The organism is Flavobacterium cupriresistens (assembly GCF_020911925.1).
Taxonomy (GTDB): domain Bacteria; phylum Bacteroidota; class Bacteroidia; order Flavobacteriales; family Flavobacteriaceae; genus Flavobacterium; species Flavobacterium cupriresistens.
The window spans coordinates 230,687-288,357 of the sequence record NZ_CP087134.1 but is presented as its reverse complement, the minus strand read 5'-3'; the positions used below and the strand labels follow the sequence as shown (position 1 = coordinate 288,357).

Annotated in this window: 43 protein-coding genes and 1 tRNA gene (1 of these 44 cut by a window edge); 22 read left to right on the top strand and 22 right to left on the bottom strand. The window is 34.8% G+C overall.

The window, feature by feature from the left end; genetic code table 11:
* The first annotated feature begins 106 nt into the window (after window positions 1–106).
* Window positions 107–180, top strand: a tRNA-Thr gene (locus tag LNP23_RS01330).
* A gap of 449 nt (window positions 181–629) precedes the next feature.
* On the opposite strand, the gene LNP23_RS01325 is transcribed toward LNP23_RS01330, so the two are convergent.
* The 3 genes from LNP23_RS01325 to htpG form a co-directional block, all read right to left on the bottom strand.
* A complete protein-coding gene (locus LNP23_RS01325; protein WP_230003227.1) occupies window positions 630–1,346 on the bottom strand; it encodes a DUF4369 domain-containing protein in 717 nt (238 codons plus the stop codon).
* A 135-nt stretch (window positions 1,347–1,481) separates the two neighbouring features.
* Entirely contained in the window at window positions 1,482–2,303 is an 822-nt protein-coding gene (locus tag LNP23_RS01320; RefSeq protein ID WP_230003226.1) for a hypothetical protein, read from the bottom strand.
* 311 nt (window positions 2,304–2,614) lie between these two features.
* The gene (gene htpG, locus LNP23_RS01315; protein WP_230003224.1) at window positions 2,615–4,498 is read right to left on the bottom strand and encodes a molecular chaperone HtpG; all 1,884 of its coding nucleotides are present in this window, start codon (window positions 4,496–4,498) and stop codon (window positions 2,615–2,617) included.
* A gap of 203 nt (window positions 4,499–4,701) precedes the next feature.
* On the opposite strand from htpG, the gene LNP23_RS01310 reads away from it, so the two are divergent.
* From LNP23_RS01310 to LNP23_RS01300, 3 genes are all read left to right on the top strand, one after another.
* Complete coding sequence (locus LNP23_RS01310; RefSeq protein ID WP_230003222.1) at window positions 4,702–5,205, top strand: lipocalin family protein; 504 nt, start codon at window positions 4,702–4,704, stop codon at window positions 5,203–5,205.
* A 17-nt stretch (window positions 5,206–5,222) separates the two neighbouring features.
* Window positions 5,223–5,918 (top strand): YiaD family glycine zipper/OmpA-like lipoprotein, encoded by a 696-nt coding sequence (locus LNP23_RS01305; protein ID WP_047774156.1) that lies wholly within the window; start codon window positions 5,223–5,225, stop codon window positions 5,916–5,918.
* 102 nt (window positions 5,919–6,020) lie between these two features.
* The gene (locus LNP23_RS01300; protein ID WP_047774154.1) at window positions 6,021–6,971 is read left to right on the top strand and encodes an ABC transporter ATP-binding protein; all 951 of its coding nucleotides are present in this window, start codon (window positions 6,021–6,023) and stop codon (window positions 6,969–6,971) included.
* A gap of 320 nt (window positions 6,972–7,291) precedes the next feature.
* Here LNP23_RS01300 and LNP23_RS01295 read toward each other — a convergent pair whose 3' ends face one another.
* Window positions 7,292–9,703, bottom strand: a complete 2,412-nt coding sequence (locus LNP23_RS01295) for an alpha/beta hydrolase family protein (protein WP_230003220.1) — start codon at window positions 9,701–9,703, stop codon at window positions 7,292–7,294.
* Window positions 9,704–9,979: 276 nt separating this feature from the next.
* Between LNP23_RS01295 and LNP23_RS01290 the strand changes: the two genes are divergently transcribed.
* The 3 genes from LNP23_RS01290 to LNP23_RS01280 all read left to right on the top strand — a co-directional run bounded on the left by LNP23_RS01290 (window position 9,980) and on the right by LNP23_RS01280 (window position 12,492).
* Complete coding sequence (locus LNP23_RS01290) at window positions 9,980–10,987, top strand: 3-oxoacyl-ACP synthase III family protein (protein WP_047774151.1); 1,008 nt, start codon at window positions 9,980–9,982, stop codon at window positions 10,985–10,987.
* Window positions 10,988–11,259: 272 nt separating this feature from the next.
* Entirely contained in the window at window positions 11,260–11,583 is a 324-nt protein-coding gene (locus LNP23_RS01285) for a GIY-YIG nuclease family protein (RefSeq protein ID WP_230003218.1), read from the top strand.
* A gap of 237 nt (window positions 11,584–11,820) precedes the next feature.
* Window positions 11,821–12,492 carry a copper homeostasis protein CutC gene (locus LNP23_RS01280; RefSeq protein ID WP_230003216.1) on the top strand — a complete coding sequence of 224 codons (672 nt, stop codon included), beginning with the start codon at window positions 11,821–11,823 and terminating at the stop codon, window positions 12,490–12,492.
* Window positions 12,493–12,773: 281 nt separating this feature from the next.
* Here LNP23_RS01280 and LNP23_RS01275 read toward each other — a convergent pair whose 3' ends face one another.
* Entirely contained in the window at window positions 12,774–15,194 is a 2,421-nt protein-coding gene (locus LNP23_RS01275) for a TonB-dependent receptor (protein WP_230003214.1), read from the bottom strand.
* A gap of 707 nt (window positions 15,195–15,901) precedes the next feature.
* On the opposite strand from LNP23_RS01275, the gene argS reads away from it, so the two are divergent.
* The 3 genes from argS to LNP23_RS01260 all read left to right on the top strand — a co-directional run bounded on the left by argS (window position 15,902) and on the right by LNP23_RS01260 (window position 23,071).
* Window positions 15,902–17,683 (top strand): arginine--tRNA ligase, encoded by a 1,782-nt coding sequence (gene argS / locus LNP23_RS01270; protein WP_230003213.1) that lies wholly within the window; start codon window positions 15,902–15,904, stop codon window positions 17,681–17,683.
* Between the two features lie 716 nt (window positions 17,684–18,399).
* Window positions 18,400–21,600, top strand: coding sequence for a SusC/RagA family TonB-linked outer membrane protein (locus tag LNP23_RS01265; protein ID WP_230003211.1), 3,201 nt, complete (start codon window positions 18,400–18,402; stop codon window positions 21,598–21,600).
* 13 nt (window positions 21,601–21,613) lie between these two features.
* Window positions 21,614–23,071 (top strand): SusD/RagB family nutrient-binding outer membrane lipoprotein, encoded by a 1,458-nt coding sequence (locus tag LNP23_RS01260; RefSeq protein WP_230003209.1) that lies wholly within the window; start codon window positions 21,614–21,616, stop codon window positions 23,069–23,071.
* Between the two features lie 193 nt (window positions 23,072–23,264).
* Here LNP23_RS01260 and LNP23_RS01255 read toward each other — a convergent pair whose 3' ends face one another.
* The gene (locus LNP23_RS01255) at window positions 23,265–24,173 is read right to left on the bottom strand and encodes a DUF6607 family protein (protein ID WP_230003208.1); all 909 of its coding nucleotides are present in this window, start codon (window positions 24,171–24,173) and stop codon (window positions 23,265–23,267) included.
* Between the two features lie 107 nt (window positions 24,174–24,280).
* Between LNP23_RS01255 and LNP23_RS01250 the strand changes: the two genes are divergently transcribed.
* The 9 genes from LNP23_RS01250 (at window position 24,281) to LNP23_RS01210 (ending at window position 38,055) form a co-directional block, all read left to right on the top strand.
* Window positions 24,281–26,410, top strand: a complete 2,130-nt coding sequence (locus LNP23_RS01250; protein ID WP_230003206.1) for a TonB-dependent receptor plug domain-containing protein — start codon at window positions 24,281–24,283, stop codon at window positions 26,408–26,410.
* A gap of 17 nt (window positions 26,411–26,427) precedes the next feature.
* The gene (locus LNP23_RS01245) at window positions 26,428–27,858 is read left to right on the top strand and encodes an HmuY family protein (RefSeq protein ID WP_230003204.1); all 1,431 of its coding nucleotides are present in this window, start codon (window positions 26,428–26,430) and stop codon (window positions 27,856–27,858) included.
* Between the two features lie 92 nt (window positions 27,859–27,950).
* Entirely contained in the window at window positions 27,951–29,501 is a 1,551-nt protein-coding gene (locus LNP23_RS01240) for a T9SS type A sorting domain-containing protein (RefSeq protein ID WP_230003203.1), read from the top strand.
* A 34-nt stretch (window positions 29,502–29,535) separates the two neighbouring features.
* On the top strand, window positions 29,536–29,997 hold the full coding sequence (locus LNP23_RS01235; RefSeq protein ID WP_230003201.1) for a DoxX family membrane protein: 462 nt from the start codon (window positions 29,536–29,538) through the stop codon (window positions 29,995–29,997).
* Window positions 29,998–30,198: 201 nt separating this feature from the next.
* A complete protein-coding gene (locus tag LNP23_RS01230; protein ID WP_230003200.1) occupies window positions 30,199–31,680 on the top strand; it encodes an SGNH/GDSL hydrolase family protein in 1,482 nt (493 codons plus the stop codon).
* Window positions 31,673–33,094 (top strand): GDSL-type esterase/lipase family protein, encoded by a 1,422-nt coding sequence (locus tag LNP23_RS01225; RefSeq protein WP_230003198.1) that lies wholly within the window; start codon window positions 31,673–31,675, stop codon window positions 33,092–33,094. The genes LNP23_RS01230 and LNP23_RS01225 overlap by 8 nt, the downstream gene beginning before the upstream one ends.
* A gap of 1 nt (window position 33,095) precedes the next feature.
* A complete protein-coding gene (locus LNP23_RS01220) occupies window positions 33,096–34,778 on the top strand; it encodes an MBOAT family O-acyltransferase (protein WP_047774129.1) in 1,683 nt (560 codons plus the stop codon).
* A 923-nt stretch (window positions 34,779–35,701) separates the two neighbouring features.
* Window positions 35,702–37,054 (top strand): signal recognition particle protein, encoded by a 1,353-nt coding sequence (ffh, locus tag LNP23_RS01215; RefSeq protein ID WP_047774126.1) that lies wholly within the window; start codon window positions 35,702–35,704, stop codon window positions 37,052–37,054.
* Window positions 37,055–37,173: 119 nt separating this feature from the next.
* A complete protein-coding gene (locus LNP23_RS01210; RefSeq protein ID WP_047774125.1) occupies window positions 37,174–38,055 on the top strand; it encodes a bifunctional 5,10-methylenetetrahydrofolate dehydrogenase/5,10-methenyltetrahydrofolate cyclohydrolase in 882 nt (293 codons plus the stop codon).
* Between the two features lie 243 nt (window positions 38,056–38,298).
* Here the strand turns inward: LNP23_RS01210 and LNP23_RS01205 are convergent, their stop codons facing one another.
* The 10 genes from LNP23_RS01205 to LNP23_RS01160 form a co-directional block, all read right to left on the bottom strand.
* Window positions 38,299–39,045 carry a LytR/AlgR family response regulator transcription factor gene (locus tag LNP23_RS01205; RefSeq protein ID WP_047774123.1) on the bottom strand — a complete coding sequence of 249 codons (747 nt, stop codon included), beginning with the start codon at window positions 39,043–39,045 and terminating at the stop codon, window positions 38,299–38,301.
* A complete protein-coding gene (locus LNP23_RS01200; protein ID WP_230003196.1) occupies window positions 39,038–40,780 on the bottom strand; it encodes a tetratricopeptide repeat-containing sensor histidine kinase in 1,743 nt (580 codons plus the stop codon). The genes LNP23_RS01205 and LNP23_RS01200 overlap by 8 nt, the downstream gene beginning before the upstream one ends.
* An 83-nt stretch (window positions 40,781–40,863) precedes the next feature.
* Window positions 40,864–41,325, bottom strand: coding sequence for a hypothetical protein (locus LNP23_RS01195; RefSeq protein ID WP_230003194.1), 462 nt, complete (start codon window positions 41,323–41,325; stop codon window positions 40,864–40,866).
* A 266-nt stretch (window positions 41,326–41,591) separates the two neighbouring features.
* Complete coding sequence (locus tag LNP23_RS01190) at window positions 41,592–42,980, bottom strand: DUF4153 domain-containing protein (RefSeq protein ID WP_230003193.1); 1,389 nt, start codon at window positions 42,978–42,980, stop codon at window positions 41,592–41,594.
* A gap of 59 nt (window positions 42,981–43,039) precedes the next feature.
* Window positions 43,040–43,330: a winged helix-turn-helix domain-containing protein gene (locus LNP23_RS01185; protein ID WP_047774117.1), complete on the bottom strand. Its 291-nt coding sequence runs from the start codon at window positions 43,328–43,330 to the stop codon at window positions 43,040–43,042.
* Window positions 43,331–43,334: 4 nt separating this feature from the next.
* Window positions 43,335–43,949, bottom strand: a complete 615-nt coding sequence (locus tag LNP23_RS01180; protein ID WP_230003191.1) for a hypothetical protein — start codon at window positions 43,947–43,949, stop codon at window positions 43,335–43,337.
* A gap of 152 nt (window positions 43,950–44,101) precedes the next feature.
* Window positions 44,102–45,031 carry a magnesium transporter CorA family protein gene (locus LNP23_RS01175; RefSeq protein ID WP_230003190.1) on the bottom strand — a complete coding sequence of 310 codons (930 nt, stop codon included), beginning with the start codon at window positions 45,029–45,031 and terminating at the stop codon, window positions 44,102–44,104.
* A 271-nt stretch (window positions 45,032–45,302) separates the two neighbouring features.
* Entirely contained in the window at window positions 45,303–46,115 is an 813-nt protein-coding gene (gene rluF / locus LNP23_RS01170; protein ID WP_230003188.1) for a 23S rRNA pseudouridine(2604) synthase RluF, read from the bottom strand.
* A 237-nt stretch (window positions 46,116–46,352) separates the two neighbouring features.
* A complete protein-coding gene (locus LNP23_RS01165) occupies window positions 46,353–46,700 on the bottom strand; it encodes an antibiotic biosynthesis monooxygenase family protein (RefSeq protein ID WP_047774112.1) in 348 nt (115 codons plus the stop codon).
* 16 nt (window positions 46,701–46,716) lie between these two features.
* Window positions 46,717–47,871: a cytochrome P450 gene (locus tag LNP23_RS01160; protein ID WP_230003186.1), complete on the bottom strand. Its 1,155-nt coding sequence runs from the start codon at window positions 47,869–47,871 to the stop codon at window positions 46,717–46,719.
* 77 nt (window positions 47,872–47,948) lie between these two features.
* Between LNP23_RS01160 and LNP23_RS01155 the strand changes: the two genes are divergently transcribed.
* Complete coding sequence (locus tag LNP23_RS01155) at window positions 47,949–48,626, top strand: ArsR/SmtB family transcription factor (protein WP_230003185.1); 678 nt, start codon at window positions 47,949–47,951, stop codon at window positions 48,624–48,626.
* A gap of 96 nt (window positions 48,627–48,722) precedes the next feature.
* Here the strand turns inward: LNP23_RS01155 and LNP23_RS01150 are convergent, their stop codons facing one another.
* The 3 genes from LNP23_RS01150 to LNP23_RS01140 all read right to left on the bottom strand — a co-directional run bounded on the left by LNP23_RS01150 (window position 48,723) and on the right by LNP23_RS01140 (window position 51,734).
* On the bottom strand, window positions 48,723–49,574 hold the full coding sequence (locus LNP23_RS01150; protein ID WP_230003183.1) for an alpha/beta fold hydrolase: 852 nt from the start codon (window positions 49,572–49,574) through the stop codon (window positions 48,723–48,725).
* Between the two features lie 282 nt (window positions 49,575–49,856).
* Entirely contained in the window at window positions 49,857–50,636 is a 780-nt protein-coding gene (locus LNP23_RS01145; protein WP_047774104.1) for a zinc ribbon domain-containing protein, read from the bottom strand.
* 3 nt (window positions 50,637–50,639) lie between these two features.
* On the bottom strand, window positions 50,640–51,734 hold the full coding sequence (locus LNP23_RS01140; RefSeq protein WP_230003181.1) for a Nif3-like dinuclear metal center hexameric protein: 1,095 nt from the start codon (window positions 51,732–51,734) through the stop codon (window positions 50,640–50,642).
* Between the two features lie 129 nt (window positions 51,735–51,863).
* Between LNP23_RS01140 and lpxK the strand changes: the two genes are divergently transcribed.
* Window positions 51,864–52,880, top strand: a complete 1,017-nt coding sequence (lpxK, locus tag LNP23_RS01135) for a tetraacyldisaccharide 4'-kinase (protein ID WP_230003180.1) — start codon at window positions 51,864–51,866, stop codon at window positions 52,878–52,880.
* An 18-nt stretch (window positions 52,881–52,898) separates the two neighbouring features.
* Here the strand turns inward: lpxK and LNP23_RS01130 are convergent, their stop codons facing one another.
* The 3 genes from LNP23_RS01130 to lipA all read right to left on the bottom strand — a co-directional run bounded on the left by LNP23_RS01130 (window position 52,899) and on the right by lipA (window position 57,028).
* Window positions 52,899–55,070, bottom strand: a complete 2,172-nt coding sequence (locus LNP23_RS01130; RefSeq protein WP_230003178.1) for a tetratricopeptide repeat-containing hybrid sensor histidine kinase/response regulator — start codon at window positions 55,068–55,070, stop codon at window positions 52,899–52,901.
* A gap of 27 nt (window positions 55,071–55,097) precedes the next feature.
* Entirely contained in the window at window positions 55,098–56,096 is a 999-nt protein-coding gene (gap, locus tag LNP23_RS01125) for a type I glyceraldehyde-3-phosphate dehydrogenase (protein ID WP_047774097.1), read from the bottom strand.
* A 65-nt stretch (window positions 56,097–56,161) separates the two neighbouring features.
* The gene (lipA, locus tag LNP23_RS01120) at window positions 56,162–57,028 is read right to left on the bottom strand and encodes a lipoyl synthase (protein ID WP_047774095.1); all 867 of its coding nucleotides are present in this window, start codon (window positions 57,026–57,028) and stop codon (window positions 56,162–56,164) included.
* A gap of 329 nt (window positions 57,029–57,357) precedes the next feature.
* On the opposite strand from lipA, the gene LNP23_RS01115 reads away from it, so the two are divergent.
* Window positions 57,358–57,671 carry the 5' end (the start) of a M48 family metalloprotease gene (locus LNP23_RS01115; RefSeq protein ID WP_047774093.1) on the top strand. It continues 547 nt past the right edge of the window, so the window shows 314 of its 861 coding nt (coding positions 1–314); it begins with the start codon at window positions 57,358–57,360; the stop codon falls past the right edge of the window.

Sequence of the window (57,671 nt, the reverse complement as noted above, 5' to 3'; positions counted from 1 at the left end):
TCATTTTCAGTTCAGTGTTTGCAGTGCTTAAAAAAAAGATTGCTCAGAGTTAAAATTTATTTTGGAAAAACGAAAAACCGTACTATATTTGCACCCGTAATGAGTCGCCAGCGTAGCTCAGTTGGCTAGAGCAGCTGATTTGTAATCAGCAGGTCGTGGGTTCGAGTCCCTCCGCCGGCTCAACATAAATTAACCATCACTTTTGTGATGGTTTTTTTTTGCGCTGAATTTTTGGGCTTTTTACTCAAAAAAATAGACTTATTATTTTTGGACCAAGCCCAGAAGTTGTGGGGAATAAGAATTATAACCCTATAAGTGTTATAAGTTCATCAAAGTGAAAGAGTTTAAAATCATATGAACTTACATCACTTATATGGTTTAAATATATTTTTGGTTAATTCTGGATTTTTGTACCTGATCGTTATTTTTCTTACCACAGATTAAAGAGATTCGCACAGATTGTCTAATCATTTTAATCTTTTAATCTGTGGCAAAACAAGAACAAGTTATAGCGTAAATAGGTTTGTGATTTCTATTCGGCAATATATTCCTTTGTAATTGGAGATTTCCACAAAAAAAAATGCCTTGTAAAATTTTACAAGGCATTTTTTTATGGATAAAAGATAAAATTACTTTTGTTCCTGTTTTTTGATTTCGCTAACGTACTTTGTTAGTTTTTTACCATAAAGAGATTGTGCTACTTTTGGAGTCATTGATTTTTGTATCGTATCCAGGAATTTAACGTTGATATCGTAAATCTCAGCTAACGCAATATAAGGTGCTATTTCGTGATCTTTGTGGTTGATGGCAAAGTTTGTAGCGTATAAGTATTTTCTTTTGATATTAGACTGTTGTTTTGCGTCAATACTGTCAACCGCTTTTTGATCTTGTCTTTTTAACGCTTTAAATTTTGACTCAACCATAGAAAGGTTTTCGTCATTAAAACGGGAGTTTATTTTTTTATACTCTTCATATAATTCCTGATTTTTAGATCCGGTAATTTTAGCAGCGTATATAAAGTTGTCTAAGTTGGTTTCGATGTTAAGATTTCCCGGTTCTGCGAAAAATAAAATATTATTGTCCAAAGAGTTTGTTACACCGCGATCCAGAAATAAATAAAGCATTTCCGGAGATTCTAATTTGATGTCTTTTTCAAAAGTTGAATTTCCGTCTATTTTGATAGAGTCAATCGCAACCAGGGAAGTATCTGCTACTCTTTGAATATATAAAGTTCCGTTTTTTAATCCTTTTATGTTTCCGGTAAGATGTAAACCGTCAGTAGTTTCTTTTTTGCTGCAAGATGCCAATAGGGCAAGTGTAACAAAGGCAATAATTGATTTTTTCATTGGTTTTTTAGATTTTGCTGCAAAATAAAGAAAATAGTTTGAATGTGGAGAAGTAAGGGTTTAATTTTTGTTAAAAATAAAAATCCCAATCTATTTCTAAATTGGGATGTGCTTATTTTTGTAAAAATGAATCAGTTACATGGTCAAATTATAGGTATTACCATTTTCGTGAGTGTAGGTATAAGCGCTGTTGCAGTCATTGTTTCCGTAATCAACAACTCCGTTTAAATAACCGCCTTGGATTTTTAATTTTCCTTTTGAAATAAATTCACAAGAATACTTTTTAACTAAAGTTTCCTGAACTGTCAAAGTTAATGTGGCATCTTTGTCTGAAGTTACAGTGTGCGTTCCTTCGGTCATTTCATAAACATTATCGGCTAAGGTTGGTGTCAAAACTCCTTCAGTTTGTCGTATTGAATAGGTTCCGGTATTTAAGTACGCTCGTCCATCTGAATCGGTCAATTTTCCATTAAGTACTTTTCGGGTCCATTTTGGAATTGTCTGTTCTGTTGTGGTATTCACATACTCAATAGTGCCTTCCAGTTTTAGTTTGTTAATAAAATAATCAATTCTTTCGATTGTCATTTTACTTCCGGTTGTAGTAACTGGTCCGGTCAGTGTGATTTTTAGTTTTCCTTTTCTTGTGATTTGATCCGTGGCACAGCCTGTTCCGTAATCTACTGTGAATATTTTTGGATAATTTTCGGCAGTTGGTTTTTCAACCGTAATAGTGCCGCAAATCCCGGGTGCAGTTTCGACTGATTTTGATGTGCCGTTATTTGTGGTTACAAGCAATCCGGTTTTAAGGTCCATTTCGTTAACGGCATCAATTAAGACAGAAGCTTTAATAGCAGCGTTGTCGGTTTGATTGACGATTTCGTTGTCGTCATTTCCGCAAGAAACGTAGAATAGTGCTGTTGCACAAAAGGTTAACGATAGAAAAAAACTTTTTTTCATAGTGGTATTTGTTAAGTGTTAGATAATAGTGGGCATTCAAAAATAATAAAAAAAAGGTTTCGGTTGTCAGAAATTTTCTGAATCTGAGTTTGTAGGGAGGTTTTTTTAAAGGTGCTGAGGTTCTGAGTAGCTAAGGTTCTGAGTTTTTGGTCTTAGGTTTAGATTGTGACTGGGGGATGTAAAATGTGAGCTGAGACTGAGACCGAGACCGAGACTGAAAACTGAAAACTGAGAACCGAGACTTTTTAAAATATAAAAAGCCTGCAAGAGTAAACTTGCAGGCTTTGAGACCAATTTGTACTAAAATCGGATTATTTGATCATTTCAAAACTTCTTTTTACAAAAGCAGTTAAGGCTTCTCCTTTTAAAAGGTTTTGCGATAATTTAGCTAAGTCTAAAGCTTGTTTTACCAAGTGTTCCTGGTGTGTTTTGTCTTCTGTATTTAAAATGTTTGTTGCTAAGTCAGAATTGGTGTTAACAACCAGATTGTACATTTCCGGCATATTTCCCATTCCGAACATTCCACCGCCACCGGATTGGCTCATTTCTTTCATTCTACGCATAAATTCAGGTTGCGTGATGATAAATGGAGCTGACTGGCTATCCATTGCTTCCAATTGTACCGAGTAGGCTTTTGGAATATAAGATTCTAAAGACGTTTTTAAAGATTCTTTTTCTTCGTCAGATAATTTAGAAATCGTAGTCTCTTCTTTTTTGATTAAGTTATCAATATGGTCAGAATCTACACGAACAAAAGTTAAACCGCTGTTATCTCCTTCAATTTTTTGAATCAAATGTGAAATAATAGGAGAGTCTAATAGTAACACTTCGTATCCTTTTGCTTTTGCAGTTTCGATATAAGAGTGTTGTGCGTCTTTATTTCCGGCATATAAAACAACCAATTTTCCGTCTTTATCGGTTTGGTTTTCTTTTAGTTTTTCTTTTAATTCTTCGATAGTAAAGTAGGTATCGTCAACTGTTGGATATAATACAAAGGCACCTGCTTTTTCGTAGAATTTATCATCAGAAAGCATTCCGTACTCTAAAACGATTTTAATGTCGTTCCATTTTTGTTCAAAATCAGCACGGTTTTCGTTAAACAAAGCTTTTAGTTTGTCTGCTACTTTACGCGTGATGTAGTTAGAAATTTTCTTAACGGCACCATCAGCTTGTAGACCTGAACGAGAAACATTCAAAGGGATGTCCGGTGAATCAATAACACCTTTTAGCATCGTCAAAAATTCCGGTACAATTCCTTCTACGTTATCGGTAACGTAAACCTGGTTTTGGTACAATTGAATTTTATCTTTTTGGATCTGCATGTCAGAACCTAATTTCGGAAAATATAAAATTCCTGTCAGGTTAAACGGATAGTCAACATTTAAGTGAATGTGGAACAAAGGATCTTCGAATTGCATTGGATACAATTCTCTGTAGAAACTTTTGTAATCTTCGTCACTTAATTCAGTTGGTTGTTTGGTCCATGCCGGATTTGGATTGTTGATGATGTTGTCTGTCTCAACAGTCTCGTTGATATAATCTTCAGGAGCATCTTCCGGTTTTGGAAGTGTTTCTGTTCTTGTTCCGAATTTAATCAGAATAGGCATGAACTTATTGTATTTGTTTAATAAACCACTGATTTTTGAATCTTCTAAGAATTCAAGAGAATCTTCAGCAACATGAAGGATGATTTCCGTTCCGCGTGAAGTTTTGTCAGCTGGCTCTAAAGTAAATTCAGGGCTTCCGTCACATGTCCAGTGCGCTGCTGGTTCGTCTTTGTATGATTTTGTAAGGATTTCTACTTTTTCAGCCACCATAAAGGCAGAATAGAAACCAAGTCCAAAGTGACCAATAATTCCGGAATCTTTGGCAGAATCCTTGTATTTGTCCAAGAATTCTTCAGCACCTGAAAAAGCGACCTGATTGATGTATTTTTCTACTTCATCAGCAGTCATACCTAAACCTTGGTCGATGATGTGGATTTTTTTACCCTCTTTGTCTACTCTGATTTCAATAACCGGATTTCCATATTCTACTTGGGCTTCACCGATGCTAATAAGATGTTTTAGTTTTAATGTAGCATCTGTTCCGTTTGAAATCAGCTCACGTAAAAAGATTTCGTGATCGCTGTACAAGAACTTTTTGATTAAGGGAAAGATGTTTTCAACCGAAACATTAATTTTACCTGTTGTCATATTTTTTAATTTTTTAGTTTAATGTGATGTCTTTCATTTAGTCAAATAGAATACCAATTAGTTTTTGAGTGACAAAATGTCGGAGGTGTTAATTATGAAAGAAAAAAAACAGATTCTAAAACAAAAGATGTTTTAATGAATCGTATCTTTGCGGTACAATAATTGCTTAAATGTGTAAGTATTAACTTAAATAAATGTACAAAATGAAGAAAATTATTTTTATTTGCATGATTGCCACGATGGTGTTTGCGTGTAAATCAGCTTCGTCTTCAACAGCTTCAACGGAAGCACCAACACTTTCAACTAAACTTGACAGACCTACTCAGGTAGCTATTAAAGGGAATTGGGTACTAACCAACGTATCTTATCCGGGTTCTGATTATATTAAAGTAAACTCATTTGATCTTGCTGATTCAAAATGTTTTATTGGAAGTACCTGGAATTTTATTTCAAACAATAATAAAGGAACGATGGCACTAACAGCTCCAAGCTGTACTGCATTTACATCTCCAATTGTTTGGAGTATTAACAATCAAGGGCTTTTCGTACTTAAAATTGTAGAGCCTGGAACAAAATCAAAAAATGTTAAATCTGGGTATTTACTAAAAGTAGCAGGTTTGACAGATAATTCCTTTCAGCTGATTGATAACATTAATGTTGGTGGACAAACGAAAGATGTAACGTACCAATTTCAAAGAGCAAATTAATATAAAATAGATAGAACATGAGAAAGATAACAGTATTTGGTTTAAGTAGTTTACTTGTATTAACTAGTTTTTTTACAAGTTGTGACTCTGTAAAAAACGCAAATAATACTCAAAAAGGAGCCGGAATCGGAGTGGTTGCAGGTGGAATTATTGGTGGTATTTTAGGTAACAATTTGGGACGCGGAGGAAATGCTGCACTGGGAGCTGCTATTGGAGCTGCTGTTGGTGGTGGAACCGGAGCTCTTATTGGAAATAAAATGGACAAACAAGCTCGTGAAATCGACCAAGCGTTGCCGGGTGCAGATGTAGAAAGAGTAGGAGAAGGAATTCACTTAACTTTAAACGAAAATGCAGTTCGTTTTGATACTAATAAATCAACATTGACCGCTCAGGCAAAAGCAAATCTGGACAAATTAGTTCCTGTATTTAATGAGTATGGCGATACTAATATTGAGATCTTTGGTTATACAGACAGCACTGGGAAACCAGAGTACAATTTGACACTTTCAGGACAAAGAGCGGCATCTGTTAGAACTTATTTAGTTTCTAAAGGAATTAAATCAACTCGTTTTAAAACTTCAGGTTTAGGAATAGCTGATCCGATCGCAACAAATGATACTCCGGAAGGAAGAACTCAAAACCGTCGTGTTGAATTTGCTATTACTGCAAACGATAAAATGGTAAATGATGCAAAAGCAGAAGCTGGAAAATAATTTCCATACAATATAATTTGAAAAAAGCTGTTCGTAATGAATGGCTTTTTTTTTGACTTTCGGTTTTAAAGATTGTAAATTTGCCCCCTCAATTATAACGCAATGCTTGACATAAAAAATATCTCCTTTTCCTATACGGATACACCGGTTATTAAAAACGTGACTTTTTCAATAGAAAAAGGGCAAAATATTGCGATCATAGGAGAAAGTGGTTGTGGAAAAAGTACACTGCTTAAATTGATGTACGGATTGTATAATCTGGATGAAGGGGAAATGTTTTATAATGAAAAACCTATCTTAGGGCCTAAATACAATCTGATTCCCGGTATGCCTTTTATGAAGTATCTGGCACAGGATTTTGATCTGTCTCCATATGAAACGGTAGCAGAAAACGTTGGAAAGTTTCTTTCGAATGGTTTTGCCAACATGAAAAAATTACGCGTTCAGGAATTGCTGGAAATGGTAGAGATGGATCAGTTTGCTAACGTGAAGGCTAAATTTTTAAGTGGGGGACAACAACAAAGAGTTGCTTTGGTACGGGTTTTGGCCTTAGAACCGGAAGTAATTTTGCTTGATGAACCGTTTAGTCAAATCGATGCATTTCGAAAAAATGCTTTGCGACGCAATTTGTTCCGATATTTAAAACAAAAAGGAATTACCTGTATTATAGCAACGCATGACAGTACAGACGCTTTGTCGTTTGCAGACGAGGCTATTGTAATGCGAAATGGCGAAGTGATCGTAAAAGATAATCCGACAACAATTTACGAGGATCCACAAACTAGATATGTGGCCTCTCTTTTTGGAGAAGTAAACGAGGTACCGACACATTTGTTAGTTCCATACGAAGACGAAGCGCATAAAACGCTGGTATATCCACACCAGTTTAAAATGGTAACGGAGTCTGATTTACCGGTAAAAATCAGAAGAACTTATTTTAGAGGGAATCACTATTTGATTGAATCGGTTTATAAAAGACAATTGGTTTTCTTTGAGAGTGAAATTGATCTGCCGCTTGAAGAAAATGTTTTCCTGAGTTTGAATTATTTGTAGTATAGTCTCAGTCTTCGGTCTCAGTCTCAGTCTCAGTCTCAGTTCGCATTTTTCAGCTGACGTCTGCTATCTAAAACTTAGAACCTTAGTTACTCAGAACCTTAGGAACTTTAAGAAAAATAGTCTCAGTCTCAGTTCACATTTTCAGCTGATGATCTCAATCTAAAACTTAGAACCTTAGTTACTCAGAACCTTAAAAACTTTAAAAAAAAACTTAGAATCTTAGTCACTCAGCAACTTAGCAACTCAAAAAAAAAGAAGAAGCCGACTCTAACAAGTAGAATCGGCTTCTTTTTTTTTATAATAATCAGATTGAGAGATTAGTTTTTTAGGTTTTTTTCTAAAAACTGATCTTGTTCCCAAAGTAAGTGTAAGATGTTTTCTTTGGCAGCATATCCGTGAGATTCTTTAGGTAAAATTACCATTCTTGCAGGAGCTCCTAAACCTTTTAAGGCTTGGAAATAACGCTCTGTCTGTAAGGTAAAAGTTCCAGGGTTGTTGTCTGCCTCACCGTGAACTAACAAAAGAGGTGTTTTCATTTTGTCAGCATTCATAAAAGGAGACATTGTGTTGTACACTTCCGGAACTTCCCAGTAATTACGTTGCTCAGATTGAAATCCAAATGGAGTTAAAGTTCTGTTGTAAGCACCACTACGAGCGATTCCACAAGCAAAAAGATTAGAGTGTGTTAATAGGTTAGCTGTCATAAAAGCACCGTAAGAATGCCCTCCAACTGCTACTTTCTTTCTGTTGATATATCCTAATGCATCTACAGCGTTAATTGCAGCTTCTGCATTATCAACTAACTGTGTAATAAAATTGTCATTAGGTTCTGTAGTTCCTTCACCAATAATAGGGAAAGAAGCATCATCTAACACAACATAACCTTTAGTAACCCAGTATACAAATGATCCGTAAGAAGGAAAAGTAAACTCATTTGGATTCTGAGTAGATTGTCCTGCACTGTTTCTGTCTTTATATTCAGCCGGGTATGCCCAGATTAATAAAGGCATCTTTTCTTTTTTAGCTTTATCGTAACCAACAGGTAAGTATAAAGTTCCTGAAAGCTCTACACCATCTTTACGTTTGTATTTAATTACTTCTTTGCTAACATTTTTAATGCTTTCAAAAGGATTTTTGAAAGAAGTAATTGGTGTCAGGCTGTTTTGTTTTTTAATATTTCTGAAGTAATAATTTGGGTAATCACTTTTTGATTGGATCATTACTAAAACTTTTCCGGTTTTAAAATCTTCGATCTCAATTAAATCTTCTTTTTTGTCTTTGTAAGATGAAGTGTAAAGACGTTTGCTTTTTAGCGTTTTAAAATTGAACTCATCAATAAAAGGAAACTGACCGTCTTTTGTAAAACCGTCACCGATCAGGTAAGCATTGTTGTTCTCAATGGCTAAAACATTTTTGTTGTACTCATTTTTTCTGGTTTCAAATGAACCTGGGTCTGAGTAAACATCCTGATAGTTTCTGTCATTAAGTACTTTTGGCTGTTGGCTTGGAGTTGATGGGTTTATTAAATAGGTTTTTACATTACGAGTGTCGTACCATGAATCAGAAAGAATTGCAATCGCATCGTTCCCCCAAGTAATACCTCCAAAACGTTGAGGTGTTTTTACCAATGTAGTAGCTTCGTTTGTAAAGGGTGCATCCCAAAGAAAAACTTCATCTCTGAAATCTACTTTGTTAGCAGGATTACCTTCGTCAAGAGCAGAAACATATACTAAAGTCGCCGGTTTGTCATTTCTCCAGGTCATTTCTCTTTTTCCTTTTTGTACCGCCATAAATCCTTTTGGGATAATTTCGTTTAAAGGAACCTCATTTACAACTTTGATTTCTTTTCCTCTGCTGTCATAAACTACTGTTTTAGATGGGAATCTGAACAATGGTACAACATAAGAAAATGGTTTTTGAATTGTAGTCAGCATGATGTAATTTCCATCAGGTGAAATTCTTTCTCCGGCAAACATGGCAGCTTCTTTAAATAAAGTAGCAGTTCCATTAATGTTTACTTTATATAATTCTGAAGTGATGATGTTTTCAAAATTAGCTTCATCATTTTTGTTTTTCAACATATCAGGATACGTTCTGTTTTGAGATTTCTCTCCTGAAGTGTTAGAAACAATAGGACCGGTTGGTAAGTCTTTTTTAGAATCCAGTAATGGCTGTCTGTTTTTAGGAAGCATCTTTACTAAGATCGTTTCATTGTCTAAAAGCCAGCTAAACGGATTACCAAGATTTGCATTTACATTTGCTTCGGTAAGTTTTGTAGCTTTTGCAGTAGCAACGTCCAAAACCCAAAGTTCAACCCCAGTACTTGTAGTATGAGAGAACAGGATTTTTTTGTCATTTGGTGACCAAAGGATGTTACTGATTCTTGGATTAGCAGGTAATCCGGCAACTTGTACTTCTTCTGTACCGTTTATTTTTCGTACTTTTAAGTTGTTGATGTAGGTTACGGTACTTGAGATGTTAGTTACAGGATTTATCCTTATACCAGCCAAACGAAGTTCGTCTTGGTTTAAATCATCTAATGTTTTGTAAGTGTTTCTGTAAGAAAGCAGCATGTATTCTTTTTTAGTATCCATTGATACCGAAGGAGCTCTTTCGTAATCGGCTAAATCCAGGATGGATTTGGAAGGCTTTTGATAGGTTAAATTTTCTTGCGCAATCGCAGAAAAACCTAAGGTTAAAAATAAAAAGAGAGTAACCTTTAATTTCATAATTTGAATTTTAGGGGGTTAAATTAAGTAGTATTATTAATAAGTTTGTCTAAAGTAGTGCAGACATGTTACATTTTAATGGAGAATTTTATTTTTTTAAGATTTTTTTAAGGTTTTAATGTGTTAACTGCTTTTTCAGAATTTAAAACGATTCTATATGTCGTATTATTGAAGTATATTAAATTGTCAATCACGAAAAAAATAGTAATTTGTACCGTTATATTTTAAAGTATACTTAGATTTGCAATCCAATTTTTTAACAAATAATAAAAGAATATGTATCATTCAAAAATAGCGGGCTTAGGATATTATGTTCCTTCTAATGTTGTGACTAACGATGATTTGTCTAAAATTATTGATACCAATGACGAATGGATTCAGGAAAGAACTGGAATTCAAGAACGCCGACATATTATTCGTGGAGAGGATACCACAACCTCTATGGGGGTAAAAGCAGCTAAAATTGCTATAGAACGTTCCGGCATAGCCAAAGAAGATATTGATTTTGTGGTTTTTGCTACCTTAAGTCCGGATTACTATTTTCCAGGACCAGGAGTTTTGGTACAACGTGATTTGGGATTAAGAACGGTTGGAGCTTTAGACGTTAGAAATCAATGCTCGGGTTTTATCTACGGAATCTCGGTTGCAGACCAATACATCAAAACGGGAATGTATAAAAACATTTTAGTAATTGGTTCTGAAGTACATTCAACAGGATTGGATATGACAAGCCGCGGACGTGGTGTTTCAGTTATTTTTGGAGATGGAGCAGGAGCGGCTGTTTTAAGTCGTGAAGAAGATTTGACAAAAGGAATATTATCAACACACCTACACTCAGAAGGACAACACGCCGAAGAGTTAGCGCTACAAGCACCGGGAATGGGAGCACGTTGGGTAACCGATATTATAGCAGATAATGACCCAAATGATGAGAGTTATTATCCTTATATGAATGGACAGTTTGTATTTAAAAACGCAGTAGTTCGTTTTGCTGAAGTAATCAACGAAGGTTTAGAAGCAAATGGTCTACAGGTTTCGGATATTAATATGTTGATTCCGCATCAGGCTAATTTGAGGATTTCACAGTTTATTCAAAACAAATTCAAATTGTCAGACGATCAGGTGTATAACAATATTCAGAAATATGGTAATACAACCGCAGCATCGATTCCGATTGCTTTAACCGAAGCATGGGAACAAGGAAAAATAAAAACAGGAGATACAGTTGTTTTAGCAGCTTTCGGAAGTGGATTCACTTGGGGAAGTGCTATTATTAAATGGTAATTTTTTTGTTTAAATAATATACTAAACCTGTTCAGTTTCTGAGCAGGTTTTTTTTTGGAAGAACGAGGGGTGATAATTTACTGTATTATTTTTCGTACATTTACAGCTTTGAACGAACTGTCAAGCTGAGCGAAGTCGAAGCACTTTAAGATGAATAGCCCTTCGGCTTCGCTCAGGGTGACACACTAGGTTTAAGAAATGTTTTTAAAATAACAACTGTCAGGCTGAGCGAAGTCGAAGCCCCTTTTTTTACTCCAAAACTTCTATTTAAAATGAAATTTTATTATGTTTATATCTTAAAATGTTCTGATGATAGTTACTATACCGGAATAACAAATAATATGGATCGAAGACTCAAGGAACATAAGTCCGGTTTGCATAAAGAAAGTTATACGTATAATAAAAGACCATTGAAATTAGTGTTCTGTACTGATTTTAATGATGTCAATCAAGCAATCTCTTTTGAAAAACAAGTGAAAGGATGGAGCAGAAAAAAGAAAGAAGCTATAATAAATGATAAATGGGAGGACTTAAAAAAACTTTCAGAATGTTTAAATTTAACGAGTCATAAAAATTTTATTAAAAAAGATGTTTAGTAGTGAACAGCCCTTCGACTTCGCTCAGGGTGACACTAGGATTAAGAGATGTTTTTTAAATAACAACTGTCAGGCTGAGCGAAGTCGAAGCCCTTTTAAGATGAATAGCCCTTCGACTTCGCTCAGGGTGACACTAAGGATTTAAGAGATGTTTTTTAAATAACAACTGTCAAGGTGAGCGAAGCCGACTGTCAGGCTGAGCGAAGTCGAAGCCCTGCTTTACAACAAATGAATACAATGAAAAAAAAACAACTCGAAATAGCCTGTTTCAATTACGAATCGGCTTTGATTGCTCAGGAAAACGGAGCAGACCGAATCGAATTATGCGAGAACATGCAACTCGGAGGGACAACGCCAAATTATATTTTAGGAGCCAAAGTCCGCGAGAAATTGTCAATCAAAATGCATGTGATTATCAGACCCCGTGGAGGGGACTTTGTTTATTCCGATGAAGAAATTATCGTAATGAAACAAGACATCAAACAATTCAAAAAACTGGGAGTGGATGGTTTTGTTTTTGGAATTCTAAACGAAGATGGAAGCGTAAATAAAAGCGTAAATGAAGAATTGGTTGCTTTGGCGGCTCCCTATTTCTGTACGTTTCACCGGGCTTTTGATGTGGTGGCTGATGTAGAGCAAGCTCTTGAAGACGTCATTGATTGTGGTTTTAACGCCATTCTGACTTCCGGACAAGGAACAAATGTTTTGGAAGGGATTGCAGTTTTAGAGAAAATTCAGAAATTGGCAGGGGATCGAATTGTGATTATGCCGGGTGGAGGTTTGCGATCCTCGAATATTCAGTTGTTACTGGAGAAACTGGAACCAACATTTTTTCATACTTCTGCGATTACAAATAATACAGAAACGGCAGATCCTTTGGAGATAAAAAAAATACAGGCTTATTTTTAAGGATTGGATGCAAAAGTTGGGGATTAGACAAAAAGATTGGGCAATCTGATTTTTTTTAAAGTTATATTTCTGGCGACTCTAAATGGATACTAAAAGCTTTTAAACCATATAAGTGATGTAAGTTCATATTAAATCTGCTTGCGTTTCCCTTGCGAAAATCTTTGCGCACTTTTGGTTAAAATAATCCGATTATAATAACAATAAAAAAGGCCTGGAGTTGGCATACTCCAGGCCTTTTTTGCTACAAGAAAATTATTTAAATCTGCTAATTAAGAGTGGGACTAAAACATTCCGCCACCACCTTGACTAGTGTTGTCTTCTCTTTGTTTACGTTGCAAGTTTTTGATTTTTGCTCCTCCAAAGTTGTAGGTTAAACCTAAATAAACCGTTTGGCTTTCCCAGGTAAATTGTCCTGCGTGTGGATAAGGATATTGTGAATCAAAAGCATATTTCATCGTATTGAAAACATCATTAAAACGAACACTTATGTTCATTTTGTTGTTCAATAAGGTATAACGTGAACCCATGTCGATTTTGTACATTTCGTGACTGTTATTTTGAAGACCGTCAGATGGGCCTTTGTAGAATCCGAACAATAAGAAGCTCAAACGTTTGTTTACTTTAAAGTTTGAATTCATACGGGCGTTGAAAGCAGAAACTGTAATTTTTCTTTCAACTTGATCGCTTTCCTTTGTTACAGGATCGAACAAAGAAACATATCCTTGTTGTTTGATACTTGAGAAATCAATAGAAGGAGAAATATCCCACCATTTTGCGATTTTATAATTGAAGGAAGCTTCAAATCCATAAGCAGTGTTGCGATCAAAGTTAGCATAAGACAAGATTACCTTATTACCGCTCTCATTATCGACATTGTCAGGATACAAAACTCTACTGATTTGATCATTGATACTTCTCACATAAACTCCCGCTGTGAAACTTCCTTTTTCTAAAGTTTTAGTATAATTTGCTTCTACTGAGTTTGTAAACTGAGGTCTTAATTCAGGGTTTCCTAACGAAGTTACTAATGGAGTAGAAAACTCACGAAGAGGTTTTGTCTGCTCTAAACTTGGACGGTCTACACGACGGCTATAGCTTAATTGCAATGTATTTTTTTCGTTTAGGTTATAGGTCAAATAAGCTGATGGATATAAAGTGATATAGTCATCATCAAATTTTTGTTGACCACGATTTAAATTAGCCGCTACTTTATAGCTTTCAAAACGAGCACCCAATTGGTAGCTGAATTTTTTGTATTTCTGACCAAAAGTTACGTAAGCAGAATAAATATCTGTATCGTAAGTATAATTTGAGTTTACATTCTGATCAGAAAATGTTACGCCTGTTCTGGTGTAATCATTTCCTGTTCTGGTGATTCTGGCTTCAGCACCGGCCTCAAGAGTTGTTTTTTCGTTCAACGGATTAACATAATCTATGTTTAGCGTACTTAATTTACGATCTCCTTTGATCAAGTCATTGTAAATTAGATTTTTTGCAGTATTGTTTGGAGCTGTAGTTTTAGTATCAAAATACGCATTCTGAGATTCTTTACTATCGCTATAGTTTCCTTCAAAATCCAATGTGTGTCCTTCTTTTTTGAAGATGTGTTTGTAGGCTAAATTATAAGTTCCTGTTTTTTCAGGTCCTGAATATTTAGAAGTTTGGTAAATGTTTTTGATGTCCGGATCACCATTATTATAATCAATATCGGTGTTTACAAAACCTTTTCCGTTCGATTTGTTTTGATTGGTATAAAAAGACAACGTATTATGGTCATCAATCAAATAATCCATTCCGATTTTATACAGATAAGAATCATTATCATTTTTAACATCGATATTCTGAACAACGTCCTGATCAAATCTTTTGATGAAACCATCGTTAAAGTAAGTTCCGAAGTTTTGACCAACGTTTCCAAAAAGGTTTACTTTCCCGGTTTTATAATTCAAATCCAAAGACTGATTGTACTTGGCCGTTTCTCCAAAAGTAATACCACCACTATAACTTCCGTTGAAACCAACATTGGTGTTTTTATGCAAAATAATGTTGATGATTCCTGACATTCCTTCCGGATTGTATTTGGCACTTGGATTGGTAATCAACTCAATTTTTTTGATTGAGGTTGATGGAATTTGTTTTAATAACTGAGCCGGGTCAATGTTACTTGGTCTTCCGTCAATTAATACACGTACATTATCATTTCCGCGAAGCGAAAGTTTTCCGTCCTGATCTACGTTTACAGATGGAATATTGTTCATAATGTCAGACGCTGATGCTCCGGCAGTGGTAAGGTCTTTTCCGACAGTAACAACTTTACGGTCAATTTTTTGTTCAATTGTAGAACGCTCGCTCACAATATTTACGCCTTTAAGTTGTGTAGCTTCTTCTTCAAGAGCGACTTTAACAATAGCTTCTTTTTTGTTTTCATTTAAAAGAATAGAACCGATGTATTTTCTAAATCCAATGTATTGAATTTCGATGGTATAGTTTTTTAAGGCTAAATTTTTAATAGTAAAATCACCATTGTCGTCTGTGTTTACTCCGGAAACTACTTTTCCATTTTCTTTAATTGAAACAGTAGCATATGAAATGGGAGCATTGTTCGACTTTTCGGTAATTTTTCCTGAGACCGTCCCGGAATTCTGAGCTTGTGCTGTTGCCATTACACCCAGTAATGCGAACAGTAAAAATTTTAATTTCATAGTTAGGTAATTGATTGATTTGATCTGACTGATGATGATTGTTTTTTTAGTTTTTTTATTTTTTGAAATAAATTCAAAGTCCCTATTAAGACTATTTTACCAGCGATATGTTACAAAAAAAATGAAATAAAAAATGTTCTTTTTTTGTTAAAGGCTGTTTTATAAGAGGTTAAGCTTCTTAAATTTTAATTTAAATAAATGTATTTATAGTACTTTTCTTTCGGCTAATAGTAGGGAATAGATACTCACAGTGATGGCAGAAAATGTTGTTTAAGGCAAAATTTTAAAGATGGAAGTACTGCCTCTTTTGAATGCAGTAAAAGTATCAGATCTTTGAATCGATAAACGGAATTCTTAACTCTGTGTTCCAGTTGGAAGTTCGTAGCGGCATGCACGTTCGCGAATAGGTTTTGACTGTTCTAAACCCGGTCCGTGGCAGGTGTTTTTTCCTCCGGATTGATTTTGCTTTCACCATAATGACTTCTTCTATTTTATGGATGTTACAGAAAAAATCAAAGAAGAAGAGTGTTGTTTTATGAATGTTCTGTTTTGGAGTAATTTAGTGTTTCGGTTTTTTGATTATTTTAACCATTTAAATAATTGTTAGTTTTTTTTAATTCTAAGGATTTTCGGGAATTTTATATGTTTTTGATTTTCTCTAATTGGTGAATAAGCAGTATCTTTGCTCACTTTAAAAATAAGTTTACATGTCATTATCACAAATTCTTACCCCTTCTATACAAAAAGCAATACAGGCATTATTTGATGTTACTATTGAAAAAATCGAGTTTCAGACTACCAGAAAAGAGTTTGAAGGCGATATTACAATGGTTATTTTTCCTTTGTTGAAAGTGATTAAAAGTAATCCTGGCGAGTTGGGTTCTAAAATTGGAAATTACCTGGTTGAAAATGTTGCTGAAGTAGCACGATTTAATGTGGTTTCCGGTTTCCTGAATATTGTAATTGCAGATCGTTATTATTTAGATTTCTTTAATGGAATAAAAGACAATACAAAATTTGGTTATGTAACACCAAATCCGGAAGAGAAGGCGATTATGGTGGAATATTCTTCGCCAAATACCAACAAACCATTACACTTAGGACATGTACGTAATAATTTGTTGGGGTATTCTGTAGCTGAAATTATTAAGGCTTCAGGCAAAAAAGTATATAAAACGCAGATCATCAACGATCGTGGGATTCATATTTGTAAATCGATGTTGGCTTGGGAGAAATTCGGAAACGGAGAAACCCCGGAAACTTCAGACTTAAAAGGAGATAAACTGGTTGGTAAATATTATGTTGAGTTTGATAAAGCGTACAAAGCTGAAATTGCTCAATTAATAGAAACCGGTAAAACAGAAGAGGAAGCCAAAAAACAAGCTGCGATTATTATCGAAGCTCAGGATATGCTCAAAAAATGGGAAGCTGGTGATGAAAAAGTGATCACACTTTGGAAAATGATGAACCAATGGGTATATGACGGTTTTGCTACTACTTATAGCAATCTCGGAGTAAATTTTGATCGTTATTATTATGAAAGCAACACCTATTTATTAGGGAAAGATGTAGTTCAGGTTGGATTGGATAAAGGTGTTTTTGAAAAAGATCCTGATGGTTCGGTTTGGATTGATTTGACTGACGAAGGTTTAGATCGTAAAATTGTACTTCGTTCAGACGGAACTGCTGTTTATATGACACAGGATATTGGAACTGCTATTCAACGTGTAAAAGACATGCCAGATGTGGGCGGAATGGTTTACACCGTTGGTAATGAGCAGGATTATCACTTTAAAGTACTATTCTTAATCCTCAAGAAATTAGGTTTTGACTGGGCTTCAAGTTTATATCATTTATCATATGGAATGGTTGATTTGCCTTCGGGAAAAATGAAAAGCCGTGAAGGAACTGTAGTAGATGCAGATGATTTGATGCAGGATATGACCGATACAGCCAAACAAATTTCTGAAGATTTAGGAAAATTGGATAGTTATTCTGATACGGAAAAAGCGAAATTGTACAAAACAATTGGTCTTGGAGCACTTAAATATTACATTTTAAAAGTAGATCCTAAAAAACGTATTCTGTTTAATCCCGAAGAATCAGTTGATTTTGCCGGAAACACAGGGCCGTTTATACAATATACGTATGCGAGAATCCAATCGATTATTCGCAAAGCAGATTTTGACTATAATGTAGCGCTGGATGGAGTTGAAGTGCTTCACGAAAAAGAAAAAGAATTGGTAAAACAAATCGAACTTTTTCCGGAAGTAATTCAAAACGCAGCTCAAAATCACAGCCCGGCCTTGATTGCTAATTATACTTATGATTTAGTAAAAGAATACAATTCGTTCTACCAATCCGTACATATTTTAGGAGAAGTGGATCTGACAAAAAAAATATTCAGAGTGCAACTTTCTCAAAAAGTGGCAGAAGTTATAAAATCGGCTTTTACTTTATTAGGAATAGAAGTTCCGGAGAGAATGTAAAATAGAAATATATCAAAAAAAATAGGCTGTTCCCATACGAACTGCCTATTTTTTTTGGATTATTACGAGGGTTGGTTGATTAGCCTTTGCTGCAGTTCTCAATTTGCAGTTCTGAAAGTCAGAACAAAAGAAAACGGATCAAGTCCGAAAGTTGTGGGGAAGTAAAAATCTCGCAGAGTCGCAAAATCGCAAAGTTTTAATGAAAAAACAGAAAAAAACTTAGCGACTTGGCGTCTTTGCGAGATCGTCAAAGCAAGAAGTTAGAAAATTAGGTTCTTAAAAAGCTCTGGCCAAAAAGTATATGATCTGCTACTTCTAATAAAAGAAATTTCTAAAAATTATTTCGCAACTTTTTAACTTGATTCGAAATTGCAGAAGTACAAGATATTTGTTCCTCCACAAAATATGTCTTGATTCAAGAAAACTTTGACACTTTGTCCCTCTGAGCCTTTGCCTCTTCTTCTACACTCTTTCTTCCTACAAAAAGGATAAAAGGCATTTATTCAAAAAAATAATAACCCATAATTGTAAGATTGTCCTTTCAGGAATGAATTGTATTAACTGTCTTTATTTCAGCTGTTTGTGTACTTGTTGTTTTCTTTTAGATGTTAAAAAGTAATATTAGGATTACAATTTAATATGTTAAAAAGAATAAATTTCTTGTTAAATTTATATTAATGAAGTAAGTTGCACCAAAATTATTTAAAATTTAAACAATGAAGCAAAGAATTAAAGTAATGGTAATGCTGTTTTTTGTACTTAGTTCGCAATTATTTTTTGCGCAGGAAAGACTTGTTTCAGGAACTGTTTCTGACAATATGGGCATGCCGCTACCGGGGGTTACCGTATTGTTAAAAGGAGCTAAATCCGGAACACAAACAGATTTTGAAGGTAAGTTCTCTGTTAAGGCAACATCGAATCAGATTTTGGTATTCAGTTACATCGGAATGAAAAATCAGGAAGTGACGGCAAATTCATCGGTACTTACTATTAAATTAAGTGGAGATGCTCAGGAGCTGGATGATGTTGTAGTGTCCACGGCCATGGGAATCAAAAGAGAGAAAAAATCTTTAGGTTACGCTACGCAAGAGGTCAAAGGAGAAGACCTGACAAAAGTTAATACCGGAAACGTTGCAAATTCAATTTCCGGTAAAGTAGCCGGTATTGAAATAAAGAGAAGTGGTAATTTCGGAGGATCTACAAACGTTGTTATTCGAGGATCTAAATCGATTACCGGAAACAATCAGGCACTTTGGGTCGTTGACGGTATTCCGTTAAATAATGACAACTCAAATACAAGTAGTCAGAAATCAGGTGGTTCGGGGTATGATTATGGAAATGCCGCATCGGATATAAACCCTGACGATATTGAAACCATCAATGTGTTAAAGGGCGCAGCCGCATCTGCTTTGTATGGATCAAGAGCGGGTAATGGAGTAATTATTGTTACGACTAAAAAAGGAAGAAAAGGAAAAGGATTAGGAATCTCTGTTAGTTCCGGACTTACTGTTGGGACTGCCGACAAAAGCACGCTTCCCGAGTATCAAAAACAATATGGAGGGGGAGACGGTTTTGTGTTCGGTTCAAATGCAGATTTAGGACAGGGTTCATTTCCAACTATAGTGCCCGAAGATTCTTCTTGGGGACCTGCATTCAATTCCTCCCAAAAGGTATACAGCTGGAATGCCTATTATCCTGAATTAGTAGCCACTTATGGAAAAACATCACCTTGGCAAGCAGCGAAAAACGATCCAAACTCATTTTTCAAGAACTCCACTACCTATACCAATAACGTTGCGATAACTAGTGGAAATGAAAATGGAACTTTTAGATTTGCTTATACGAATTTGGATCAAACAGGGGTTTTGCCTAATAGCTCCATAAAGAAGCATAATTTTAATTTTTCCGGTAGTTATAAAGTTAGTAGTAAAACAGAAATTGCTGCAACCGCAAATTATATCACTTCTGGTGGAACGGGTTTGAACGATACGGGATACTCAGATAATATTGTTGGTAGTTTTAGACAGTGGTGGCATACTGATGTAGATCTTAAGGAGCAAGAACGTGCTTATCATTTAACAGGTAAAAATATAACCTGGAATCCAAGAGCGGTCTCAAATACGATTCCGTTATATTGGGATAATCCTTATTTTGGTCGCTATGAAAATTACAATAATTTTAGTAGAGATCGTTTCTTTGGGAACTTTACAATTAACACTGAAATCACAAACTGGTTTTCTGTAACGGGAAGAGGAGCAGTGGATTCTTATGTAGAAAATCACGAAGAGAGAGTAGCTTTAGGGTCAGGAGCCAATAGTGGTATTGCCAAATATGCTAGATATGACAAAAGATTCAGAGAGGTCAATCTGGATTTACTGCTCAATTTTAAGGCTAAAATTACGGAAGGTGTTAACTTTAGGGGACTATTGGGGGCGTCCAGTAGAAGAAGTGAACTTAGTTCTATTCGATCCTCAACCAATGGGGGGTTGTTAATTCCAAAATTGTATGCGCTTTCTAACTCTATTAGTTCAATTGAAAACCCAACAGAATTTTTAGAAGAGCGAGGAACGAATAGTGTTTATACCAGTGCCTCTTTTGATTACAAAGAAACTTTTTTTATTGAAGGAACTTACAGAATCGATGAATCCTCTACCTTGCCCGCAAAAGCAGCAAAATATAAGTATCCATCCGTTACCGGTACCTATATCTTTAGTAAACATCTTACGGTTCCTTGGTTAGATTTTGGTAAATTGAGAGTTAATTTTGCGCAAACCGGAAATGATGCTAACGTACATGTAATTAAGCCCGTCTATACTAAAGACACGAATTTTGGTGATAATGCTTTATTTTCTAATGAAAACATCCGTAAAAATCCAAACTTAAAATCGGAGACGATTGATGGACAAGAATTAGGGATTGAGTTGCAATTGTTCAAAAGGAGAATCGGTCTTGAAGCTTCGTTATATAAGAGTACCACGACAGATCTGATTATGGATATTACTACAGGTTCTGAGATAGGTTATAGCGGGACAACAACTAATGCCGGGAAACTTACCAATACGGGAGTCGAATTTACACTTACTTTGGTTCCTGTGAAAACAAAAGATTTCTCGTGGACTTCAAAAATTAACTGGAATAAAAACAAAAGTGAAGTAGTATCGTTAGCCGATGGTCTTCCGCAAATTGTTATTGGTACGTTTAATCAGGGAACAAGCTTAAATGCAATTCCGGGACAGCCGTTAGGAGTAATTAAAGGCTCTGGTTATAAATACTTAAACGGAGAAAGAGTAGTGCTGCCAAACGGAAACTATGATAAAGTTGGTGGTAGCATTATTGGAAATATAAATCCAGATTGGACTGGTGGTATCAACAATATTTTTAATTACAAAAATCTAACGTTTAGTTTTTTAATTGATGTAAAAAAAGGAGGGGATTTGTTCTCTCTGGATCAGGCCTATGGACAATCTAGCGGTATTTACCAAAGTAGTGTCGGAACAAATGAGTTAGGGAATCCAATCCGTAACAAAATTACTGATGCAAATCCGGGAGGTCAAATTTTGCCGGGAGTACAAGCCAACGGTAGTCGTAATACCGTTAGAGCTATGGTAACAACAGCTACAGGAGAATCTAACTTAGGTTATAAATCTTTTCCCAATCAATATTTTGTTTATGATGCTTCATATGTAAAATTGAGAGAGGTTTCTATTGCTTACCAATTGCCTGTAAAATTATTAAAAGGGACTTTTCTTAACAATGTGATTTTTGCGGCAAATGGCAGTAATTTATGGATCATACATAAAAATCTTCCCTACGCAGATCCTGAATCGAACTTTGGTTCCGGGAACTTTCAGGGATTCCAAACCGGTGTTATGCCTTCGGTTAGAGAAATTAGCTTTAATGTAAAAGTTCAATTCTAAAAAAAACAATAAAATGAAAAAAAGAAAATATCCTATACTTTTTGCATTCTTAGGACTCTGTTTGTATTCCTGTGATAACCTTGAGGGGTTAAACGATGATACCAAAGCGTATGTTACCCCTGTACCCGAAGCTCTTATGTCTTCGGCTCAAGAGCAGTATGCTATCTTTTTAAATAATTCATCTGTAAATAGAAACAACTTTAGATTGTATGCGCAACAATGGTCAGAGGTTGCTTATCCGGATGAGTCCAGATATGACATGGATTCCCGTCTGTTAGGAAACTCAAATTGGGTATTGTTGTACAGAGATGTATTAAAAGACCTGATCGATGCGCAGAATAAAATAACAGCTGCTCCCGCAGCGGGCGCTCAGGCTATAGTTGTAAAACAAAATAAATTAGCGATTATTGAGATTCAGATTGTACAAGTCTACCAAACGCTGGTGGATCTGTATGGTAATGTACCTTATTCTGAAGCCATAAAAACAGGAGTTTTGCAGCCAAAATACGATGATGGATTAACAATTTATAAAGATTTAGGAAGCCGTTTAACTTTGGCAATAAGTAAATTAGATCCCACACAGGCTAGTTTTGGTAAAGCTGATTTGGTTTATGGCGGGAATGTGGCAAGCTGGAAAAAATACGCAAATTCTATTCAAATCAGATTAGGGATGCAATTGTCAGATGTAGATCCGGTTCTTGCTAAGACCTTGGTTGAAACGGCCTATACTTCAGGTGCTATGACAAGTAACAGTGATAATGCTATTTTCCAGTACACCTCGGTTAAACCGCACTTCAATCCAAATTATGAGAGTTTCAAAAGCAGGGCAGACTATTCGATATCAAGTTTGTTTACAACTGCTTTAAATGATCTTACGGATCCGAGAAGAGATTTCTACTTTGACCCCGCTTCTAAAAAGGGAGGTGTATATGTTGGGGCACCATATGGTTTTAAAGCGGATGTTCAAACCGTATCCATATTCAATAAAGCCCTGAAAGAAATCAATTTCAAAGGAGATCTTTTTGACTATGCCGAAACTTCTTTTTTACTGGCTGATGCTGCAAACAGGGGCTGGGCAGTTGGAAGCCCTGCAAGTACGCATTACACCAATGGTATTACTGCAAGTATGAAATATTGGGGTGTTGCAGATGCAGATATAACTGCTTACCTGGCACAGCCTAATGTTGCTTTTGCTACTGCAACAGGTAGTAATGCCAAAGAAAGAATTGCATACCAAATGTGGATTGCCTACTACAACAGGGGATTTGAAGCCTGGACGGCATACAGAAGACTTGATTTTCCTAAACTTGTTGCACCATCTACAGCAGTACCGGCTGCCGAGGGTAAGGTTCCCGTGAGAATGGTATACTCGCATTTAGCCCCTTCTACAAACGGAGCCAATTACGCAGCAGCTTCAAGTGCAATTGGAGGAGATAAAATGACAACTAAATTATTCTGGGACAAATACTAGGATTCAACTAAATTCTGATTAAACCCGGACTACAATAAAAACCTTTATTCATTTTAACTATTTTGAATTAGTAAGCTTTTAGAAAAAAAAATAAAGGTAAACCGTTTAAATTAATTTTTAAACGGTTTTTTTAGGAATAAAAAAAGCCGGTGATCCTAAGATTACCAGCTTTTTTATAACTAACACACAATATTTATTGTTTTACAAACTTGTCGATTATAGCATCACTTTCTGCTTTTGTAGCAGTTGGTTTTAAATCAAACAGTAAAGAATAAAGGGCTTTTCTGTCTACTTTAGCCTCTAAGTTTAAGTCTTTATGTCTGTCAAAAAGAGTTTGCCATTTATCGCGAACATTTTTCCAGATGGCATTATTTGCTGCCCACCATTTTTGACCAGCGATACATTTGATATCCGGAACCTTAGTATAAACATCGAATCCTTTTTCCTGAGCTAATACATAATCTTTTCCGGAATCGTCTCTTACTACTTTATCGTTGTCTTGTTCATGGTTCCATCCTGTAGCAGTGATTTCATGAATGTTTCTTCTTTTTAAAACATTGTAATCGTTACGTTTTGTTTGCTCTCTTCTTGGTAATGGTGCATCAGCTACATTTGCCCAGTAGTCTTTTCCGTCTACATGTACCCAAGTAGAAGAACCTTCGTATCTTGGACTGTCATCTACCTGATATACTTTTTGAGTCCATTGTCCTTTTACGGCTTTTTTGTCCAGTTTTTTATATTTCCAAGAGCTGCTTTTATCGAAAGAATATAAATCAGTGTTTTCATACAGCCAGTCTTGTCTCCAGTGTTTGATGATCATGTCGTCACTTACAATTAACAAGTGCTGCATTACAATCTTATTTGGAGTATCTTCTAAAAGTTCTACCCATTCTAATGCCGATTCGTGTTTGGTTTGAGAAGGTTTATAAGTAAGAGTATCCTTCGCATATTGAAAAGTTTCAGCAAAATTAAATTTTACTTCATAACATCCACACATTGATTTTATTGACTTTAGGTCCTGTTGCTTTTTTGCATCCTGACTGAAACCAAGGCTGCAAGTCAAAGCCATAACGGCTGAAAAATAGAGGCTTTTTGTAATCATAACTTCAATTATTTTATTTTAAATTTTTCGCAAATATATGGTTTTTATTTAGAATAGATAAAAATAATTATATATTTGCATCGACTTATTAAGATTCAATAAAAATAATGAAAAGAAAAATTACCCTTTTTGCAGCAATTATATTTGCAATAAATATTTCAGCTCAAGAAAAGCAAAAAGATACAATTAATGGAAAAGAAGAATTGTCAGAAGTTGTTGTGACTGGTCAGTTTGAACCACAATCGATAAAGAAGTCGGTTTTTAATGTGACCGTAATTTCCAGAAAGGATATTGAACAACAAGCAGCTAATAATCTGGCAGATTTACTCAATCAATATTTAAATATTACAATTACTCCAAGTTCTGGAACAGGTAGGTCTACAGTATCTATGTTTGGTTTAAATGGAGAATATTTTAAGATTTTGATTGATAATATTCCTGTAGTGAGTGATACCAGTTTAGGGAATAATGTTGATTTAACGCAGATTAATCTTGATGATATCGAGCAAATTGAAATTATTGAAGGTTCTATGGGGGTAACTAACGGTGCCAACGCTGTTACGGGAGTTTTAAATATTATTACAAAAAAATCATCTCGTTATAAATGGGAGATTGGAGCAACAGTACAGGAAGAAACTGTTGGTGAAGAGTATACAGCTTTTAATAAAGGACGTCATATACAATCATTAAAAGTATCACATAGTATTAACGATAATTGGTTTATATCTGGAGGACTTGATAGAAATGATCTTGATGGTTATCTGGGGGGTAAAAAAGGGGAATATTATAGTGAAACTGATTTACAAAGAGGGTATACGTGGTTGCCAAAATTGCAATATATAGGTAATGGAATGATAAGTTATAAAAAGAATAGTTTTAGAGCTTTTTATAAATTCGATTATTTAAATGAAAATATAGATTATTATAATCCAATTGTTAATGTTGTAACAAATCCTCCTTTTGATGATATTCGTTATTCCAGTGATAAACGTTTTTTAACTGAACGTATTATTAATCATTTGAATTTTTATGGAAAATTAGCTTCTCAGTATAATTATAATGTTTCATTTTCCCAACAGAAACAAACTCGATCAACAGATTCGTTTGAGTACAATATAAAATCGAGACAAGAATCAGAAGGTATTAAGCAAACAAATCAATCAACAGAGTTGTTTTATTCAACTGGAACTTTAGGTAATTTTTTTCCAGAGAAAGCTTTTGATTTTCAATTAGGCTATGAATATGTTAATAATCTCGGATACTCGTTGGTTAATGGCGAGAATGAATCATTTGTTCCGGTTGAAAAAAGATTTGAAAATTATGATGTTTTTCTTTCCTCAGAGATTAAAGCAACAAAAAAATTCTCAATTAGACCAGGAGGTCGAATTTCATTCCAAAATCAATTTGACAATCAGTATGCAGCTTCTGTGGGGTTGTACTATTTATTTGATAAAGGAATTGAAATGCGTACATCACTTGGAAGAGGATTTCGTACACCAAATTTCGATGAATTGTATTCGAAAATTAAATTTTCAGGACACCAATTTTATGGTAATGATGCCTTAATCCCGGAAACAAGTATGTCATATGATTTTAGTATAAAAAAAATGACATCTTTTGAGTCTGGATTATTGCTTTCAACTAAGTTGTCGACTTCTTTTCTGAATGTAAATGATAAGATTGATATGGCTTATGTAGGTGATGAACCAGGTACGACACAACCAATTTATCAATATATTAATATTAGTACTTATAAAATGTGGAATGCAGCGGTTACAAATCAGATTAATTTTAAAAATCTGTCATTTAATCTAGGTGCTTCTCTGGTTGGAATTTCGCAAAAAATTGATAATGGAAAAGTGGTTTCGGATGATCAATTTTTATATGCTTTACAAATTAATAGTAGTATAACATACAATTTATCTAAATACAACACTTTGTTTGCTGTTAACTACAAGTTTAATGGAGAGCAACAACAATTTAGAGCAGTGAAAGAGAATGGATTGGATGTTTATAGACTATCAACACTAGAGTCTTATAGCTTTTTGGATGCCTCTGTAAGAAAGACTTTTAATAAGAAGGCATTTGATGTAACTATCGGTGCCAGAAATATTTTAGATGTTACCAATATTCAGCAAAGTCTTGCATCAGGAGCTGCGCACGCAACTTCAAATAATATCCTATTGGGATATGGGAGATCTTATTATTTAAAACTAACATATAATCTTAATCTTTAATTTAATAAACAATCAAAATGAAAAAAAGTGTACTTTTAATTATAACATTTTTACTTGTTGGTATTACAGCTTGTAACAATGATGATAATGATGTAGATAATTCTAATGCAGCTGCATTCGTGAATACTGCTACAAATGTTATAGACGCCGAGACAGAAGTGAAAGTTGTTTTTTCTAAGCCAACCTTATCGGCAGGTACAGTAACTTTAAATGTAGTACCTACTGCTTTAGTTTACGGTACAGATTATACAACGACTCCAGCTGTAGAAAATGCAAAATTAGTATTGTCATATGCTGCTAACGTTAGCTCAGTATCTTTTAAATTCAAAAAAATAATTGATGCTATTGAAGGTGAAGTCAAAAATGTGAAATTCACGATTGCTTCTGTTTCAGATCAGGATGTTAAAGTTACTGCAGCTACAGGCTCTAGTCAGCTTAACTTTAATGAAACTGCTGTTGCAACTAAAACATTAGCGTCTGAAAATGGAGGGAATACCGTTCCTAATCAAGTATTTATTGATTTAAGCTCTGGAGCAATGACCAAAGTTTTAAAAACTAGTTGGGATCTTGGTTTTTACGGAGGAAATGAATTTCGTGTAATTTCAAATGGGGCTATTAATAAATTTGCTGTTAAACAACTTAACACTACTAATATTGATGAAGTGCAAGTTGAGGACCCAAATGTAACGACTGGTAATTATGAAGCATCTAATATTGGCTTTATAGATAGTCCTTATGGGAATTTGACTGCAACTGATAAACTTAAAGGAACTGCGATTGCTGAGGTTTCAGCTAATAATGCAGAAAATAAAGTTTATTTAGTAAATATGGGACAAGAGATTTCTGCTGTTCCGGCAACAGGAACTGGAGTTGCACTTACTGGAGCTTCAAGAGGATGGAAAAAAATTAGAATTTTAAGAGACGGTAATAATTACAAATTACAGTATGCAGATTTAAATGCGACAACACACAGTGAAGTTACTATTGCCAAAGATGCAGCTTATAATTTTTCTTTCTTTAGCTTGAACACTAAATCGGTAGTTAAAGTTGAACCTACAAAAGATAAATGGGATTTAAATATTACTACATTCACAGGGGAAACATTATATAATGATGGTTCATCAGCAGGATCATATTATTTCCCTGATTACGCAATTACTAATACAAAAAATGGTACTAAAGCATTCCAAGTTTTAACATCTGAAATAGCTTACGAAAATTTCACTTTAGCTAATGCAACTCAAGATAAATTCAATACTGATTTAGCAAAAGATCAAAGAGTAATAGGTGGTAACTGGAGAGCAACTTATCCTTTATCGTTTAAAACAGATCGTTTTTATGTTATAAAAGATGCTAACGGAAATGTTTACAAATTAAAATTCACTTCAATGTTAAGCGCTGCAGGTGAAAGAGGAAATGTATCATTCCAATATGCTCTCTTAAAATAGTATTATAAGATATAGATAGAATCTTGGTTATTTACCAAGATTCTATCTATAAATAACTTCAAAAACCAAAACCAAACAATCAGGAGAATACTATGAAAATAAAATTACTTTTATTATTTTTAATTTTTGCGGGATTACAAATAGTACCAACTTATGCGCAAGGAGGGACTGTTAAAATTTCTAATTTAAGATATACAAATGGGAAATCTATACCAAATGGTTCACCTATTGAAATATATCAGGGAGAATCTGTATCAATAACTTTTGATTTAGATCTCAGTAATCCTCAATTAGTATTAAAAAAAGGCTATTTATACGTTTTCAGTAAGAAATCATCTTCAGAGAGTACTTCTTTACAATATGTTAACGTTGATTTTAATAATAATTTATTAAGCTCATGGTACAGTAAGGAATTTACAGTTTCAATGAATGCTTCGGCATTTAATGCTACAGGAGGAATATTCTATGGTCAATTTTCAGATTATGTAGGCGGAGGTTCAATTAGAGGAAATGTCATTCCTGTAAAAGTGATTCCTATTCCTGCAATACTTAATAATTCTATTTGGGGAAATCAAACAATCACTGAAGGGCAATCAGTAAACATAACTGGAAGTAACCCTTCTGGAGGTATTGGGAATTATAGTTTTGAGTGGCAAAAGAAAGATATAAATGGTGGTTGGGTTACTATTGCAGGTGCAAAAAGTAGTAGTTTATCCTCTGATACACCTTTTGTAAATACATCGTATAAAAGAATTGTAAAATCAGGCGTTCTTGGTCATTTTAGTAATGAAGTTGCTGTTACCGTAACTCCCGCTCCAATTATACTAAATAATACAATAACTTTAAATGGATCTACAATTCACGGTAGTTTACCAACAGGAGGGATTAATGTATATCAATATTCTTGGATTTTATGGGGGGGTGAAGAGCCATATACTTTTCCACAGACGGGACAAAATTTTGAACTGACTAAAGATGTATATGACTATTTAAAATTATACCCTAATTTATCTATAAGCAGAATTGTGACCTCTGGTAGTCAAACAATGACTAGTGTTTCAGTTAAAATATTACCTATTGCTCCTGTAGGAAACAATACAATTTCAATTAGTGGTTCTACTATAACTGGTAGTCAGCCGACAGGAGGGAATAATTCATATCAATATTCTTGGATGTTAATGGGGGGTGAAGAACCATTTGTTTTTCCAAATACAGGTCAAAGTTTTGAAATTACGGAGGATATTTATAATTATTTAAAGACCTATCCTGTTTTAAAGATACATAGAATAGTAACTTCAGGGAATGAAACCTCAGGTAGTAATTCTATTACAATTTTACCTAAAGGAGCTTCTGCAAAAACAGCTATTGCAAGTGAAAAAGGAGTTTCAACTGATGTAACCGTGTACCCAAACCCAACAACAGAATCTGTAAACTTTACAACCAATTTCTCTGCCAACAAAGAAATTGAAATTACCATTTTTTCAGAAGGGTTAAGAGAAACTAAATCTATTTTTAGAGGAACAGTTACTCCAAATCAGGTAGTGAATTGGAATTTTCCTGCTAATTATCCAAAAGGGCTTTATTTCTATAAGATAATGGCAGATAATAAAGAAGTGAAATCCGGTAAGATTTCGTTTCAATAGGTTTTGTTTTTGATAATTTAAATTGTTTGACAAGATGAAAACACTAAAAATACTAAGAATAATTTTTACACTAATTCTGGGAGGAATGATGATTTTAGGAGGATTCAATAAGTTTGAATCTCCTAGTCCTGCTCCAACGGAAATGGTGGAAACCATAAAAAAAGGAGAAGAAGTAGCACCAAATACCGAAGTTCTGAAAATTCAAAATTATATTTTCGGGATGCAACAGACCAATTATTTTTGGCAGTTTTTGGGATTTGTTGAACTTTTAGCAGGTGTGTTGCTGATCAGTCAGCTGTTCTCGCTAATGGGAGCTATTATTGCCTTACCTGTTACGATTAACATTTTTCTGTTCCATTTGTTCTTAGAACCCAATGAGGTTGGAGAATTGGTTCAGATGTCCGGATTATTGCTTATCAACTTGGCTATAATTGGTTTTAGTTTTAAACTTTGGAAACCAATGTTATACAATAAAACGGCTTTAAAATTTAGTTAATCATTAGCTTTGTTTTTTTTATTTTTTTTTGAGAGAGGTTGGATTTATCTGGCCTCTTTTTTTGTTTTTATTTTAATCGTTAAAAAGAATTATAAATTAACGTTTAATCCTATCTTTGCAGCTGTTTTTTTAAGCGGAATTAATAGGAATTTTAAAGGCGCAAGTTTTTAGAAAACCAATCTTCAAATTTATAAGTACTAAGTGAATACAAAATCTTATTTCTTTCAGTCTTTTGCCATTGTAGCATTAGCATTCATAGCATTCATTGGATTTAAACAAATCTTACCGGATAAAATTTTTTCCGACAGTAAGATCGATTCCAAAAACATATTGATTGACAGCCTTCTTTTAGAGTCGGTGGCAAATGATTCGTTGTCTGCAGACGAAGACAGTATTTCTGAAGAAGAAAAAAGAGATGCAGGAGAAAATATCGTTTTTGATGAATCGGAAGGCATCGAATTTCCTTCAGAAACTTTTGAGGATTATAAAGGATTTCAATACCTGATTTCTTTTTACGAGAAATTATATCAATTAGAGAAAAATCCACAAGCCAAAGTACGAATTGCATATTACGGGGATTCTATGACCGATGGTGATTTAATTGTGCAAGACGTGCGAATGAAGTATCAGGAGCGCTTTGGAGGAACCGGAGTTGGTTTTGTTTCGATAATTTCAGAATCATCAGCATCGAGAGGTTCTGTAAAAACACTGTTTTCTAAAAACTGGAAAACACAATCCTATTTAAATGTAAAAAGACCCACAAGTCCTTTTGGAGTCAATGGGCACGTATTCTTTGCCAATGACAGAGCCAATACAACCTGGGTACAATACGAGGCAGGATTAAATAAATTTTCTACCGCTTTAGACAATCCAACTTTGTTTTATGGAAGAGGATCCAAAAAAGGAAATGTGAATTTCATTATCGGTAAAGATACCTTACGAAAAAGCCTTGTTCCGAATAATCTGGTAAATACTTTAAAAGTGACTTCTGGAAGTATAAAATCATTTAAAGCCAATTTTATAAAGGCGGATTCTATTCCTGTCTATGGTTTTAATTTTGATAATGGTAGCGGAGTTCACGTGGATAATTTTTCACAGAGAGGAAATTCAGGATTGCCGATTTCAACGTTTAATGCAGGCGTAATGCAAGCATTCAACAACAATCTAAAATACGATTTAATTGTTTTACATTATGGAACGAACGTCTTGAACTACGGAACCAAAAATTATTCGTGGTACCAAAGAGGAATGACAAAAACCATCAATAAAATAAAAGAATCATTCCCGGGAGTTTCTATTCTGATTGTTTCAACAGCAGATAAATCGACTAAATACGATCTTGAAATGAAAACCGATTCAGCTGTAGTTCCGTTAATGAGAGCGCAAAAAAGATACGCTCTGGATACAGAATCCGGGTTTGTCAATTTGTATACTCTAATGGGAGGAGACGGATCGATGGTAAAATGGGTTGACGAATCGCCGGCAAGAGCTAATAAAGATTACACCCACTTTAATCAGCGTGGCGCAAAAGCAATCGGTAATTTATTATACAGTCAGTTAAATAAAGGATACGAAGAGTATAAAATTCTGCGTGAAAAACGAGAAAGAGGCGAGGGATCAAGACCCGTCAGAAAAACGAAGACAGATTCCGTATCTGTCAAAAAAGATAGTATAAATGAATAGACTTATTATTTTCTTTTGTTGTTTCTTTTTTTCTACGAATGAAAAACCTCAAAAGACAGCACCACTTCCAATAACGAAAAGTATGACTCATAAAGTGGATACAACAGCAATAGATTCTTTTTCTGATGATCGGATTTATAATGCGAAAGAGTTAGAAAGCGTTTTCCAAAAATTAAAGGATAACGAGAGTCAAAAGAATAAGAAGATTAATATTGTACATATCGGAGATTCTCACATTCAGAGCGATCTTATGACCAATGAAATCAGAAAGAGACTTCAGCAGGAATTTGGTAATGGAGGTCGTGGTTTTGTTTTTCCATATCAGTTGGCCAAAACAAATGGTTCTTATAACGAACGTTTCAAGTCAAGCAAAGGCTGGGAAAGTTATCGAAACATTCACCCTGTCAGAAACAATCCCGTTGGTTTAAGTGGTATTGCACTTTGGAGGGATAATGGAGGTTTTGTAGTAGAGTTAAATGTGAAGGATGCGGCTTATAAATTCAATTCAATCCGAATCATAACCCCAAAAAATCAAGATATGTTTGATTTGGCGGTTTCGTCTAAAATCAATACAATCCAGACGAGTGAGCCAAAAGTCATCACACATAAAATAAAAAAAGGAGAAGCACTTTCTACCATCGCAGACAAGTATAATGTTTCGGTTTCAGAACTAAAAAGAGACAATCATTTAAAGTCAAATGCAATTCGCGCCGGCAGAACGCTGAAAATTTCAACAAACGAAAAAAGAACAAGATCCGTTTCCGTATCAGAATTTGCTCCCTTACAGTTGCAATCCGATTCGTTTTCACATTATTATAATTCGGATAAAACACTGGATAAAATTTTTCTGATTCCAAATAAAAGTGCCTCAAAATACGAGCTTAGCGGACTTGTTTTAGAAAAAGATACTCCGGGATTATTGTACAGCAGCATTGGAGTAAATGGAGCCAAATTTTCAGATTACAATAAATATCCCTTGTTTTTTGAGCAATTAAAAGCGCTTCATCCCGACATGCTGGTTTTTTCATTAGGAACAAACGAAAGCTATGATAAAATGGACGCCGCGGCTTACATACAACAGTTGCGTGAGTTTATTAGGAATGTGAAAGCACAAGGCATTAATGTTCCTATTATTGTCGCAACACCCCCTCCGTCTTTACTTAAAGCCAGAAGACCTAATACTTTTGTTGCCGATTATGCCCGACATATCATTGAAGTTTCTAAAACAGATGATTTTGCAGTTTGGGATTTATACGATGAATTTGGAGGTATAAATGGAGTTCGAAGATTAAGGACAGAAGGATTAATAGGGCCGGATTGGGTTCATTACTCTAAAAAAGGATACGAAAAACAAGGAAAATTGTTTGCCGAGGCATTTTTAAAAGCATACGATAATTTTAAATTAAAAAAATAAGTTGATAACAGTTAATAGCATAAATGATTGGTTTGTTCATAATTTTGGTGAAATAACCATCGAACAGGTTAAAGGTTGGTTTATATACAATCCCGAAGAAAAGTTACTGTTTAATACCGGTTTGTTTCTCGGATTGTTTTTGGTTTTTTATTTCGTTTACGCCTTTTTGCGTAAAACATTCTATTTGCGATTGACCTACGTGATATTGTTTTCGCTTTTCTTTTATTACAAGTCAAGCGGGATTTACTTTTTATTGTTACTGCTTTCTTCCGTAGTCGACTATGGTCTGAGTCAGATTATTTACAGACAAAAGAAAGACACAATCAAGAAAATTTACCTGGTGATAAGTGTTATTCTGAACTTGGGATTGCTGGGCTATTTTAAATACATGAACTTTATGATTGTGACCTACAATGATATGTTCAATGGTCATTTCCAACTTCACGATGTTTTCCTTCCGGTGGGGATTTCGTTTTATACTTTTCAGTCGATGAGTTATATCATTGAGATTTATCGGGAAGAAATCAAACCAACAAAAAATTATATCGAATATTTGTTTTTCGTTTCCTTCTTTCCACAATTAGTGGCAGGGCCAATTGTACGTGCCAAAGATTTTCTTCCTCAGATTTATCAAAAGCTGAATCTGACCAAAGAAGATGTAAACAATGCGTTGTTCCTTATTATTGGAGGATTAATTAAGAAAACCGTTATTTCCAATTACATCTCTGTAAACTTCGTGGATCGTGTTTTCGATACGCCGATGACCTATACATCATTTGAGAATTTGATGGCCTCTTATGGTTATGCAATTCAGATTTATTGTGATTTTTCAGGATATTCAGATATGGCAATCGGTATTGCTTTATTGTTAGGATTTAAGTTGCCGGCCAACTTTAGAACGCCGTACAAGTCAACCTCCATTACCGATTTCTGGAGAAGATGGCACATTTCGTTATCAACCTGGTTAAAAGACTTTTTGTATATCTCTATTGGAGGAAACCGCGAAGGATCTTTCGCAGGATATTTGTTCCCGAGTTTATTTTTCTTCGGATTGTTATTATGGGGAATTACAAACATCAATGTGAGTATAATTCCGTTAGTTATTGCGATTAGCTCAATTGTTGTTTTTGCGCTTACCTTTTTACTTTCAAATAAAAAAAGTCAAACCGCAGTAACCAATTTTAACTTGTTTACGACGATGCTTTTGGGTGGATTGTGGCACGGAGCAGGGGCACAGTTTATTATCTGGGGAGCTTTACACGGTTTAGCATTGGCGGTACACAAAATCTTTCTGGAATTTTTCCCGGCCAAAAAAGAAAGTAAAAGACCCGCTATTTGGACTTTTATTTCAATAGTAATAACCTTTCATTTCGTAGTCTTCTGTTGGATCTTTTTCCGCGCCAGAGACTTTGATACGGCTTTACAGGTAATCAATAATATCGGTCAGTTAACTTTCGAACCGGAACAATGGAAAGCAATAGTTTTAGGCTATAAAAATGTATTTCTTTTAATGCTGTTCGGTTACGTTTGGCATTTCTTACCGGAGTTATTCACCACAAAATTAAAATGGACTTTTGACAGAACACCATTGCTTTTAAAAGCGGTAGTCTTAGGTTTCGTTTACTGGATCGTTTACGCAACCGCAGTTGCAGGTTCACAACCTTTTATTTACTTCCAGTTTTAGGAGGATTGTTGGAAAGGTACAGAGGTACAAAGGCGCAAAGTTTATTCTTTGTGCCTTTTTTTGTAATGTGAAATAAAATAGTCTCAGTTTGCAGTTTCAGTTTACAGTTTACAGTTTGCAGTTGAGTTGTCGACTTGTTTTTAGCTTGATTTTTTTCACGCAGATCTGGCAGATTTAGCAGATTTTTTTTTGTGTGGGATGAAAGGCAAAATGGTTTTTATCAGAGACTAAGTAAATCAGCCCAATCTGCAAAATCTGCGTGCTAAAGAAAAAACTTTGCGTCTTCGCGCCTTTGCGAGCAAAAACAACAAGGCTTCTTTGTCTTCAAGTTTTTTATACAAAATTCGCAAGGCCTTTTTACAAAAGAGAGAGTAAAACTTTGCATCTTCGTGCCTTATTTTATATAATAAAAAAAAGTAGTCTCAGTTTAAAGTTGAAGAATAAACTCAATTTTGATTTGATTTTTTTTCACGCAGATTTTGCAGATTTTGCAGATTTTTTTGTGTGGGGATGAAAGACAAAATGGTTTTTGTTAGATACAAGTAAAATCAGCCCAATCCGCAAAATCTGCGTGCTAAAGAAAAAACTTTGCGTCTTCGCGCCTTTGCGAGTAAAAACAACAAGGCTTCTTTGTCTTCAAGTTTTTCACACAAAGTTCGCAAGACCTTTTTACAAAAAAGAGAGTAAAACTTCGCGTCTTCGCGCCTTCGCGTGCAAAAAAAAAGCCCCTTACGATCAAATTCCCCACAAATACAAGAGCCAAAAAGCAATTTAAACCTGAGCAACAGTAACAGTTTACAGTCCCGGTTTCAACCTGAAACTTGAAACCTGAAACAAAAACTCCCCACCAACTTTGACACTAAATAAAAATTGCCTAAAATATCTAATTAGATTATCTTTGCAGCTCAAATAAAGAAAATAGTATGTTTGATAATTTAAGTGATAAGTTAGATAAAGCGTTCCATATATTAAAAGGACACGGGAAAATTACAGAAGTAAACGTTGCCGATACCTTGAAAGAAGTTCGTCGTGCCTTGTTAGATGCCGATGTTAACTTTAAAATTGCTAAAGATTTTACGACCAAAGTAAAAGAAAAAGCAATAGGTCAGGACGTTTTAACAACACTTCAGCCAGGTCAGTTATTGGTAAAGTTAGTAAAAGACGAACTAACCGAATTAATGGGTGGAGATGTTGCAGGAATTAATCTTTCCGGTACCCCGAGCATTATTTTAATGTCAGGATTGCAAGGATCAGGTAAAACAACTTTCTCTGGAAAATTAGCCAACTTTCTAAAAACAAAGAAAAATAAAAAACCACTATTAGTAGCGTGTGATATCTACCGTCCTGCGGCGATTAACCAGTTACATGTAGTAGGAGATCAAATAGGGGTTGAGGTATACTCAGAACCTGAAAATAAAAATCCTGTTGAGATTGCGCAAAATGCAATCAAACATGCAAAAGCAAACGGTTTCAACGTTGTGATTGTCGATACAGCCGGACGTTTGGCAGTGGATCAGGAAATGATGGATGAAATTGCACGTGTTCACAAAGCAATTCAACCACAGGAGACTTTGTTCGTTGTAGATGCTATGACAGGACAAGATGCTGTAAACACCGCAAAAGCGTTCAACGATATCTTAAACTTTGATGGAGTTATCTTAACGAAATTAGACGGTGATACTCGTGGAGGAGCTGCAATCTCAATTAAATCTGTTGTAAACAAACCAATCAAATTTGTAGGTACTGGCGAGAAGATGGAAGCAATTGATGTTTTCTATCCGGATCGTATGGCAGAGCGTATCTTAGGTATGGGAGATGTTGTGTCTCTTGTTGAAAGAGCGCAAGAGCAATTTGATGAAGAAGAAGCCAGAAAACTTCAAAAGAAAATCGCTAAAAATGAATTTGGTTTTGACGATTTCCTGACGCAGATTCAACAAGTGAAAAAAATGGGTAATATGAAAGACCTGGTTGGAATGATTCCGGGAGCTTCAAAAGCCATGAAAGATGTTGAAATTGAAGATGATGCTTTCAAACATATCGAAGCCATCATCCACTCGATGACGCCAATCGAAAGAAGTAAACCTTCCCTAATCGACGTAAAAAGAAAAGCCAGAATTGCTAAAGGTTCCGGAACGAAAGTCGAGCAGGTAAATCAGTTGATGAAGCAGTTTGACCAAATGAGTAAGATGATGAAAATGATGCAAGGTCCGGGCGGAAAAAATCTGATGAAAATGATGGGAGGCATGAAAGGAATGCCAGGTGGAATGCCGAGATAAAATAAAAAAAGTTTCAAGTTTTAGGTTTCAAGTTTTGAGACCGGAATTTGGAACTTTTTTGCTATAATAATTAGAAGTTTCACTTTGAAACTTGAAACATTAAACTTGAAACAAAAACAATGCAACTACTAGACGGTAAAAAAACAGCTGAAGACATTAAAAACGAAATCGCAGCCGAAGTTCAATCAATAAAAGATGCTGGAGGAAAAGTACCTCATTTAGCAGCCGTTATTGTAGGGACAGACGGAGCAAGCTTAACTTACGTAGGGAGTAAAGTAAGATCTTGCCAGCAAATTGGCTTTGATTCTACTTTGGTAAGTTTACCTGAAGACATTACTGAGGAAGCGTTGTTGGCAAAAATCAAAGAATTAAACGAAGATGATGCGCTTGACGGATATATCGTTCAATTGCCTTTGCCAAAACATATTGACGAGCAAAAAATCTTAATGGCGATTGATCCTATTAAGGACGTAGATGGTTTTCACCCAACCAATTTTGGGAAAATGGCTTTAGAAATGGATACTTTCATTCCGGCAACGCCATTTGGAATTATGCAATTATTAGAGCGTTATAAAATTGATACAGCCGGTAAGCATACCGTTGTAATTGGAAGAAGCCATATCGTAGGACGTCCAATGAGTATCTTGATGAGCCGTAAAGGAAATCCGGGAGATTCAACCGTAACGTTAACCCACAGTAGAACTAAAAACATAGAAGAGTTCACCAGAAATGCAGATATTATTATCACTGCTTTAGGAGTTCCAAATTACCTGAAAGCAGATATGGTAAAAGACGGTGTGGTAGTGATTGACGTTGGAATTACAAGAGTAGACGATGCTTCACATCCAAAAGGATACATCATTACCGGTGATGTTGATTTTGACGGAGTAAGTAAAAAAGCTTCCTATATTACACCTGTTCCGGGAGGAGTAGGACCAATGACTATTGCAATGTTACTTCAAAATACGCTTTTAGCACGTAAAATGAGAAACGCAAAATAAGAATTAAAAAGACTTAGATGTCAATAAAGAAAGTCCATCCATTGTGATGGGCTTTTTCTTTTATCGACTAGTCTTGGTCTCAGTCTCAGTCTCAGTTTCAGTCTCAGTCTCAGTCCCAGTTTCCGTCCCAGTTGAAACATGAAACATGAAACATGAAACATGAAACATGAAACATGAAACATGAAACAAAAAAAACCGCTTCCAATGAAACGGCTCTTTGTTATGTAGACACTCTTGTAACTCCTACTTTAAGATGCGGAAGTTTTTTACGAAGTCTTTGTATTTATCACTTAGGGTGATTTTATGATTTCCTTTTAAGATAACCAGATTGTCATTTACAATTATTTCTTCAATTTTTGTCGCGTTTACGATGTAGTTGCGATGGGTTTGAAAAAACTTTGTTTCATCTAACAGCTGAATAATCTTAGTTAAAGAAATTAGAATGACAAATTTTTCAACATCGGTTATAATGTTGCAATACCGGTCTTCTACTTCAATGTAGACAATATCCTCAATGCGGACTTTCTTTAAAGCCTTATTTTTTTTGATAAAAAGGGATTCATTGCTAATGACTGTATTCTGATCTTCACTATGAAATACATTGGTCTGTCCGTAGAATTTCTCTACAGCCATTTCCAGCGCATACAAAATTTCGAGCTCATTGAACGGTTTTAGCAAAAAACTAAACGGTTTGGTCAACTTGGCTCTTTCAAAAATTTGGCGATCCTTAGAACTGGTTAAAAAGACAAAGGGTTTTATACCGTTCGGAACAATGGTAATCGTCTCGGCAAAAGTAATTCCATCCGGATTTCCGTTGAGAAAAACATCGATCACAACAATATCAATCACATTGTTGTAAAATAGCGTCAGCGCTTCGCTGTAGGATGTTGCAATTCCAACAATATTGTAATTATTCTCGGTAAGCACTTTTACAAGCGCATCACTTTCCGCAGGAGTGTCTTCGATAATAAGTACATTAATATTATCCATGATTTTTAAACTTTTGCAGGGCAATGATTATTTTCGTCCCTACGTTTTCTTCGCTTTCTATATCCAATTTCCCACCATTTTTATGAATCAGGCTTTTGCACAACTGCATTCCTAAACCGGTTCCTATGATGTCGTCATTTTTCTTTTTAGAAAGTAAAACGGTTTCTTTTAGTAATTCTTCTCTGCTTGCATTGCTCATTCCTAATCCCGTGTCTTCAATTACTAAATAACAAAAGTCTTCGGTTGAAGGGCGCGAGTAGACCGAAATCGTTCCGTTTTCTTTAGAGAATTTAATCGCATTATCTAAAAAATTCCGAATGATGATCTTAAGCGAATCCAAATCAGCAAATACATACTCTGATGCCGTTACTTCATTTTTATAACTTAGCTTTTTATCCAGCATCAAAGGCTTGTAGTTGTACTCTACATGTTGCACGATCGATACCAAATGCAACGATTCCTGATAAAAGTAGGCTTGTTGGGTTTGCAACAAAGCCCAATTGAGCAGGTTGTCTAACAGATTGTAAGCACCTGCAGCAATAGTGCTGTTGTTGTGAAGCAAAACATCTAATTCTGTATACTTTTTGTTTTCCAGATTCTCGATTAGTTTACCATTACTTACTTTTAAAGCATTTACCGAAGAGCGTAAGTCATGACTGACGATAGAAAACAGTTTGTCTTTTGTGGCGTTCAACTCATCCAATTCGTTTTTCTGCGCTAGGATGATTTTGTTGCTTTTGATCTTTTGTCTGTAAAAATAAACACCGGCACCCAACAATACCAGCAATAAAACTGAAGAAATAAGAAACCCATTTCTTTCAGCTTTTTTTACTTTATTCTCAGCTTCGAGTATGTTTACTTCTTTTTGCTTTTGTTTGACAGCAAATTTCTTTTCGAGATCTGCAATCGCCCAGACTTTGTTTTGGTCATTTAAAGAATCTTTCCAGGCTTCGTATTCTTTTCTATAGGTTAAAGCTAAGGGGAAGTTTTTTCTGTTTTCTTCAACAACTGCCATATTTTTGGTTGCAGTTCTTTTAAGTTCGAACGATTTTACTTTTTTGGATAAATGATAAGCTTTTTCAAAATAAGGAATTGCTTGACTGTCTTTATATTGTTCATAATATAAGGTCGCAATATCCATATAAGACCCTATCAGTAATAAGGTGTCCTTTTCTTTTTCTTGTAATTCAGCTCCTTTAAATAAATACTCTTCCGCTTTATCATTTTTCTTGATATGTAAATAACATAATCCTATATTATGTAGTACGGTACTATATTTAAAATCATAAGCTGTTGTATTAGTTAGTTTTTCAACTTGTTGAAAATATCGCAATGCATTTTTAAAATCATTTTGTGCTAGTGTGACCTCTCCTAATTTCATTTTCACTTTATACAAAAACTGAAAATCATTAGAAATTTTACTCAATTCCTTTTTAGATTCACTAAGAAGTTTTTTCTCTTTAAAACTAATTCCTCTAAAATAATGACAGTAATCTATAAGTTCTTTGTTTTTTGCAATACTTATTTCTTTCATTGAATAAACCAAAGTAGAATCCCAATTACCTTGACTAAAATATACCTGAGCCAAGTTGAAGTTATGATTTTCTTTAAATTTTTGAGCTTTCGATTTGATTGCAATACTCATTAAATCCCCAGCTCGTTGTCGTTCTTGAGAAAAAAATAATGATGAATAAAAAAGGAGTATAGTTGTTGTAAGTAATCTAATTTTAGTCATTACAATTTTGCCTATAATGTTTATGAATTAAACAATCATATAAAAGCGTTAAAAATAAACTTCTAACGCTTTTATTTTAAAAATTATCCAGCTTGAACATTAGTTTCGGTACCTCTGGAAGCAATCGGGTCTACATCCCAAAGAAAAGTTTCAATAGTTTTTATTTGTGAAAGTCCACCTTCAAAAGGGATTTGTTTGGCTTCAAAGCTAACTTCATAGATATCAAATATTTTTCCCACTACATCTTTTAAATCGTAGCATACAAAAAATTGCAACTTAGGTTTTCCTTCGATATCAACATAACAATTCTGATAAATATCAAAATCTAATCCATTTTGTTCTTCCGGTGCTATAAAAACAACAGCTTTAATTAATAGTTTTTTCTTATCCACTAAAGTTGCCTGAACAACTGGTGACAAAAGAGCATTAGTCTGATTATCCGGAAACGTTACCGAAGTAAGTTTATCCAATTTTACTTTAGGTCCAAGAGATTTTCCTGGTGGGAAGATTTTAACACCTGGCGATTTTAAAAGAGTTTTTTCCATGGTTTTTGTTTTTGGGTTAAATTATATTCGTTCCTTATGTTTTTAAGAAATTGGCTGATTAGGCAAACATAAAAAAGGGGGTTTTTCAGAAATCAAATATAGTAAAGATATTCTTAATAAGTTTTTAATGTTTACAATAAGTGCAATTAATTAACAATTGTTTCTTCTTTTTTTATAAATATAAAGTTAACAAACGCAATTTGTAAAGAGAATAACACAAACTCGTTTAATAAAAAATCCCACTCGTTTAGAATGGGATTGTAGCTTTATTTTTTTTCGTTTATAAACTCATAGTATAACGCTTTAGATAAAAAAGAATCTCTTTGATGGCTCTGAATTTCACCCTCTCTTGGGTCATGTACAAATAGGACGTTTAAATCATTCTCTAAAAAGTACGCTCTGCGGGTCTCATCGTTAAAGTTTAAATTGCTCAGGAATCGGGGTTCCACTCCTTTGTTTACCGAAATATTGTAGGTTGTAATCAGATTTCCCCAATTAACAAAACTGCATAAAAGAACTGTGCCATAAAAATACCAAACCATCTGATTGAAAAGATAGGCATTCGTTTTTTGCTTTATTATTTTTAAAAACGCATAAACCAATCCGATAATCGCCAGTATCAAAAAGGCGTATACTCCTAATCTTTTGTAGGTCAATCCGAAGAAGGAAACATATTCTGAGTTTTTAATTAGGGTGCTGACGATTAATACTCCGTTTAAAACAATCCATAGTTTGGCTAAGCGTTTTAGATTTGTTGCTTTTTCATCAAAATTAAATCCGCCTTTAAAATAAAATAAGATCACACCTACAGCCATAAGTATAGAAAAAATAACCGAATTTACGCGCTCATGTGTATCGGCGCTTAGTTGCGTTGTTTTTACTACTTCAAAAAACTGTTCATAATTGTAGGTTCCTATAAAAATCAATAACAACACATTTAAAAGCAATAAGGTGATTTCCCCGCTTTTTCGTTCAAACTCTAAATCCAGAAAGGAAAAGGTATTTTGATTTTCAATTTCGATTGTAGTATCAAAATCATTATCTAACATGGAATTCTTTTCGTAACAGATCTCCGGTACCCAATAATTCCAGAAAGAAAAAGAAATGTAAAAGCCTAAACAAGCAATCACAATAAGGTGTAAAATATCAATGTCTAACTTATAATCGGTAAACAAAGACGAAAAATGATCGCTTCCGAAAGAATATACCACAAAGAATAGCATTAGGAAAATGGCTGGAATCAGAACATAAGCGATTAGTTTTTTGGCTAAATTATTACTGACTTTTCGTTGTGGAAGCCATTGGCTAAACATTAAAACTCTCCCTAATGAAGCAAAGCCATTCAGGAATATCAGTGGGAAAATCTGAATCATTTTCAGTTCGGTTTCCTGCGTTTTGAACTGGAGAAAAAGGACAGACAGTACTAAGGCTAAAAAAGAAACAAAATCACCATACCACGCAAAAGCAATGCAGGAGAGCACTGATGTGATCACTAAAACCAAATGCGAACGATCTACAAACCGATCCTGAAAGCAATACGAAATCAGACCCGTTAAGACCATACCAAATATAGCGAGATTAACGCCTAGGGCTTCGTTGTAAAAAAGCAGTATAAATAGCATACTGCTGACTAAGATAAAATGGATTTTTTTCATGATTAAAAATTTTAAAAGTACTTTGTATTTCAAAGTAAATGGATAAAAAAATAGTGTTGTTAGAATTTCATTAATTTTTCGAGGCTGTTCAAATGTTCTTTAAAAGCGGCACGCCCCAGATCAGTAACGCTATAGGATGTTTTAGGCTTCTTGCCTACGAATTCTTTTTTAATTTCAATGTATTGCGCTTTTTCAAGAGCAGCAGAATGACTTGCTAAATTACCATCGGTGATGTTCAAAAGCGTCTTCATTTCGGTGAAATCAATCCACTCGTTTACAATCAGAATAGACATTATACCTAATCTGACACGACTTTCGAAATCTTTATTTAATTTATCAATGATTCCCATTGGTTTATTTGTATTTTCTGAACATGACTAATCCGTATATAATATGCAAAATACCAAATCCTAAAATCCAAAAAATCAAACCGTATCCCAGGTAAAACAAAGAGATAAATCCTAAAACTAATTCACAAAAACCCAAATATTTCACATCCGAAAAAGTATATTTTTCAGCATTTACAAGAGCCAGACCGTAGAAAATTAAAGTGGTTGGTGCGATTAACACATATATTTCATGATAGAGTAGTGCCAGACAAAAAATCCCTCCGGCCAGTAACGGAACGGCTAAATTAAACAACAAATTTTTGCTGGCTGTTGTCCAGATTGGCAAATTGTGCTTTTTACTCTTGCGAAGCGTAAAAAATACTCCAAACGTCAGTGCTGACATTAATATTACTAAACCGATAACAATCAATTCTGAAACCAGATGAAAGGAATACAATCGGTCTCCATCGTCAAAAGTATCCAGACCGTTAGCTTTAAGTAATTGATAAACATATAATCCTCCAATTAAAGCGGAAAGCCCTGCGAAAACTCCTGAGAGGCCGCTTAAGGATATAAATCTTGAAGAACGCTCCATCATGGAACGAATATGCGATAAATCTTCTTGGTGCTTCTGATTCATAATTAAAGTACTTTGTACTGCAAAGTTATATTTTATTCTGAAATGACAAACATTTATTTCATTTTTTTTAGTTACAATTAAAAACAACAAAGTCCGTTCGACAGAACAGGCTTTGTTTATTGCGATTTTAGGATATATCGTTTTTTAATTCTTTAAAACCATCTTTTTCTTTTGAACAAAAAGACTCCAAAAACAGATAGAATAATGGATACAAAAAGGAGAATCCAAATACCGTACTGACTTTCTTCCAAACCGTTCGGAACGTTCATTCCGTACAAACTGGCGATTAAAGTAGGTATCATTAGAATAATCGAAATAGAAGTCATCTGTTTCATAATATTATTCATATTGTTGGAAATTACGGAAGCATAGGCATCCATCATTCCGGTAAGAATGTTGCTGTAGATATTAGCCGTATCTTGTGCCTGGCTCAATTCGATTTCTACATCTTCCAATAAATCCAAATCATAATGGGCTTTTTGAGCTTTTAAATTTCTGATACGATGAAACAAAACATCATTTCCTTTTAAAGAAGTAATAAAAAACACCAAACACTTTTCGATCTGAAGCAAGGCTTGCAGTTCTTCGTTTTTTATAGATTTCTCTAAGTTATCTTCTGCCAGTTTTATTTTCTGATTGATTTGTTTCAGGTACTTTAAATACCAAATACTGGAGGACAATAATAATCTTAATACCAAGTCAAAATTATCTTTTATCTCAATATTTTTTCTTTGGGTGTAAACGACGAAATCTGACATGATTTCTGTTTCATAAAAGCTGATGGTAACGCAGATGTCTTCTTTGAAAATTAATCCGACCGGAACAGTCTGAAAAGGCAACTTTACATCATTGCTTTTTATCGGAACACGAAGAATAAACAAAGTCCAGCCATCCTCGGCTTCCATGCGGGGTCTTTCGTCAATATCTTCAATATCATTGTAAAAGGCTTCAGGGATTTGCAGCTCTTCTAATAAGTATTTTTTTTCTTCGAGGGTTGGAGATTCAATGCTAATCCAGCAATTCGGAATCCATTCTTTGATCTCGATTAATCCGTTGTTATTATTTTTGTAAAAGGCTTTCATTTCAAAATACAGGGTTTTATCATAGCATTTTGAAAGAATTCAAAAGCTATTTTCAGTTTAACACTAACGAATAATAATCGTCCATTGGAGAAGTTTTTTTTAAGTGTTGCAAAAGTATCCTTTATTTTTAAAACCCGAAACTTTAAACTATTAATTATATATTAAAATAAAGAAGCCCATCAAATGATGGGCTTTCATATAGTCTAAAGATTGGAATTTGGAATTTCAAAGAATTGGAATTTGGAATTTCAAAAATTTGGAATTTTAATTCTCAGTAGTCTCCCTTTTTCTTAAACCGCGGATCATGTTCCGAGATGAACTCTGTTCTGCGTTTTGGAGCTTCAGCTTTTGGTAAACTGGCTTCTTCCGTTTTACTGGAGGGTTCGATTAAATGATTGAGTTCTTTAATCTCATCATCTGTAAGATCACGGTAGCGACCAACAGGAATATCCAATGAAATATTGATAATTCGGATTCGTTTTAGTGCCGTTACATCATAACCTAAATACTCCGTCATTCTTCTAATCTGACGGTTCAAACCTTGTGTCAGTATAATTTTGAAAGTGTATTTGCTGATCTGCTCTACCTTACATTTTCGGGTAACGGTATCCAAAATCGGAACACCATTTCCCATGCGTTGTATAAAACGATCCGTAATCGGTTTGTTTACCGTTACCGTATATTCTTTTTCGTGATTGTTTCGGGCGCGTAAAATTTTATTTACGATATCACCGTCATTCGTCATAAAGATCAATCCTTCACTGGCTTTATCCAATCTTCCGATAGGAAAAAGACGTTTAGGGTAATTGATATAATCGACAATATTATTTCTAACTTCCAGATTAGTCGTACATTCAATTCCAACAGGTTTGTTGAAAGCCAGATAGACCAATTTTTCGTGTTTCTCAACGATTAACTTTCCGTCGATGCGTACTTCATCGTGCGGAGAAACTTTTGTCCCCATTTCAGGTACAACTCCATTTATAGTTACACGCCCTTCTTCGATAAGTTTATCGGCTTCGCGACGGGAACAATAACCGGTTTCCCCAATAAATTTATTAAGACGTTTTAAATTCTCTTCCATACTGCAAAAGTAGTCAAAATTACCGGAAAAGAGAAAAGAGGGGTAAATTCCAAAAATTCCAATTCTTTGAAATTCCAAATTCCAATGTTCTTGAAATTTCAAGTTTCAAGTTTCAGGTTTCAGGTTTTTGGTATGTAGGAAACTCGTCGGGATTTAGGGCAGTTGTTTTTTTGCTTTAGTTGGAGTTTGTTTTAGAAACCTTTGAGCCTTTGTTTCTTTGCTACTTTGGGCCCTTACTCATCGATTGTGAAATTTAAAACTGTCTTTTGGTGCTTCTTTGCGGTCGAACATTCCGTAATCGCGATTCACATTGGCAATTCGCAAATGATACTCCTTGAAGATCTCTTCGCGTCCTTTTGTTTGTGCAAATCTGTGCATTTCAAGATTTCTCCATTGTAAAATACTTTCCTCGTCTTTCCAGAAAGACAAAGACAGGACTTTTTCGGGATCGTTAAAACTCTGAAATCGTTCTATAGAGATAAAGCCTTCTATGGTATCCAATTCGGGTCTTAGTTTTGCTGCAATGTCAAGGTATGCTTCTTTTTTCCCTTCGTTGGGAATGACTTCAAAAATTACTGCTATCATGTTGTTGTTTTTAAAATTATAAAAGTGAAATCCAAATTGCTTTCGGCAGTCGGGCGTTGATCATAGGTTCGTATTCGATTTCATTTCCTGATATCGAAATGTTTTTATAGTTGTCGACCAAATAATACAGAGTTTCAGTTGCAATAGTAACGGAGAAATGTTTCGCGAGGCACATATGTCCGCCCGTTCCAAAAGTCAAATGGTCGTGATTATTATTTCTTTCGGTATCAAAATTCATAGCATTTGCAAAGTGATTGGGGTCACGGTTTGCTGCGGCAAGAACAAGCAATAGGGAATCATTTTTTTTAATGGTGCTGTTATTTAATTGAATGTCTTTAGAAGCAATGCGTCTGGTGTTGTGAATGGGCGGGTCAAATCGTAAGGTTTCCACAACCATTTTTTGAATACAAATTTTATCAACTTTGTCTTTAGAAAAATTTTCTTTTGAAAGTAGTTGTAGTAAGGAATTACTCAAAAGACCGCTGCCTGCATCATAACTTTGGATAAATAATCCGATTAGATTACTTACGCAGATCGAAAAGATTTCCGTTTGGGAGATAGGGTACAAGTCCGAAATTTTACGAATCAAAGCTTCATAAAACGGAAGCGTTACAAAATGTCTTTCTGTGATGGAATAGATTTCTTCCGCAACTTTGTTGATTTCTTCGATAGCTTCAGCTGTTTTATGGGGTTGCATTATTTTTACAAGCTGCGCTATTTTTTTACAGATGAAGTCGGAATCTTTTTTATTGAAATCAAAACTTTTTAAAACCGTTAAGACAGGTAACTTTTTGCAAACCAAATCAACCCAGTTTATTTGGTTTTGAAGCAATCTTTCGGGTAACAGTTCTTCTAAAATTGTATGGATCCCTACTGTTTTCAGGTAGGAAAAAAGGATTTGGGCAGTTTCTTTTGCTATTTCGTGTTGAATACCGTTTGATAATCGCGCCAGGTTCTCAATGATTGTGGTTGCAGATCTATTGAGTTCGTTGTTTGCAGTTAAGACCGGAATAGTTGCAGCCGTATTGTTTAATAGTTCAACGCAGGCTGCATAAGAATAAATGGCCCAGATTTTATTTGTTTCATCCCAATAAACAGGCTGCTCTTTTGTCATTTTTTGATAAAAAGAATACGGATTTTCGACTTCGGATTGTAGAAATATAGCTGACATGTTGTATTTGTTTTTGACAAAGTTATTTAACTTTACAAGGCAATACTTCAGTGTATATTTAACTATGATTACATAAAATGGAAGATCAATTTATAAAGGTTGCTTCGTTACTTGGAGATCCAACCAGAGCAGTCATTATGTGGGCCTTGCTCGATGGTAAAGCATTTACGGCAACAGAGCTGGCTATTGCGGCTAATACGTCGCCACAAAATATAAGCATGCATCTGGCTAAACTCTTAGATGCGGGCTTACTCTGTGTCGAAAAACAAGGGCGTCATAAATATTATAGATTCTCCAATAAAGAAGTTGCTTATGCGATTGAAGCAATGGCAAGTTTGATTCCGCCGGTAATGCTGCAAAAGAAGAATTCCGAAAAACATTCACCCATCAAACATTGCAGGACTTGTTACGACCACTTAGCTGGAAAAATAGGGGTTGCAGTTGCCGAAAGCTTAGTAGAACAAAGTATTCTTTTGGATTCTGAGACTAAACTGGAAGTGACTTTAAAAGGGATAAAGTGGTTTTCTGATTTTGGAATTAATATCGAAGAGATAAAAAAACAAAGGCGATTATTCCTGAAGCCCTGTTTAGACTGGAGTGAAAGAAAAAATCATATTGCCGGTTCACTCGGTGCGTCCTTACTGAATAAAATGATTGCCGATGACTGGTTAAGAAGAACAAAGGATTCAAGAGCCATACAAATTACCGGAAAAGGAGAAAAAGAACTTTTTAGGTATTTTAAAATTGTTGTTTGAGTGTGAAATGTAAAGAGTAAAAAGTGAAATGTATAATGGGGGAGAAAGATTTTAGTCTCAGTGAGCTGCCTTTGTAGCTCTGTACCTATTTAGCCTTTACTCAGAAAACAAAAACGCAATCACTTTCTGATACAATTCATCATCATGCATGCCGTGACCTAAGCCTTTGGTCTCAATAAACTGGCTGTTTTTCCAGTTGCTTGCGATTTTTTTTCCTTCTTCAAAAGCAACTACTTTATCTGCGGTGTCGTGCGCGATTAATCCGGGAATGTTGAATTGTGAAGCAAATTTCTGTCCTGAAAAATCTTCCATTTTAAAATTAAACCGATCAATAAAACGGCTTTCTAAAAGAGAAAATATTTTAGTATTCAGACTTAACATCGAAATATAATTGTCTATCAAAACTTTTAAGTCTGATGGTGCTCCCAGAATCACCATTTTATTGATACTCGTATCGGGAAACAAATATTGATGATAAACGCAGGCAGCGCCTCCAATAGAATGACCTATAATTAGGGTAGGCTGATATTTTTCAACCGCTTTGTTAATGAATTCGGCATAAAGCGGAATATTAAACTCTTTACCGCTACTTTGTCCGTGAGCGGGAGCATCGATCGCAATAATGGTACTTCCGGATTTCTGAAGATGAGGTAATGTTTTTTTCCAGCGTGAAGCATTACTTTCCCAACCGTGAACGAGTAAGATTTTCGTTTCGTTACCCTTCCAGACATACGTCTGGAAATGATGTTCATTGTGATGAAACGTCTCTTTTTCTGTGTTTTGTAATACTTTAGGGAGTTTGTTCTTGTCTAATCGACCCACTCGTGGCTGGCTGAATAGGGCGTAAGAAAGTGCGACTGCTTTTTTCGGGCGAACATAACTCAGGAAGTTAATGTAGGATCCGACCGATTTTAATGTAATAAAACGAATTCCTTTTTTAATGGTCAAAACTTAATTTTTTATAAAGATAAAAATCGGATCTTAAACAGATTAAAAAAAATGCCACAGATTTCAGGAAAATATGTTTAGGGCTTTGATAAATAAGTTGGTTGGGATTATTTTGCCACGAATTATTTTTTTGCCACTGATTAAAAAGATTTGCACAGATTATTTAATCCTTTAATCTGTGGCTATTTTTTTTACCCATAAGCCTTTGAAGTTAAGAACTCTTTGTAAGCTGCAGCGAGAAATAAGGGCAAAAAAAAGTCCCGATCAGATCGGGACTAATATTTAGAATTTAGAGAACAATTGTTCCATTTTTTCTTTTTCTTCTTCAGCTAATGCGCTGTCAACCAAAATTCTTCCTGAATGCTCATCAGTGATGATTTTCTTTCTGGAAGCAATCTCTACCTGAGTTTGTGGCGGAATAGTAAAGAATGATCCTGCAGATGCTCCTCTTTCGATTGATACAACCGCTAAACCATTACGAACACTAGTTCTGATTCTGGTATAAGCTGCTAATAGTCTTTCTTCAATTTGAGAAGAATACTCAGCAGATTTCTCTGTTAAGAAGATTTCTTCTTTTTGAGTTTCAGACATAATAGCATCCAGTTCTGATTTTTTATGTTTTAAATGAGAACTTTTTGCGTCAAGTTTTTCTTTTAAATTAGAAATAACTTCTTTTTTATGTTCGATAGAAGCTTTCATTTCTTTGATTTGCTTTTCAGCCAATTGAATTTCTAATTCCTGAAATTCAACCTCTTTAGTCAAAGAATTAAATTCTCTGTTATTACGAACTGATTCTTGTTGTTTTGTGTATTTTTTGATAACCTCTTTGTGCTCATCAATGGCAATTTTCTTCCCTTTGATTTGCTCCTCAACCACTTCAAGTTCTCCCTTCAGTTTCTCTGAACGAGTGCTCAAACCTGCAACTTCATCTTCTAAATCTTCCACTTCTAGAGGAAGTTCTCCTCTTACGTTTCTGATTTCGTCAATTCTAGAGTCAATAAGCTGTAAATCGTATATTGCTCTTAACTTGTCCTCAACACTTAATTCTTTCGTATTCGCCATATTCTATAAGTACTTAACTGGATTTGTATTTTCTTCTGATAAAATGATGGCAAAATTAAGGATTTTTTTTCGAAGATAATCAACAATATAGTTTTTTGTATAGCGTTCGCTCTCAAAATGACCAATATCTGCTAAAAGTAATCGATTTTCGGCTTCGTAAAATTGATGGTACTTTAAATCGGCAGTCAAAAAAGCATCTGCTCCGGCCGAAATGGCATTTTTTATCGCAAAACTACCTGAGCCACCCAAAACGGCTACTTTCTTTACTTTTTTTCCTAAAAAGGCAGAATGACGAATACCGTCGGCAATCATTTTACCTTTTACGAAATGCAGAAAATCATTCTCGTTCATTTCGTTCTCCAATTCACCAATCATTCCTAAACCAATTTGCTGATGTGAGTTTTTTAAATCATAAATTTCATAAGCCACTTCTTCGTAAATATGATGGGCAAAAAGGGTTTTTAAAATTTTAGATTGCAAATGTTTTTCAAATGTAACCTCAATTTTTACTTCTTCCGTTTCAGTGTGTTCATTTCGTACTCCAATTACGGGATTACTGTTCTCATTTCCTTTGTATGTTCCGATTCCGTTAGAGTTAAAACTGCAGTCATCATAGTTGCCAATTCTTCCGGCACCGGCTTCAAATAAGGCCGTTCTAACTTTATCAGCGTTAGAAGGAACGGTATAGGTTACTAATTTCTGAATGAAATTTTGCTTCGGAATCAAAACTTTGGTGTTGAGCAATCCTAAAGCATCACAGAAAATTTTATTGACACCTTGGGAATGATTGTCGAGTGCGGTGTGAACGGCATAAATCGCAATGTCATTTTTAATCGCTTTTAAGATCGCGCGCTCCACATAATTTTTGCCGGTAATTTTTTTAATGCCCGAAAATAATATGGGATGAAAACAAACAACCAAATTGCATTTTTTTGCAAGAGCTTCGTCAATGACAGTTTCTAGTGCATCATGGCAAACTAAGACTCCGGTAGTTATGCTGTCAGCATCACCGACTAAGAGTCCTACATTATCAAAATCTTCCGCATAGGCTAATGGAGCCATTTCTTCAAGAACCGCAATTATTTCTTTTAGTTTCATTTTTTTGTTTGAAGTTTCAGGTTTCAGGTCTCAAGTTTGAAGTTTCAGGTTTCAGGTTTTGGGACTACTGAAAAAGGAAAGCTGAGACAGATTACCACAAATTAACGAAAAAAATTATACTTTCGTAAAATGAATGTACTTCGAAAACTACTTTTTCCGTTTGCGATTTTATACGGATTGATTACTACGATTCGTAATTTTCTTTTTGATAAAGGGATTCTGAAATCTACCTCGTTTGATCTGCCGGTTATAGCGGTTGGAAATTTGAGCGTTGGCGGAACCGGAAAAACACCTCAGATCGAATACCTTATTCGGTTGTTGGCGGATACTTACAAAATAGCAACTTTGAGTCGTGGGTACAAACGACAATCTGAAGGTTTTGTTTTGGCAGATGCTACATCAAATGCTGCTGTTTTAGGCGATGAACCTTTTCAGTTTTTTCAGAAATTTCCAAATGTTCAGGTAGCTGTTGATGCGAACAGAACGAACGGAGTCACACAATTGCTTTCGCAAACAACAAAACCGGAAGTTATTTTGTTGGATGATGCCTATCAACACCGAAAAGTAAAAGCCGGATTTTATATTTTATTAACGGCTTTTGATGATTTGTACGCGGATGATTTTATGTTGCCAACCGGAAATTTAAGAGAAAGCAGAAGTGGTGCAAATCGTGCAAATATTGTTATTGTAACAAAATGTCCGAAGGATTTATCAGTTGAAAAACAAAATGAAATCCAGGTAAAATTAAAATTGGCTGACTCCCAGCAATTGTATTTTACTTTTATAGCATACGATGATTTTATTTATAGTAAGGAGGAGAAAATTGCTGTAAAAGAGATTGAGGGCGAACCAAAACTACTTTTGGCCGGAATCGCAAAACCGACCTCCTTTTTTAATTATTTGAAAAATGGAAAAGAAGAATGCCTCACTTTTCCGGATCATCATCATTTTTCAGAGTCCGATTTGGAAATGATTCAGAACAAAGCTCAAGGAAAAAAAATCATTACAACAGAGAAAGACTACGTTCGCCTGAAAGACTCGAAATTGGTTTCGCAGTTGTATTACCTGCCGATAAAAAGCACATTTATCAGCAAACACCAAAATTTTGATGCTGCGATTTTAGCGTATGTAAAAGGAGGCGTTTGATTTTAGCGGTTTAAGGAATCAATCAAAAAAGCGTGCAATTATACTGTAAAACTCGTCCGGAACAAAGGGTTTTGTGATGACATCATTCATGCCGTAAGACAATAACATGTCTCTGTTTTCGTCTAGTGAAATAGCGGTTAGAGCAATAATTGGTGTTATTTTGTCAAATTCTCTAATTTGTTTTGTGGCTGTTGTTCCGTTGATTCCCGGTAAGTGAACATCCATTAAAATCATGTCGAATCGTTTTACTTTTAGAAGTTCAACAGCATCTTCGCCATTATCGACTATTTCGCATATGATCGCTTTATTCTCTAGCATTTTTCGGGTAATCATCTGATTGATTTTGTTGTCTTCAATCAGTAAAATCGATTTGTGTTTCAATTGTTTGTCGTTGTATGGTTTTGATTCTTCTTTGACCTCGAGAGGTTCATTGTTGATTTTAAAGTTTAATTTGAAGGTAAAAGTAGAGCCTTTGCCAACTTCACTTTTTAATTTGATTTCGCCGCCCAACAACTCAATTAATTTTTTTACGATGGTAAGTCCAAGGCCGGTTCCGCCGTATTTTCGGTTTACTTCTACAGAGGCCTGAGAAAAGCTTTCAAAAACGGTTTGCAGTTTGTCTTCCGGGATTCCGATTCCGGTGTCGACAATTTCAAAATAAACGGTGGCATTTTCTTCTTCAATGGCATATAATTTGGCAATTACATTTACATGTCCGTTTTGAGTGAATTTTAACGCGTTGTTGATCAGGTTAAGTATGATCTGAGATAATTTGGTAGGGTCACCAATTAAATTATCGGGAATTGCTTCGTCCATTTCAAGGTTGAAGTAATTTTTGTTAGCCGTTGCGAGCTCTTTTAAGGAGCTTTGAATGTTGAATAACAACTCTTTCAGATGGAAAGGAATATGTTCGACTTCTACTTTTGTGGAGTCAATTTTGTTGATTTCAAGAATCTCGTTGATAAAAGTGGTCAGGTAGTTTCCGGAGAATTTTAAAGACTCGAGGTACTTTAACTGGTTTTTTTTAGGACTGTCTTCGAGCAATAAATGCGTAATACCGTTGATTGCATTTAAGGGAGTCCGGAGTTCATGACTTACCGTTGACAGAAATTCTGATCTGGCTTTTGATGCTTTCTCTGCTTTGTTTTTAGCCAGAATGAGTTCTTTGTTTTTTTCTCTCAAAAGCAAATTATTCTGATTTCGAATAATGTTGTTTTTGTAAAGAGCCAAACTCAAAAGAGATAAAATCGAAATTAAGGCAATCGCCAAGATGCTTACGAGTTTGGAGTATCGATATGTTTTTAATTGAATTTTCTCCTCGTTCTCTCGCTTTAAAGTAGTGCTGACAGACTGGCTGTGTTTGAATTTTTTAAACTGATTGGAGTCTAATTTTGCACTTTTTATTTTTAAAAGAGAGTTCTCGATCTGGTAGTATTCATCAAGATAGGAGTAAGCAAGGTCAAAATGTTTGTTTCTTTTGTAGTACTGACTTATGGCCAGAATTATTTTTGATTTTTGAACCAGATCATTGGTTTTGGCGTTTATTTCTAAAGCCTTGTCGAAATGAATGATGGCAGAATCATTTTGTTTCAGCTGCGTTTCAATTAATCCCAGTTGATAATACGCGTCGGTTTTAGTTTTTAAATTGGGCTTGTTGTCCGGTTTTTTGACTATTTTTTGAAAAGTTTCTATCGCTAAAGGAAAGTTGTTGCTGGCCTTAAACGCGATTGCTTTTTCGTAGTGCAAAATTTCAGCTTTGTCAACAATATTTAATTTCTTTAAAAGAGAATCTGCTTTTTTATAATAAATTTCAGCGAGCTGATAATTGCCTTTTGCTACATTGGTTATGCCTATGTAGTGTAGTGCCAGCGCTTTGGTGCAGGTTGGTTTTGCTTTATCAAACAAAGAAACACTTTTGTAAAAGTTTTTTAAAGCTTCGTTATAATTTCTTTGGTTGTAATAAATTTTACCAAGCTTAAAAGTCTGATTGGCCAAATTATCGGGAAAGTTATTTGTGGCACAAAAATCAATTGATTTCTGTGTAAAAAAAACAGCCTGATCGAATTTTTTGTTTTGAAGATTGGCGTTGGCTAACTTATTATAATAGAAAGCACTATCTGTATTCTGTTCCACTTGAGAATACAAAAACAGACTAAAAAAACTAATAAGAATTAAAAGATAATGTTTCATGTATCGCAATGCTTCTTACAATGAATCTTATGTTTTTTTCATCAGTAAAATCAAATCAATCAATCGTGATGAATAGCCAATTTCATTATCATACCAACCCACAACTTTTACCATTTTGTCAATAACGGAGGTTAGTTGTGCGTCAAAAAGACACGAATTTGTGTTACCAATCACATCAACCGATACAATCGGATCTTCTGTGTAATCTAATATTCCTTTTAAATTTGTATTTGAGGCTTTTTCAAAAGCGGTGTTGATTTCTTCGATCGTCACGGCACGTTGCACATTAAATGTGATGTCAGTTAATGAACCATCCGGAACGGGTACTCGAATTCCACAACCCCCTATTTTTTCATGCAATTTAGGGAAAATTTTTGTTAAAGCTTTAGCTGCACCCGTAGTTGTTGGAACAATTGACTGACTGGCACCTCTCGCACGGCGTAAATCCTTATGTGGTTGGTCGTGAAGACTCTGATCAGTAGTGTACGAATGTATTGTTGTAATGTATGCCTGCTCAATACCGCATAGTTCTTCAATGATTTTAATCATCGGAGCAGCGTTATTTGTTGTGCAACTTGCATTCGAAACTATCGTTTCATTACCGTCCAGTATATGTTCGTTTACTCCAAGTACAACCGTTTTTATAGTATCAACTTCAGAAGGAGCAGAAAGAATCACCTTTTTGGCTCCAACTTCAATATGTTTGTTTAAATCTTCATGGGTCTTATACTTTCCTGTTGATTCGATTACAAAATCAATAGAATGACTTTCCCAGTCTAAATTTGAAATACTTTTTTCATGAAAAAATAAAAAATGCTTTCCATCAACGATAATCCCTTTTTCATCGTGACTTACTTTAAAAGGCAAGACACCATGTATACTGTCGTATTTGATCAGATGAGACATTGTTTTGTTATCTGCAATGTCATTTATAGCAACGACTTCAATTTCTGAATGGTTTAAAAGTAAACGAAATAAATTTCTTCCAATTCTTCCAAAACCGTTAATAGCAATTCTTGTTTTCAAGCGATTTAGTATTCAGTTAGTCCTTTTATCGGATCAAAATAAGCAATCGAATAGAAGGATAAATTTTATAAAATATGTTTTTGTGCTTTGTAGGAAGAACGAACTAAAGGCCCACTCTCCACATGACGGAAACCTAATTCAAGACCAAATTTCTCGTATTTGGCAAATTGATCCGGTGTTATGAATTCTTTTACGGGCAAATGTTTCTTACTTGGTTGCAGGTATTGACCAATAGTCACTACATCTACATTTGCATTACGTAAATCGGTCATCGTTTGGAATACTTCTTCTTCCGTTTCACCAAGACCCAGCATAATACCTGACTTGGTTCTGTTGATTCCTTTTTCTTTCAGGTAACGCAATACTTCAAGGCTACGATCGTATTTAGCCTGAATACGCACCTCACGTGTCAAACGGCGTACCGTCTCCACATTATGTGAAACTACTTCAGGATTGGCTTCTACAATTCGGTCGATGTTTCTTTCGATTCCCTGGAAATCCGGAATTAAGGTTTCAAGAGTGGTATTTGGGTTCATTCTGCGAATTGCTTTTACCGTTTCAATCCAGATGATAGAACCACCATCTTTTAAATCATCTCGGTCAACACTGGTAATTACCGCATGTTTGATGTTCATGATTTTTATAGATCGGGCTACTTTTTCAGGTTCATCCCAATCGACAGTTTCCGGTCTTCCGGTTTTTACACCGCAAAACCCGCAAGAACGCGTGCAAACATTTCCGAGAATCATAAAAGTTGCTGTTCCTTCACCCCAGCATTCTCCCATATTTGGGCAGCTTCCTGAGGTGCAAATAGTATTTAAACTATACTTGTCTACTAAACCACGAAGCTCTGTATATTTTTGTCCAATTGGAAGTTTTACTTTTAACCATTTCGGTTTTCCAGTTGGTATATTTTCAATGACTGTTTCCATAAATCAAAATTCAAAGCACAAAGATACGGAATGTAGTTTATTTGGAGATTCGTTTACCGGTTAATTTGCTGTTGATATCTATTAACTGATGGTATGGCTTTTGCGTATAATTTTGTGTTACTGTTAAAACTTTAATTTTACATAGCTATTTTTATTTGTTTGCTTAATTTTTAATTTGTTTATGGATTGAAGTCAAAGAATTATGATATCTGTTTGATTTTTACCCGTATAAAATTTATATCTTTAATTGTTAAAAAATTAACCGAAAAGAAATAAAATAGTATTTCGTTAGTAGTACATTTGATGTTAAATTGTAATAGTATAAAAACATGAAAAAGAAATTTATTGTATTGGGAGTTTTGTTTGCCACTTTTGGTTTTACTAGAATGAATGCGCAAATTAGTTTTGGAGATAAAGCCATTGGAGCTGTTCAAAAAGGAATCACAAGTTTTACTTTGAGTAATGCTGACGCTGCAAAGTTGTCTAAAGAAGCGGTAGTTAAATTAGATGCAGAACACGAAATTGCAGGTCCAACAGATGGTTACACTTTGAGATTGAATCGTGTTTTTGGAAAATATACTACCGGTGAAGGGTATACCTTAAATTATAAAGTATATAAAGTTAAAGAAGTAAATGCTTTTGC

Coding starts and splice junctions, on each gene's coding strand:
- LNP23_RS01325 (WP_230003227.1), bottom strand. CDS start 1,346: ATGAAAAAATCAATTATTGCCTTTGTTACACTTGCCCTATTGGCATCT.
- LNP23_RS01320 (WP_230003226.1), bottom strand. CDS start 2,303: ATGAAAAAAAGTTTTTTTCTATCGTTAACCTTTTGTGCAACAGCACTA.
- htpG (WP_230003224.1), bottom strand. CDS start 4,498: ATGACAACAGGTAAAATTAATGTTTCGGTTGAAAACATCTTTCCCTTA.
- LNP23_RS01310 (WP_230003222.1), top strand. CDS start 4,702: ATGAAGAAAATTATTTTTATTTGCATGATTGCCACGATGGTGTTTGCG.
- LNP23_RS01305 (WP_047774156.1), top strand. CDS start 5,223: ATGAGAAAGATAACAGTATTTGGTTTAAGTAGTTTACTTGTATTAACT.
- LNP23_RS01300 (WP_047774154.1), top strand. CDS start 6,021: ATGCTTGACATAAAAAATATCTCCTTTTCCTATACGGATACACCGGTT.
- LNP23_RS01295 (WP_230003220.1), bottom strand. CDS start 9,703: ATGAAATTAAAGGTTACTCTCTTTTTATTTTTAACCTTAGGTTTTTCT.
- LNP23_RS01290 (WP_047774151.1), top strand. CDS start 9,980: ATGTATCATTCAAAAATAGCGGGCTTAGGATATTATGTTCCTTCTAAT.
- LNP23_RS01285 (WP_230003218.1), top strand. CDS start 11,260: ATGAAATTTTATTATGTTTATATCTTAAAATGTTCTGATGATAGTTAC.
- LNP23_RS01280 (WP_230003216.1), top strand. CDS start 11,821: ATGAAAAAAAAACAACTCGAAATAGCCTGTTTCAATTACGAATCGGCT.
- LNP23_RS01275 (WP_230003214.1), bottom strand. CDS start 15,194: ATGAAATTAAAATTTTTACTGTTCGCATTACTGGGTGTAATGGCAACA.
- argS (WP_230003213.1), top strand. CDS start 15,902: ATGTCATTATCACAAATTCTTACCCCTTCTATACAAAAAGCAATACAG.
- LNP23_RS01265 (WP_230003211.1), top strand. CDS start 18,400: ATGAAGCAAAGAATTAAAGTAATGGTAATGCTGTTTTTTGTACTTAGT.
- LNP23_RS01260 (WP_230003209.1), top strand. CDS start 21,614: ATGAAAAAAAGAAAATATCCTATACTTTTTGCATTCTTAGGACTCTGT.
- LNP23_RS01255 (WP_230003208.1), bottom strand. CDS start 24,173: ATGATTACAAAAAGCCTCTATTTTTCAGCCGTTATGGCTTTGACTTGC.
- LNP23_RS01250 (WP_230003206.1), top strand. CDS start 24,281: ATGAAAAGAAAAATTACCCTTTTTGCAGCAATTATATTTGCAATAAAT.
- LNP23_RS01245 (WP_230003204.1), top strand. CDS start 26,428: ATGAAAAAAAGTGTACTTTTAATTATAACATTTTTACTTGTTGGTATT.
- LNP23_RS01240 (WP_230003203.1), top strand. CDS start 27,951: ATGAAAATAAAATTACTTTTATTATTTTTAATTTTTGCGGGATTACAA.
- LNP23_RS01235 (WP_230003201.1), top strand. CDS start 29,536: ATGAAAACACTAAAAATACTAAGAATAATTTTTACACTAATTCTGGGA.
- LNP23_RS01225 (WP_230003198.1), top strand. CDS start 31,673: ATGAATAGACTTATTATTTTCTTTTGTTGTTTCTTTTTTTCTACGAAT.
- ffh (WP_047774126.1), top strand. CDS start 35,702: ATGTTTGATAATTTAAGTGATAAGTTAGATAAAGCGTTCCATATATTA.
- LNP23_RS01210 (WP_047774125.1), top strand. CDS start 37,174: ATGCAACTACTAGACGGTAAAAAAACAGCTGAAGACATTAAAAACGAA.
- LNP23_RS01205 (WP_047774123.1), bottom strand. CDS start 39,045: ATGGATAATATTAATGTACTTATTATCGAAGACACTCCTGCGGAAAGT.
- LNP23_RS01200 (WP_230003196.1), bottom strand. CDS start 40,780: ATGACTAAAATTAGATTACTTACAACAACTATACTCCTTTTTTATTCA.
- LNP23_RS01195 (WP_230003194.1), bottom strand. CDS start 41,325: ATGGAAAAAACTCTTTTAAAATCGCCAGGTGTTAAAATCTTCCCACCA.
- LNP23_RS01190 (WP_230003193.1), bottom strand. CDS start 42,980: ATGAAAAAAATCCATTTTATCTTAGTCAGCAGTATGCTATTTATACTG.
- LNP23_RS01185 (WP_047774117.1), bottom strand. CDS start 43,330: ATGGGAATCATTGATAAATTAAATAAAGATTTCGAAAGTCGTGTCAGA.
- LNP23_RS01180 (WP_230003191.1), bottom strand. CDS start 43,949: ATGAATCAGAAGCACCAAGAAGATTTATCGCATATTCGTTCCATGATG.
- LNP23_RS01175 (WP_230003190.1), bottom strand. CDS start 45,031: ATGAAAGCCTTTTACAAAAATAATAACAACGGATTAATCGAGATCAAA.
- rluF (WP_230003188.1), bottom strand. CDS start 46,115: ATGGAAGAGAATTTAAAACGTCTTAATAAATTTATTGGGGAAACCGGT.
- LNP23_RS01165 (WP_047774112.1), bottom strand. CDS start 46,700: ATGATAGCAGTAATTTTTGAAGTCATTCCCAACGAAGGGAAAAAAGAA.
- LNP23_RS01160 (WP_230003186.1), bottom strand. CDS start 47,871: ATGTCAGCTATATTTCTACAATCCGAAGTCGAAAATCCGTATTCTTTT.
- LNP23_RS01155 (WP_230003185.1), top strand. CDS start 47,949: ATGGAAGATCAATTTATAAAGGTTGCTTCGTTACTTGGAGATCCAACC.
- LNP23_RS01145 (WP_047774104.1), bottom strand. CDS start 50,636: ATGGCGAATACGAAAGAATTAAGTGTTGAGGACAAGTTAAGAGCAATA.
- LNP23_RS01140 (WP_230003181.1), bottom strand. CDS start 51,734: ATGAAACTAAAAGAAATAATTGCGGTTCTTGAAGAAATGGCTCCATTA.
- lpxK (WP_230003180.1), top strand. CDS start 51,864: ATGAATGTACTTCGAAAACTACTTTTTCCGTTTGCGATTTTATACGGA.
- LNP23_RS01130 (WP_230003178.1), bottom strand. CDS start 55,070: ATGAAACATTATCTTTTAATTCTTATTAGTTTTTTTAGTCTGTTTTTG.
- lipA (WP_047774095.1), bottom strand. CDS start 57,028: ATGGAAACAGTCATTGAAAATATACCAACTGGAAAACCGAAATGGTTA.